We start from the raw sequence: 57,671 nt of genomic DNA, 5'->3' as shown, positions 1-57,671 counted from the left end.
GCCCCGGACCCGGAAGCCTGGTTCCGTCGCTACGTCCCCCGGCCCGGGGCCGCGGCCCGACTGGTGTGCTTCGGCCCGGCGGGCGGGGCACCGGCGTTCTACCGGGACTGGGCGCGGGCCGCACCGGCGGAGGTCGAGGTGCTGTCGGCGGTGCTGCCGGGGCGCGAAAGCCGGGTGTCGGAGCCCCCGTTGACGTCGATGACGGCACTCGCGGACACCGCGACGGCCGCGCTCGTGCCGTGGCTGGACCGGCCGACCGTCCTGTTCGGGCACAGCATGGGTGCTTCCCTCGCCTTCGAGGTGACCCGCCGGTTGGAGGCCCGCCCCGGACCCCGGCCGACGGCGTTGTTCGTGTCGGCCCGGCCCAGCCCCCGGCGGCTCCGGGAGTTCCCTTCGCCGGTGGCCGACTACGACGACGAAGCCATCGTCGGGTACCTGCGCGAACGCGGCGGCACCCCCGACGCACTCCTCGACGACCCCGGTGTACGGGAGCTGATCCTGCCGCCATGCCGGGCCGACTTCCAAGTGATCGGAAGGTACGTGCCCGACCTGGACCGGCCCCGGATCGACACCCCGCTCCGGGTGCTCCTCGGAGCGCTCGACCGGGGCGTGCCGGTGGGCGACGGGGGCCGTTGGGAAGAGGTCGCCGCCCGGTTCCGCGGCACCCGGGTGTTCGCCGGCGGCCACTTCTACCTCCTCGACGACCCGCCGTGGGTACTCGACCACGTCCTGCGGGCCCTGCGCAGCGAGACGGCCGCGGTCAGCGCCCCCGTCTCCGCTCCCCCGCCCGGCGCACCCCGCGGAACGCCCCGTCCCGCCGGACCGACCGACTCCGGGAAAGGAAGTGAGGCCGTGCTGACCCAGGCCCGTGCCCACCACGAACGTCGCATCGCGCTGACCGGCGAGCCGTTGAACACCGCTGCGGCGCTGTCGGCGACGTCCCGCGAGGAGCACGTCCTGTACGAGGACCGGGGCGCCGTCGGTTGGGCGGAAGGCGCGCACGCCCGGGTCACCGTGCACCCCGACCGGACGGTCCTGGCCCTCCACGGCCCCGGTCGGGACGCCGCCGGGGGCACGTCGAGGGTGTTCCCCACCGACGGCGGGGTGCTCCGGACGCTCGACCGGGCGTTGGCCGCCGTCCCCGTGCGGAACTGGCGGGCCTACGGTTGGGCCGCGTTCGAGCTGAGCTATCCGCTGCACGGGTTGCCGCCCGTCCCCGGGGACGCGCCCCTGGCGCACCTGGTGGTGCCGGCCCGGGAAGTCCGGCTCGACGCGGGCACGGCGCTCCTGCGCTGCCTCGACCCGGACGAACTCGACGCCCTGGAGCGGCGGGTCCGTTCGGCCGCTGCCCTGGGCGGCGCGGTGGGCGGCACCGCACGGGTCACGGTGGACATCGAGCAGCACGGGGCCGACGCGTACCGGGCGTCCGTGGCCGCGGCGGTGCGGGAGATCCACGCCGCACGCCTCACCAAGGTGATCCTTTCGCGGACCGTGCCGGTGACCTCGCCGGTCGATCTGCCCGCCACCTATGTGGAGGGGCGGCGGGGCAACGACCCGGCGCGTTCCTTCCTGCTGCGGCTCGGAGGCTGGGAGGCGGCGGGGTTCAGTCCCGAGATCGTCACCCGGGTCACGGGGGACGACCGGGTGGTCACCGCCCAGCCGCTGGCCGGGACCCGTGCCCTGGAGGGCGATCCCGAGGGGGACCACGGCCGTCGGGCCGAGTTGTACCGCGATGCGAAGGAGGTGTTCGAGCACGCGATGTCGGTCCGGTTGGTGGCCGAGGAGCTCCACCGGGTCTGCGCCCCGGAGAGCGTCACCGTCGACGACTTCATGTCGGTGAAGGAACGGGGCAGCGTCCAGCACCTGGCTTCCCGGCTCTCCGGCACCCTGGCGCCCGGGCGCACCGCGTGGGACGCCGTGGGCGCGCTCTTCCCCGCCGTCACCGCGTCCGGCATCCCCAAGGCCGAGGGGTGTGCCCTGATCCGGCGCAGCGAGCACGGGCCCCGCGGTCTGTACAGCGGGGCGGTGCTGACGGTGGACGCCGACGGGACCATCGATGCGGCGCTGGTGCTGCGGAGCGTGTACCGGCACGAAGGGCGCACCTGGTTGCGGGCGGGGGCGGGCGTCGTCGCGCACTCCACGCCGGAGCGGGAGTTGGAGGAGACCCGGGAGAAGCTGCGGAGCGTGTCGGGGTTCCTGGTCCCGGCCGCGGACGTCCCGCCGGGCGGTGCCCGCGGGGCCCGTGACCTGGACGAGCAGTCCGCGGCGCTGACCGGCTGAGCACCGGCGTCGGGCGCCCCCGGGATTGCGGGGGCGCCCGGGGTACGGACTCCTTCGGCCGTGGCCGGGGGCTGCCGGTGGTGGACGTCGACGAGCGCCGGCGGTCCGCAGGGGCCGCGGGCGCTCCCGACGCGGTCAGTGGTGCTGGGGCACCGGCTGCGGGGCCTCGGAACCGTCGGCGGGCGTGGGTTGCGCGGCGGCTGCTCCCGCCCGGCGCAGCACGGTCAGCGCGATTCCCGCGGTCACCGCGGCGAGCACCGCGCAGACCACGGCAACGGTGTTGAGCCCCGCCGTGTAGGCCTCCCCCGCGGCGGACAGCACCTGTTCGCTCAGCGCCGGGGGCAGTGTCTCGGCTGCCGCCAGTGCCCCTTCGATGCTGCTGCCCACGGCCTCGGCGGCTCCCGCCGGTAGGCCATCGGGGACGGTGATCTGGCCCTGGTAGACCGCCCCGCCGAGGCTGCCGAGCCCCGCCAGGCCGAAGGAGACCCCGAACTCCCCGCTGGTCTCCGACATCGAGGCGGCGGACCCCGCCTTCTCCGGCGGCGCGGAGCCGACCACGAGGTTGGTGCCGAGGGCGCCGATGGGGCCGGTGCCCATGAAGGCGACGACGAAGCCCGTGAGGAGCAGCGGGAGTCCGGCGACCGGGTCGACGAAGACGAGCAGGGCGTAGCCGATGCCCGTGACGACGAGGCCGCTCCCGATGATGACTCCGATCGGGAGCCGCTTGGCGAGGGTGGGGGCGAGCATCGCGGTGACCACGGAGAGCAGCGCGGAGGGCACCATCCACAGTCCGGCTTCGAACGGCGAGAGTCCCTCGACCATCTGGAGGTACCCGGTGATGAACAGGTAGCTGCCCCCCATGGTGATCATGGCCAGCATCAGGATGAGGAGCGAGGCGGTGAAGGCGCCCTGTCGGAACAGGCTCAGGTCCAACAGCGGTGCGGTCAACTTGTGTTGACGGGCGACGAACAGGATGCCGATGGCCAGCCCGACCGCGATGGCGAGCGGGGGGAGCAGCCCCCACCCCTCGCGGGCTATCTCCTTGAGGCCGTAGATGACGGGGAGGATGGCGCCGAGCGAGAGGACCACGCTGGGCAGGTCGATCCGACCGGCATCGGGGTTGCGGTACTCCGGCAGCACGAACGGCGCCGTGAGGAGCAGCAGCACCATCACCGGGACGCCGAGCACGAAGACGGAGCCCCACCAGAAGTACTCCAGCATGATCCCGCCGACCACGGGCCCGAGTGCGGTGCCGCCCATGAAGCAGCAGGCCCACACGGCGATGGCCCGGCCGCGCTGGAGCGGGTCGCGGAAGAGGGTGCCGATCAGGGCCAGGGTGGACGGCATCAGGGTGGCGGCGGCGATGCCGAGCAGGGCGCGGGTGACGATCAGCATTTCGGCGCTGGTGGAGAACGCGGCCAGCAGCGAGGCCACGCCGACCACGAAGGCCCCGCCGGTGAGCAGTTTGCGGCGGCCGATGCGGTCGCCCAGGGTGCCCATCGTCACCAGGAAACCGGCGATCATGAACCCGTAGATGTCCATGATCCAGAGCGTTTGGTTGGCGCTGGGGGCCAGGGACTCCGCGAGGTGCGGGAGCGCCAGGAACAGCACGCTCTGGTCGAGGGAGATCAGCAGGGTGGGCAGCGCCAGGACGGCGAGCCCGGCCCACTGTCGGGGCCCGGCCTTGAGCGGAACCTCCGTGGGCACGGTGGAGGGCATGGTCTTCCTTTCCGGGCACGGTCCGTCGCACGACGGCCGGCCGTCAGGGGCGTGAGGTGGTCCCGGTGTCGCCGGGAGGCGGCCGGGTGGGGACGTGGGGGGAGTCGCGGCCGTCCCGAGGACGGCGGGCGGGGTCAGACGGGGAACGGGCGTCGGTCGCGGGCCTCCCGTAGGGCCCTGCCCCACCAGGCGAGTTGGTCGAGCAGCGCCTCGGCAGCCGCCGTCGTCTCGGGGTCCGTGGGGCGCCCCTGCCCGTCGAAGCAGCCGTCCGGGCCGACGAAGGCGACCGTGTCGCGGACGGTGGCGGCGTGCAGCGCGGAGAAGATCTCCCTCAGGTGCGACACGGCGCGCAGCCCGCCCGACGGCCCGCCGTAGCTGACGAATCCGACGGGCTTGGCGCGCCATTCGTCGACGTACCAGTCGATCGCGTTCTTGAGGGGCGCCGGGATGCTGCCGTTGTGCTCCGGTGTCACGACCACGAAGGCGTCCGCGCCGGCCAGCCAGGGGGCGAGGTCGCGGACCGCGGGCGGGGGCGGGGCGCCGGTCCGGTCCGGGTGGACGTCGGGGAGCCACACCTCGGCGAGGTCGATCACGTCGACCTCCAGCCCTTCGCGGGCCGCGGCCAGCGCCGCGATCCAGCGGGCGGGAGTGGGGCCGAAGCGGGGGGCCCGCACGCTGCCGATGATGACGGTCAGGCGCAGACCGCGTTCGGGGGTGCCGGACGGGTCGGTCATGTCGGTTCGCCTCGCTCTCTTCGTGTGCTGCCACCGACCGTGCCGGTTCCCCCTCTCGGTCCGCTCCCGGTCCGCTCTCGGTGCCGGGCGGTTCGCCCGGGGTGCGCTCCGGACCCGTTCCCGGGGGCGGAGTGCGGCCCTGAGCATGGGTTAGCGTGAGGCCATGCGTTTCGGGGTGCTCGGTCCACTGGCCGTGTGGACATCGGACGGGCGACCGGTACAGGTCCCCGAACTCAAGGTCCGCGCGCTACTGGCGTGTCTGCTCACCCATCGCGAGGGCCCGGTGTCCGCCGACCGGTTGATCGACGACCTGTGGGGGGACCGGCTGCCGCGGCATCCCGCGGCAGCCCTCCAGAACAAGGTGTGGCAGTTGCGTCGGGCGCTGGAGGGCGCCGAGCCCGGCGGCCGTGACCTGGTCGTGTCGCTCCCGACCGGCTACCGACTGCGCACCGGTGCGCCTTCCCCGAACGAAACGGACGGCACGGGCGGCACGGGCGGCGCCCGGTGCACGGACCCGGTGCACACCGTGGACGCGGATCAGTTCGACGCCCTGACGGACTCCGCGCGGGCCACCGAGGACCCGGTCGCGCGGGCCGCCCTGTGGGCCGAGGCCCTCGCGCTCTGGCGGGGCCCCGCCTACGGGGACTTCGCGGACGAGGAGTTCGCCCGCGCCGCCGCCGCCCGGCTCACCGAGCAGCGACTGACCGCACGGGAGGAACAGGCCGAGACCCGACTCGCCCTGGGGGAACACGCTCTGGTCGCCGATGAGTTGGGCGATCTGACGGAACGGCATCCGCTACGGGAGCGGCTGCGCTCCGCGCATGTGCGGGCGCTCTACCTGGCCGGCCGGCAGAGTGCCGCGCTCGCCAGCTACACGGAGTTGCGGGAGCGGCTGGCCGACGAGTTGGGGGTCGATCCGAGCCCTCCGTTGGTCGCACTGCACCGGGCGATCCTCAGCCAGGACCCGGCGTTGGCCGCGGCGCCCGCGCCGGTCACCACCGCGGCCAGGCCACCGGCCCGGCTCCCCGGCGGACTGACCGAGCTGGTCGGTCGGGACGCGGCGGTACGGGAGCTCGACGGGGTCCTCGCCGCCCACCGGTTGGTCACGCTCACCGGGCCCGGCGGGGTCGGCAAGACCCGGCTGGCGTGGGCGGCGGCCACCCGCTCGGCCGCCGCGGACCCCGGCGGGGTGCGGCTGGCCGACCTCGCCGCGCTGCCGCCCGCGCACGGAGCGGACGACACCCGGGCACTGGAGTTGGTGGCCGATGTCGCGGGGGTCCGCGATGACGTCGCCACGCCGGGCGACCGGCCGCGGTCCCTGGCCGATCGGGTGGCCCACGCCTTGGGCGACCGGCCCTCCCTGCTGGTCCTCGACAACTGCGAGCACGTCGTCGAACCCGTTGCCGACCTGGTGGGCCGGCTGCTGACGGCGCTGCCCGGGCTACGGGTCCTGGCGACCAGTCAGCTCCCGTTGGGGGTGCCCGGGGAGCGCCTCCAGGAGGTGCCGCCGCTGGCCGAGCCGGACGCGGTGGCCCTCTTCGCGGCCCGGGCGGCGGCCGTCGCCCCGTTCGCGCTCGACGACACCGCCCGGGGGGAGGTCGCCGCGATCTGTCGGCGGCTCGACGGGATACCGCTCGCCGTGGAGATGGCCGCCACCCGGGTGCGGGTGCTGGGCTTGAGCGAACTCGCGGCCCGGCTGGACGACCGGTTCCGGCTGTTGGCCTCCGGGGTGCGCGGCGCCCCACCGCGCCATCGGACCCTGCGGGCGGTCATCGACTGGAGTTGGGAGCTGCTCGGGGAGCGGGAGCGCACCGTCCTCACCCGCCTCGCCGTGCACGCCGACGGCTGCGACCTGCCCGCCGCGGAAGCGGTCTGCCCGGCCGGCGGCGTGGACCGTCACGACGTGCTCGACCTGCTGACACGGTTGGTGGACGGGTCGCTGGTCGTGGTGCGCGACGGCACCGACGGGCCCCGCTACCGACTGTTGGAGTCGGTGGCGGCGTACTGTCTCGACCGGCTCCGGGCGGCGGGCGAGCTGGCCGGGCTCCAGGAGCGGCACCGCGACCACTACACCCGCCTGGCCGAGCGCGCCGCACCCCATCTGCGGGGCCACGGCCAGCGGGAGTGGCTGCGCCGTCTGGACACGGAGAACGCGAACCTGCGGGCGGCGCTGGACGGCGCGGTACGGGACGGCGACGGCGAGCGCGCGCTGCGGTTGGTGAACGCCCTGGGCTGGTACTGGTACCTGCGGGGCCGTCACCGGGAGGCCGAGCGGGCACTGACCCGGGCCCTCGCCGTGCCGTACCCGGCCGACGGACGCCCCGACGGACGCCCCGGGGAACGGGCCTCGCGCATCGCCCGGGCGAGCGCGCTGCTGGGCGGGGTCCGCCTCGCGCTGGGCGGCACCGCCGACCCGGCGGCCGAGTACCGGACGGCCCTGGCGCGGTACGCGGACGTGGACGACCCCGCGGGGCTGGCGTGGTCCCGCTGGTTCCTCGGTCTGAACCTGTACGGCATCACCGACGCGACGCCGAGCGAGGACCTGATCACCGGGGCGCTGGGCGAGTTCCGTGCGATGGGCGACCGGTGGGGCACCGCGGCGGCCCTCGCGAGCCAGGCGTGCCAGGCCAAGTTGCGGGGCCGCTTCGGTGTGCTGCGCGGTCTCGGTGAACAGAGCCTGCGGGTCTTCACGGAGTTGGGGGACGCCTGGGGCCAGGTGCAGTCCCTGGTCCCGCTCCAGACCCTCGCGGAGGTGACCGGCGACTACGCGAGCGCCGGCCGGTTGCACCGGGAGGCCCTGCGGCTGGCGGAGGACCTGGGGCTGTGGCGGGAGGTGTCGTTCCAGCTCTCCGGGCTCGGGCGGATCGCGCTGCTCACCGGTGACCTGCCGTTGGCGGCCGAGTACCACGGGCGGGCGCGGCGGCTCGCCGTGGAGCAGTCGGACGGGATGAGCGAGCAGTACGCGGAGACGGGGCTCGCGATGGGGGCGCGCCGCGCCGGTGACCTCGACGCCGCGGAGGCGGCCTTCGAGCGGGTCCTCGTCCTGCACCGTCGGCTCGGCTACGAGCCCGCGCGGCCCCCGCTGATCCTGGCGGAACTGGGGTTCGTCGCGGAGGCGCGGGGGGACCGGGACACGGCCCTGCGGCTCCACGCGGAGGGCTTGGCCACCGCCCGGGGCTCGGGTGATCCGCGGGCGGTCGCGCTCGGCCTGGAGGGCTCGGCCGCCGCGCGTTCGCTGTTCGGGGACGCCGAGGAGGCCGCTCGGCTGCTGGGCGCCGCCGATGCGGCCCGCTGCGCCGTGGGCGCGCCGCTGCCGGACGGTGAGCGGGGCGACGTGGACCGGGTCAGCGCCCGGCTCCGGCGGTCCCTGGGGACGGACGGGTTCGCCGCCGCGTTCGCGCGGGGCCGTTCCCTGGGCCCCGACAGCGTCCTGGGCGACCTCGTGCCGTTGCCCTGAGGGCACGCGGACGTCGACCCGGGGGCCGGTGTTCGTGCTGGTCCGTCGGGGTCGGTGGTGGAGCGTGTCGCCGAGGTGACCGGAGCGACCGGGCATAACCCGGCGGCCCCTTTCGTTGACCATTCAACGACACCGTTCCGGTGGGTGCACCCGCCCTCAGCGGCGCACCCGCACCTCCAGGGGAGGCAGCACCATGGCCGACTACGGGCACGAACTGGAGTTCGGCTCTTTCCTCACCCCCAGCACCCGCGACCCGCAGGGCGTGGTGGACCTGGCCGTCCTCTCCGAGGAGGTCGGCCTCGACCTCGTCACCTTCCAGGACCACCCCTACAACCCCGGGCTGCTCGACACCTGGACGCTGCTGAGCTGGGTGGCCGCACACACCCGGCACATCCGCGTGGGGAGCAACGTCACCGGTGTGCCGCTGCGCAACCCCGCCGTCCTCGCCCGCACGGCGACCAGCCTGGACCTGCTCTCCGGTGGCCGGCTGGGCCTGGGACTGGGGGCCGGCGCCTTCTGGGAGGCCATCAGCGCCATGGGCGTGCCCGCCCTGACACCCGGACAACGCGTCACGGCGCTCGGCGAGGCGATCGACATCATCCGGGGGATCTGGGACGCCGACGAACGCGGCCCCCTGCGCGTGGCGGGAGGGTTCCACTCCGTGGACGGCGCCAAGCGGGGGCCGGCCCCGGCCCACGACATTCCGATCTGGCTGGGTGCCTACAAGCCGCGGCTGCTGCGGATGGTCGGGGCCAAGGCCGACGGGTGGCTGCCCAGCCTGAGCTACCTCGGCGCGCCGACCGTGTCCGAGAGCAACGCCCTCATCGACGAGGAAGCCGAGCGCGTCGGCCGCGACCCCCGGGAGATCCGCCGGCTGCTCAACATCACCGGTGCCTTCGGCCCCTCCACCGGACAGCTCCAGGGTCCGCCCGAGCAGTGGGTGGAGGAGCTGCTGCGGTTCGTCCTGGACGACGGCTTCAGCACCTTCGTCCTCGGCTCCGACGACCCGCGCGTCCTCTCCCTCTTCGGCCGGGAAGTGGCCCCCGCCCTGCGCGAGGCGGTCGCCGCCGAACGGGCCGCCACCGGCACGGCCGCCACCGGACGGGTCCGGCCGGCCGCCGCCCTGGCCCTACGGCACGACGGCATCGACTACGACGCGGTGCCCGACTCCCTCGCCGAACGGGCCGTGGAGCCGGGGGACCGCGCCTACGAGAACGTACGGTCCACGTATCTGTGGCGGGGTGCGCCGGGACTCGTCCTGCGGCCCTCCACCGCCGACCAGGTGGCCGACGCGGTCCGCTACGCCCGCACCCAGTCCGTACCCCTCTCCGTCCGCAGCGGCGGCCACGGCATCAGCTCACGGTCCACCAACGACGGTGGCATCGTGATCGGTCTCGGCGCCCTCGACCAGGTGACCCTGCTGGACCGCGAACGCCGTCTGGTCCGGGTCGGAGCCGGCGCGCGCTGGGGCGAGGTCGCGGCGAAGCTCGCCCCGCACGGTCTGGCCATCAGCTCCGGCGACTCCGGTGGGGTGGGCGCGGGCGGGCTCGCGACGACCGGCGGGATCGGCTTCCTCGCCCGCTCGTACGGCCTCACCATCGACCACGTCCGGGCCGTCGAGGTGGTCCTCGCGGACGGCCGGCGGGTGACCGCCGACGCCGACCACGAGCCCGACCTGTTCTGGGCGCTGCGGGGCGCAGGGGCCAACATGGGCGTCGTCACCTCGTTCGACATCGAGGCGACGGAACTCGATGACGTGGTGCTCGCCGTCTTCACCCATGACGCGTCCGACCTGACGGGCTTCCTGGGCGACTGGGGCGCACTGGTCGAGGCGAGCCCCCGGGAGCTGACCCCGTTCCTCACCGTCGTCCGGCAGCGCGGACAGGTGATCGGCCAGACGTACGCCCTGTGGGCGGGCGACGACACCGAGGCGGCGGTCGCGGCGCTGGAGCCCTTCCTCGGCATCGCCCCGGTGCTCCAGCAACAGGCCCGGCTCGTACCGTACTCGGGAGTCGTCACCCCCGGACGCGCCGTGCACCGCGGCGAGGGCGGCTACCGCATGCGCTCCGCGCTCGTCGACCACCTCGACGAAGGGGTCACCCAGGCCGTGGCCGGGATGTTCGAGGACGGCGGGACGGGCTACTTCCAGATCCGTTCCGTGGGCGGCGCCGTCAACGACACGCCCGCCGACGCCACCGCCTACGCCCACCGCAGCCAGAACTTCGCCCTCTCCGCGATGCTGCGCGGGTCTCCGGGCGGTCCCGCGGACGACGCCTGGGACGCGCTGGGCGCCACGGGTCTGTACCTGAGCTTCGAAACCCATGAGCACGCCACCGCACTGCCGCGGGCCTATCCGCCGGCGACGCTCGGCCGGCTGCTGCGGATCAAGGAAGCCTACGATCCGGACAACGTGTTCCACGCCAACTTCCCGGTCCTACCGACCTGATCCCGCCCCACGGGCCGGCACGGGCGCTCAGTCACGGCGCGCGGCGAAGTGGTGGGTCACCGTCCCCGCGAGCGCCAGCAGGACGACCGACAGGGCGAGCATGCCGCACGCCGGCGCGAGGAGCGCAGCGGAGTCGACGGAGTCGGCCATCCGTCGGAAGAGGCGGTTGACGGGGGGCAGTCCGGGAGTGAACAACGTCGTCAGCACCAGGGTGAGGGCGGCGACGAGCCCGTATCCGGGGCGCCGGAACACCGACCGGGAACAGAGCAGTCCGATGGCGGTTCCGGTGCACGCGCAGGCGAGTTGGGCGACCGCACCGAGCAGCAGGTCGACCGGGCGGACCTGGTACGCGCCCACCCAGAGCGGGAAGAGGAGGCCGAGCACCAGCAGGGGGAGGCAGCTGAGCAGGACGGTGGCCGTCGAACCGGCCAGCACCTTCCAGGACCGCCCGGTGCTGACCGTGACGATGGCGCGCTGGGAGGGACCGTCGAGGTCCAGCAGGGCGACCGCCAGCCAGGTCGAGGCGAGGAACAGCGCACCGGCGGAGGAGGCGTACGCCGGCGGCAGCGGTCCGCTGCCGCTGACGGTGAGCACCCCGAGCAGGCCGGTGAAGAGCAGCAGCGGGGGCAGATAGCGCTGGGAGTGCAGCACGACGGCCAGCGAGTAGCGGATCAGTGCGATCACCTGGGGCCGCCTCCCGGGCCGGGTCGGGTGGGCGTCCGCGTTCCCTGGTGGGCCACGGCCACCACGGACCATCCGCTGCCCAGCGCCGTGAGCAGCAGGGCGTCGCAGTGGGCGGGGTCCACACGCAGGACGGTGTCGGGGCCGCGCACGGTGTGGGAGAGGGCGCCGACCGCCGTCCAGTCGAGCGGTCGCGCCGGCCGTCCGCCGGCGCGGGGGGTGAGCACCACCTCGGTGGCGGGGCCCACCTCCGTGAGGGGGCGGGTCGCGGCGGCGGTGCGCCCGGTGCTCACCTCCGCAACGGCCGGGAGGGCCGTCACCCGTCCCTGCCGTACGGCGTACGTGGTGGTGGCGCCGGTCCGGCCGACGGCCTCCCGGTGGTCGGTGAACACCACGGCGCCGCCGGCCTCGGCGACCTCCGTGATGATCTCCGCGAGCACCTGGTGCGCGGAGGCGTCGAGACCGGACCACGGTTCGTCGAGGACCAGGAGTTCCGGTGGGACGAGCAGGGCCTGGGCGAGTGCGACCTTCTGTGCGTTGCCCTTGGACAGGGTCTGTAACTGCGCGCCCTCGCCGCCGACCAACGCCAGCCGCTCCAGCAGCAGTCGACCGCGTGCGGTGGCGGCGCCGGTGGACAGTCCGCGGACCCGGCCGAGGTGCACCAGGTAGGCGAGCGCGGAGAGCCGTCCCGGTGGGCCGAACCGGTCGGGCACGTAGCCGACGCCGAGCGGCCTTCCGGTGATCCTGCCCCGTGTCGGACGCGAGAGGCCGGCCAGCAGGCGCAACAGGGTGGACTTCCCCGCACCGTTGTCGCCGGTGAAGGCCACGATCTCGGCGGCTCGGACCGCGAGGTGCACGTCCCGCAGGACCCACTCCCCGCGGCCGTGGCGCTTGCCCACGGCTTCCAGTCTCATGCCGTCCCCCTGCCGCCGGGCCGATGGTCGGCGTGCGGTGAACTCACCGACGGGCAGGTCCGGTGGGAGCCGCAACTCCCGTTGTCGAAGTGGTGCACAGGACCCACCGTACGGCGTGACTCACCTCCGGCGGGTCCCCGTCACGCTCCCGACGCCCGGTCCGCGGCGGCCCGTTCCGTACGGCAGTCCGGGTGACCCCAGCCCGTGCCGACCTTGGTGATCTTGGTGCCGGCGGTGTAGGAGGAGCCGCAGGGGCATCGACCGGCGAACTTCGCGCTGATCACCCGGGGTTGACCGTCCGTGCGCCCCGACCCCGCGGTGCCCTTCGGGCGACGGCCGGCCGGCCGCTTCGCCCGCGACTCGGTGGCGCGGTCGGGCGCGGGGACCGGCAGTTCGTGATGGCCGAGGGCCGTACCGGCGGGGGTCTGGGCCGTTGCCGCGTCGCTGGCCGCCTGGTCGGCGATCGCGTTCAACGGGTCGCCGTCCGCCTGGTGGGCGGGGACGTGGACCAGTTCCACGTCCCGGCCGGCCAACAGGTCCTCGATGTGTTCGATGAGGTCCCGATTGGCCACCGGGCTACCGCTCGCGGTCTTCCACCCCTTGCGCTTCCACCCCGGAAGCCACTGGGTGACGGCCTTCATCGCGTACTGCGAGTCCATGCGCACTTCGAGCGGCGTGCCGGCGGGGACGGCTTCGAGGAGGCGCGCCAGGGCGGTGAGCTCGGCGACGTTGTTGGTGGCGGCGCCCAGCGGCCCGGCCTCCCAACGCTGGGGGCGCCCCTGGGGGTCCGCCGTGACCCAGGCCCAGGCGGCGGGCCCCGGATTGCCCCTCGATGAGCCGTCACAGGCGGCGATGATGCGGTCAGACATGCCCCGATCATGCCACCCCGCTCCGCACCGGCCGACCTGACGAGCCCCGCCCGCCCCCGCAGCCCGCCGGAACCCGGACGTGTATCGTCCTGGTTATGCGCATGGGCGAGGGAGTGGAGTGGGGCCTGCACTGCTGCCTCACGTTGGCGTGGCTGGAGGACGAGGCGCCGGTACCGACGGCGCGACTGGCGGCCTGGTTCGACCTCCCGCCCGCCTACCTCACCAAGCGACTCCAGACACTGGTGCGATCCGGAATCCTGAACTCCACCCCCGGCGCCCGGGGCGGCTTCCGACTGGGCCGGCCGCCGGAGCAGATCACGTTGATGGACGTGGTCGCCGCCATCGAGGGCCCGGACGACGCCTTCCGCTGCACCGAGATCCGCCAGCGGGGCGCCGGCATCGACACCCCGGCACAGGAGTTCCGACACCCCTGCGGGATCGCCACCGCGATGCGCAGGGCCGAACTCGCCTGGCGTCGGGAACTCGCCGGGCAGACGGTGGCCGATCTGATGGCCGCGGCACCGGCCACGGCCGCGGAGCGCACCCGGCGCCACTACGCACGCACCACCGGCTGAGCACACCCACCCCCACAGCGGCCCGGCGCCGCGCCCGTCGACGCGGGCACCGCGCACACGGACGCAGAAGGAGAATCAGGATGTCAAACGTCTCGATTCCGATCGGACGGTCGAACCGGGCCGCCCCGGACCCGACGCCCCGGAGCGGACTGCCGTCCACCCTCGTCCTCGCACTGGGCGCCTTCGCCGTCGGGACGGACGCCTTCATCGTGGCCGGCTTCCTCCCCTCCATGGCCGAGGACCTCCGGATGTCCTCGGCGACGGCGGGTCAGTCGATCACCGTCTTCGCGGTCGCCTACGCCGTCCTCTCCCCGGTACTGGCCACGGCCCTCGCACGGCTGCCGCGCCGGACCTTACTCATCGGCGCGCTGTCCGTGCTCGGCATCGCCAACCTCGGCTCGGCGCTCGCCCCCGACCCGGTCGCCCTGCTCGGCAGCCGCGTGCTGGCCGCGGCCGGTGCGGCCGCCTACACGCCCACCGCGGGCGCGGTCAGCGCCGCCCTCGTCCGCCCCGAACTCCGCGGTCGCGCACTGGCCGTGGTGATCGGCGGACTCACCGCCGCCACCGCGCTCGGCGTCCCGCTCGGCAGCGCCGCCAGCCAGTGGTTCGGCTGGCGCACCGCACTCGCCCTGGTCGCGGCGCTCTGCCTGCTCGTCGCCGCGGTGCTGCGCCTGGTCATGCCGTGGCTGCCGGGCCATGCCCGGGTACCGCTGCGCACCCGCCTCGCCGTACTGCGACGACCCGCCGTCCTCGGCGTGCTACCGCTCACCGTGCTCGGCATGGCGGCCAGCTACACGGCGTACGCCTACAGCGTGCCCGTACTGGGGGCGGTCGACGTGCACGGGGACGCCGTCCTGTGGATGCTCTTCCTGTACGGCCTGGGTGCCGTCGTCGGCAATCTGGCCGCCGGTTACGCCACCGACGTCCGGGGTTCCACCACGGTGTTGACCGTGGGGTACGTCGTCATGGCGCTCGCCCTCGGGTCACTGGGTCGGCTCGCCGCGGTGGGCACCGACGCCACCCCCTTGGTCGGCCTGTTGGTGTTCCTCTGGGGTGCGAGCAGTTGGTGCCAGACACCCGCGCAACAGCACCGACTGATCGAGGTCGCCCCGCAGGAGGCCCCGCTGGTGGTCTCGCTCAACTCGTCCTCGATCTATCTGGGCATCGGCCTCGGCACCGCGCTCGGCGGCGCCGCCCTCGGAGCCGGCGCGGCGACGGTGTACGCCCTGGGGGCGGTCATCGCCGCGGCGGCCCTGGTCTTCCTGTGGTGCACCTCGCGAGCGACGTCGAACGACGTCTGACCCCCGAGGGGCGACCCGGGTCAGTCGGTGGCGTCGGGGAGGGTCCCCCGCATCCAGCTGACCAGTTCCAGGGCGTCGAGGGTGTCGACCCACCAGTTGGCCGGGTGCTCCTGCCACCCCGGTTGCCTGCCGACGCCGACCACCCGCAGTCCGGCGCGGCGTGCCGCTTCGATGCCGGTGAGGGAGTCCTCGAAGGCCAGGGTGTCCCCGGGAGGCGTGCCGCAGAGGTCCGCGGCGCGCGAGTAGAGGTCGGGTTCGGGTTTGGGCCGCAGTTCCTCGTCCGGGACGACGAGGTGGTCGAAGTGGTCGAGGAGGCCTGCCCTGCCGAGGCTGGCCTCCACCACGGCGGCCGGGCAGTTGCTCGCCACCGCCAGCGGCAGTCGACCCGAGACCAAGCGCACCAGGTCCTCGGCACCGGGCATGGTGGTCGGGGCCGTGTCGGCGAGTTCCGTGAAGTGGGACAGCAGGGCCTGCGTCAACGCGTCGGCCAGTTCCGGCGTGCCGGTTTCCTCGGCCATGAGGCTCCCGCATTCCGTGTAGTGCACCCCGGCCGCTCTCTCGGCGAAACCGGGTGGTGCCTTCAGCCCGAATTCGGAGAAGGACCGCATGCGTGCGGCCTGCCAGTGGGATTCCGTGTCCACCAGCGTGCCGTCACAGTCGAAGACCAGTGCCGCGGGAATCGAAGGGAAGGTTCCAGGAACAGTCATGCGAATTGCCCTTTCTCGAAGAACGTGCGACCGCAGGGGTCGCCACTTCGACGGCAAGCACAGAAATGCCCTGGCCAGGACCACGAGGGCTGCCACCCGACGCCCTCGCAGCCACGAACGCTACGGTGCGGAATTGACGCGGGGCAAGGCACGCACATGGCCACCGGCACCCAGGAAATGCGGGAGGAAATGATTCTTCCGTCAGAAAATCCAGTCACACATTCATATGATGCAACGTCAGAGATGTGTCGACATAAGGGGGTTAGGGATTAACAAGATCACATAAGATGTCCGCTCACGCCTCACCGGCCACCGCCGCCCCCCTGGAACGCATTTCACCCGATGGTGGGCGCGGCGCACTCTGCCACCACGCCCACCGAGCCGGGCGGGCCGCGCGTCGGACCACCCGGGTGGCGCGTACGGCACCGGATCACCGTACGAGGAGCACCAACTTGCCGGCCGTCCGTCCGGTCTCCCCCCGCAGGTGCGCCTCGGCGGCATCGGCCAGCGGGTACGTCCCGGCGATGGTGGCGCGCAAGCGGTCGGCCCGGACGAGGTCGGCGATCGCGTTCATTCCGGCGTGGTCGGACTCGACGATCATCACCTCACCGCGCACCCCGAACCGGTCCGCCTCCGCGGAGAGTTCCCGCTTCCCGTAGGGCTGGAGGGAGACGAGCACACCGCCCCGGCGCAGGGTCCGGAGCGAGCGGGCGCGGTAGTCACCCCCGACGGCGTCCAGGACGATGTCCACCCCACTGACGGCTTCGGCGAAGTCGACCTTCCGGTAGTCGATCACCTCGTCGCAGCCCAGCCGACGCAGGAACCCGTCGTTGTCCCCGCTGGCCGTACCGATCACGTACGCCCCCCTGGCCTTGGCGATCTGCACGGCCAGGTGACCGACCCCGCCGGCCGCCGCATGGATCAGGACGCGGTGCCCCGGCCCCACCCGAGCGGTGTCGACGAGCGCCTGCCAAGCCGTCAACGCGGCCAACGGCAGGGCTGCCGCCTGCACGTGGTCGATTCTGGACGGCTTGGACGCGAAGGCGCGGGCCGGCGCGGTCACGTACTCGGCGTGCGCCCCCGCACCGTACGGGTAGGGCAACATCCCGAAGACCTCGTCCCCCGGCCCGAACAGGGTGACTCCGGTCCCGACCGTCTCGACCACCCCGGAGACGTCCCAGCCGAGGACGAACGGCGGTTCGCCGAGGAACGCCTCCCTCGCCCGGTGCTTCCAGTCGGTCGGGTTGAGCCCGGCCGCGTGCACGCGCACGAGGAGTTCGTTCGGCCCCGGTTCCGGGACCTGGCACCGCACCTCCCTCAGCACCTCGGGCCCGCCGAAGGACCCCTGACTGATCGCACGCATGGTGGCGACGGCGGCTGCGTCTGCGTCTGCGCTCATGGACGGACTCACCCCTGACGACATGGTGGAAGACGGGGCCGACCGGGCCTGAGCACCGTCGAGCCGCGGAGACCGGGTTCCGCACCCCGGCACACGACAACGATCTTCAGCCGGTTCGGGTGCGGCGGGCAGTGTCCGCCGCGCCTAGGTCCGGCACCACCACTTTCCGCCGGGCCGACGTCGAACGACCCACCCAAATAAGACTCCCGAATGCATATTTGATACGGTCCGAACATGCGGCTGACCAAGTTCACCGACCTGGCACTACGCGCCGTGATGACCCTCGCCGCCACCAAGGACGCCGAACCGCTCACCACGCGCGAGGTCGCCCACGCCATGGACGTGCCGTACACGCACATGGCCAAGGCCATCGCACGGCTGCAACACCTGGGCGTGATCGAGGCACGACGGGGCCGGGGCGGCGGACTCGCCCTCACGGAGGCCGGGCGGCACACCTCGGTCGGCCGCCTGGTCCGCGACCTGGAGGGCGAGGAGGAGGTCGTCGCCTGCGAGGGCGACTCCCCCTGCCCGCTGCGCGGGGCCTGCCGACTCCGCGGGGCACTGCGCACCGCCCAAGAAGCGTTCTACTCGGCACTCGATCCGCTGACCGTCCACGACCTCGCCGCCTCGCCCACCGGCCCCGTGCTGGTCGGGCTGATCGGACGCCGGCACGCCTAACGCTCCCCCACCCCTCGGGCGAGGCTTCCCCTCCCCTTAAATATGCAGATCATCTACCACTTAGGAGTCGCCGTGCTGTCCCCCCGATCCGCCCCGGTCGTCCGCGCCACCCTGCCGGTCGTGGGCGCGGCCATCGAACAGATCACCGATCTGTTCTACCGGCGCCTCTTCGAGGAGTGTCCCGAGCTGCTGCGGGACCTCTTCAACCGCGGCAACCAGGCGAACGGCTCCCAGCAGCAGGCCCTCGCCGGATCGATCGCCGCCTTCGCCGGGATGCTGCTCGAACGGCCCGACGACCGGCCGGACCAACTGCTCCTACGGATCGCGCACAAGCACGCCTCACTGGGCATCGCCCCCGACCAGTACCGGCTGGTCCACCGCCACCTCTTCGCGGCGATAGCCGAGGTGCTCGGCGAGGACACCGTCACGCCCGAGGTCGCCGCCGCCTGGGACGAGGTGTACTGGCTCATGGCCAACGCCCTGATCGCCGTCGAAGCCCGCCTCTACCGCGAGGCCGGAGCTACCGGCACCGACACCTGGCGGCGGATGGTGATCGTCGAGCGCCGCACCGAGACCCCGGACACCGTCTCGCTGACCCTGCGCCCCGCTGACGGCCGCCCCCTCACGGCGTTCCGGCCCGGTCAGTACCTGAGCGTGCGGGCCCCGCTACCGGACGGCGCACGGCAGATCCGCCAGTACAGCCTCTCCGGCGCGCCGGGACGTCCCCAGTGGCGCATCACCGTCAAGCGGGTGGCGGCCGACGGGACACCGGACGGCGAGGTGTCCCACTGGCTCCATGCGCACGCCCGGCCCGGCGTCGTCCTCACCGTGTCCGCACCGTTCGGCGATCTGGTGCTGCCGCCGGGCGACGAGCCCCTCCTCCTCGCCTCCGCCGGAATCGGCTGCACGCCGATGCTGTCCATGCTCGACCACCTGGCCAGGACCGAGCCGTCCCGCCGGGTGACCGTCGTGCACGCCGACCGCACCCCCGCCACCCACGCCCACCGCGAGGAACTGCACGCGCTGGTCGCTCGGCTCCCCCGGGCGACGCTGCGCCTGTGGTACGAGGACCCCGGCGACGTCGAACCGGAGGCGCTGCCCGGCCGGGTCGACGTCAGCGCCCTGGACCTGCCTGACGGGGTGACGGCCTACCTGTGCGGGCCGCTCCCCTTCCTGCGGGCCGTCCGTGACGACCTGCTGCACCGGGGCGTGCCCGCCCGGTCGATCCACTACGAGGTGTTCGGCCCGGATCTGTGGCTCGGGCAGAAGTGACACCGGTCCGTACGGCACAGCGGACCACCGCGCGGTCACCCGGAGCGCGCCAGCCAGGCGGCCAGGGCCTCCCGCGTGCCCGGCAGGCCGTACGCGGACGTCAACCAGGGGCCCAGTTCTCCGGAGGCCCAGGCGCGGTCGGCGCCGGGCAGCGCTCCGAGTACCGCACGCTGCCACGGGGTCAACGCTCCGGAGGCCACCGTGGCTACATCACCGAGTGCGTCGACCACCAACCCGGAGGCGACCGCGGCGACGTCGTCCGGCGCGGCCACCGGCTCGCCCAGCTGGCGGGCGACGACGTCCCGGGTCGATTCCCCGCGCTCCCCGGGTAGTTGCCGCAACGTCGCCGCGAGCAGCCCGGCGACGTGGTTGTCATGGAAACGGGTGCGCCAGACCCTCTCGTACCCCTCCGGGTCGACGTTCACGGCCGCCAGTTCGGCGACCATCGCGGCGACGGCCGCGGGCAGTTGGTCGGGGGCGGTGATGCGACAGAGGGCCACGGCCGCGGCCCAGCGGTCGGGGTCGGCCCGATCTCCCAGCAGCCGTTCCAGGAGCGCCGCGTCGGAGCGCGTGCCCGCCGCCCCGGCGAGCGCACCGAGGGCGATGAGTGCGGTGGTGCGCTCCCGGCCGGGCAGCCGGCGGGCGCACAGCCTGCGCAGTCCGGGGAGGGAGACCGACGCCAGCTCCGGGAACCAGGCCAGCAGTTCGGCCGCCGCGCCAGCGGTCGACGGGTCGGCGGCGTCCAGGTGCGGCAGCACGGCTCGCGCCCCCGCGGCGACCGCACGGCGGGCGGCACCGTCATCCGGCGGACCGCCGGCCGGCGGGGTGGCCCCGTCCTCGGACGGTGGCTCCACCAGCCGGGTGAGGTAGCCGAGGGCGCGCTCGCGATCGGGGGTGCCGCCCTCGGCGAGCAGCCCCAGGAGGAAGGGCACGGCGTGCGCCGCCGCCGGGTGGACGGTGCCCTGGTGGTAGAGGTGGGTCCCCAGCCACTCCCAGGCCCGGTGCCGATGGCCCGGGTCGGCGGAGGTGAGCGCCCGCAGTCGGGCCGGGACGTCCGCCGCCGGGCCGCCCATGGACTCCCACTCGGCCCAGGCCACCCGATCCAGCTCCGCCAGGGAGAGCACTCCCTCGGTCATCGCCCGCCCCCGTCGTTCCCGCACCGCCGGACCCCGTGCCTCGGCGGCGAACGACGGCAGAACGTACCACTTCCCGCCCCGCCCGGGGATCCGGCGCGCCGGTTGGTGCGGGCGGAGGAGAACGGGGAACTCTTCGGACAGGTACGTGTCCGCACCATGGATGAAGTCGAGCCCCCTCCCTGAAGAAGAACGCAGAACGTCAAACGCGTGAAACCAATTCGAACAACTTCCGTACACGGTCCTCGAAGGGGAACCCATGGTGCCCACGCATCATCTTGGGGATCAACGGCACCTCGCCCACCACCGTGCAACCACGGAAAGCGCTACGCTGCTCACCGGGAGTGAACACGATCGACCCACCTACCAGTTGGCCCCCTTGCAGCGCACAACGACCGCGTGCCCCAGCAATGTTCGCCACACGTTCCGATTCGCCCGAATAGCGACAACGTCCCCACCGTAGGCGTGCACCACCCCGCCCGTGATTGCCAGATGCAGCCGATGCCCCGTCGGTCAACCGTTCCCGGGCACTGATCCGACATCTTGGCCGAAGAAGGAAGCGATTTGATCGATTTCAGGATTCTTGGTCCGCTTGTCGTCGAAGTCGGCCAGCGTGAGTTGACGGTTTCCGCGCCACGGCAGAGAGTCATCCTCGCCGCCCTGTTGCTGAGTGCCAAGCAGATCGTCTCGGTGGATCGCCTCCAGGACTTCGTCTGGGACGGCACGCCGCCGCCGAGCGGACCGGCCGTGGTGCGCACCTACGTGATGCGGCTGCGGCAGGCGCTCGGCCCGAAGGCCGGAGCACGGATCATCACCCGCACCCCGGGATACCTGATCGAGGTGGACGAGGAGGAGACCGACCTCGGCCGGTTCAACAACCGTCGGGACAAGGCCGGCGTACTCGCCGCGGCAGGGGACCTCGAAGGGGCCTCGGCGGAGCTGACGGCGGCGCTGTCGGCGTGGCGCGAACCGCTGCACGACATAGATTCGACGACCTTACGCGACATCGAGGTGCGGCACCTCGAAGAGCGGTACTTCCAGACCCTGAGCTGGCGGCTGGATCTGGACCTGCAACTGGGCCGGCACGCGAGCCTCGTTCCGGAACTCTGGCGGTTGACCCGCGAACACCCCCTGCGGGAAGCACTGGTGGCCCGGCTGATGCTGGCGCTGTTCCGCTCCGGCCGGCAGTGCGACGCGCTGAACGTCTTCCAGCAGACCAGGGCGCTGCTGGTCGAGCAGCTGGCCACCGAGCCGGGCGCCGAACTCCAGGAGATGCAGGCGCGGATCCTCGCCGCGGAGGGTGCGCCGCCCTCCGATCCGGTGCCCGCCGTGGCCCGCCCGTCGGCCAGGATCACCTCGTCCCGACCGCAGCCGGCCCAGCTCCCGGCCGCCCTACCCGATTTCGTGGCCCGTCGACTGTCCGCGGACGACGAACCCGGCGGCAGCGACCCGTTCGACCCGCTGGCCGGGGACCCGGCCCTCGGCCCGGCCGCGACGACGGTCCTCAGTGGTGGTGGCGGGGTCGGCAAGACCGCCCTCGCCGTGCACACCGCGCACGCGTACCGCGGGGAGTTCGCCCACGGCCAGCTCTACGCCTCCCTGGGCGGCAGCGGAGGGCAACCGGCCCATCCTTCGGGCGTGCTGGCCCGGTTCCTGCGGGATCTCGGCGTGCCGCACGGCGCGGTCCCCCAGGACGAAGCCGAACTGGTGGCCATGTACCGCTCCGTCGTGGCCGACCGCAAGCTGCTGATCGTGCTCGACGACGCCGCGAACACCGCCCAGGTGCGCCCCCTCATCCCCGGCGGCGCGCGCAGCAGGGTGATCATCACCAGTCGGGACCGGCTGGCCGGTCTGGAGGGTGCGCGGACCATCGTGCTGCGCCGGATGGACAAGGAGAGCTCCCTGCACCTGCTCGGCGCGGTCGTCGGCCGGACGCGTGTCGAGTCGGAACTCGCGGCGGCCCAGCAGATCGTCCGGATCAGTGGCGGCCTGCCCCTGGCCCTGCGGATCATCGGCATCCGGTTGCGCCAGCAGCCGTACCGCCCGCTCGCCGACATGGCCGCCCGGCTGGCGGCGCCCGAACGGCTGCTCGACGAGCTGAGCGTCGGGGACCTGGTGGTGCGCGACTGCTTCGCCGGTAGTTACGCCGCCCTCTGCACCCCGGTGGGGCGCAGGGTCGGCCCGGACCGGGTGCTGCGGACCCTGGGGACCCCCGACACCTCGACCTTCACGGCCGCCTCGGTCGCCGAGCGGCTCGACTGCTCCCACCTCGACGCCGAGGACGCGTTGGACCGCCTCGTCGACGCCAACCTGCTGGAGCAGGACGGCTTCGGACGGTACTTCCTGTGCGACGTGGTCCGGGCCTACGCCAGGGAGATGGACCGGGCGGCGTACGGGACCGCTCCGCAGGCCGGGTGACACCACGGGGGGTGGTCCCCGGCCCGGGGCGGCGGGTTGCGGCCGAGCCGCCTCCCGGGCCCGGGGACCACGCCCCGGGCGTCACGGGCGGCGGGCCCCCGGGGTCGCGAACCGTGCCGTCAGCTCCCGCTTGAGGACCTTCCCGCTGGGCCCCAACGGCATCGCATCGGTGAGCACGGCCAGCCGCGGGTACTTGTGGGCCGCCATGCGCTCCCGGCACCAGTCCACGATCCGGCCGGGCAACGCCTCGTCGGCGGCGCCCGGCCGGGGCACCACGACCGCGCAGACCTCCTCGCCGAGGGTGTCGTGCGGCACGCCGATCACGGCGACCTGCGCCACCGCGGGGTGTCGGGCCAGGATCTCTTCGAGTTCGCGCGGGTAGACGTTGTATCCCCCGCGGATCACCAGGTCCTTCTTGCGGTCGACGATGCGCAGGTACCCGTCGGCGTCCAGGAGGCCCAGGTCGGCCGAGCGGAACCAGCCGTCCACCAGGACCTCGGCGGTGGCCTCGGGGCGGTTCAGATAGCCGGCCATCACGTTGTGGCCGCGGATGACGACCTCCCCGACCTCGCCGGCGGGGAGCAGTTCGATGCGGTCGTCGACGTCGGAGCGGGCGATCGCGACGTCGACGCCCCAGATCGGTTTGCCGACCGTTCCGGGGCGCCGTGGCCAGGCCCGCTGGTTGTACGCGACCACGGGCGAGGTCTCGGTCAGGCCGTACCCCTCGTAGATCGGGCAGCCGAACCGCGCCTCGAACTCCTCCAGCACCGCGACGGGGAGGGCGGCCCCGCCGGAGTAGGCCCGGTCCAACCGGAACGGGCGGGTGGGGTGTTCGGCGGCGGCGAGCAGCGCGAGGTACATCGTCGGCACGCCCATGAGCACCGTGCAGCCGTGCGTCGCCATGAGGTCCAGTGCCCGCGGGCCGTCGAAGCGTTCCATCAGCACCACGGTCGCGCCGGCCCGGAAGGCGGTGTTCATGCCGCAGATCTGCCCGAAGGTGTGGAACAGCGGCAGACAGCCCAACAGCACGTCGTCGGCGTGCATCGCGAACGGTGATTCCCTGCCGAGTTCGACGTTGAGGAAGACGCTGAGGTGGGTGAGCATGGCGCCCTTGGGGCGGCCGGTGGTGCCGGAGGTGTAGAGGACCAGTGCGATGTCGTCGGGGGTGCGCGGGACGAGGGCGTCGACGGCGTCGGTCCCGGCGTCGAGGGCGGCGTCGGTGAGGACGGGCGTGGCCGTCCGGGCCGCGGCGGCGCCGCCGTGACCGTGGCGCGCGTCCTCGGTGCAGATCAGCAGGCGCGCTCCGGAGTCCGCCAGGACGTACGCGATCTCGTCGGTGCGCAGCGTCGTCGGTATCGGGACGAGCGTCACGCCGAGGGCGAGCGCCCCGAAGTACGCCATCGGGAAGCAGGGCGCGTTGGGGAGCAGCAGCGCCACCCGGTCGCCGGGTCCGATGCCCTGTCCGCGGAGCACAGCGGCGTGGCGGCGGGCGCCGGCCCAGAGTTCGGCGTAGGTGAGGGTGGCGTCGGTCGTCACGAGGGCCGGGTGCTCGGGCCGGCGCAGGGCGGACTCGGCGAGGACGGCGGCCAGGGAGAGGCTCATGGCGGTTCAGCCGCCCGTTTCCGCGGCCAGCCGTGCCTTGTCGGGCTTGCCGACCGCGGTCAACGGCAGCGTGGGGCGCAGGTGGATGCGCTCGGGGACGTGCGGGGCAGAGAGTTCCGCGCCGATCCGGGCCTTCAGCTCCTCCTCGGTGACGGGGGTGCGGGCGTCCCGGAGGGCGACGGCTGCGTGCAGGTGCTCGATCCGGTCGCCGTCCGCCACCGCGAAGACCGCGGCCTGGGCGATGCCCGGGTGGGCGAGGAGGACCCGTTCCACGTTGGCCGGGTAGACCTTGATGCCGCCCGTCTTCACCGTTTCGGAGCGTCGGCCGCGGAGGGTGAGGTAGCCGCGGGCGTCGAGGGAGCCCAGGTCGCCGGTGTGCAGCCAGCCGTCGCGCAGGGTCCGGGCGGTGAGTTCCGGGTCGCCGACGTACCGGGTCATCGCGAACGGCGACTGGACGAGGATCTCCCCGGTCTCGCCGGTGGGCAGGTCCCGGGTGTCCTGTTCGTCGCGGATGCGCAGCTGGGTGAACAGCGGGCGTCCGGCGGTGGTCAGCAGCGCCGGGTCGGAGTGTTCGAACGGGGTCAGCAGGGTGATGGCGGCGGCCTCGCTGGTGCCGTATATCTGCATGAGCACCGGTCCGAACCGTTTCGCCGCGCGGGCCAGGCGCTCCGGTGAGGACGGGGCTCCGGTGTAGCTGAGGACGGTGATGCTGGACAGGTCGGCGCGGTCGACGTCGGGGTGGTCGAGCAGGAGGTACAGCTGCGGCGGCGACACCAGCAGGCGGGTGACCCCGTGGTGCGGGACGGCGGCGAGCACCCTGCCGGCGTCGAAGCCGTCGTGCAGGACCACCGTGCCGCCGGAGGCGAGCGTGTCGTCGGCGGCCTGTCCGCTGGAGTGGCTCATCGGCAGGGTGGCGAGGTAGACGGCGCGCCAGGCCTGTTGGAGGCCGCCGGTGATGAATCCCCTACGGGTGCCGAAGCTGACCACGATGCCCTTCGGTTTGCCCGTGGTACCGCTGGTGTAGGTGACGACGGCGTCGGCGGACGGGGCGACGGCCACCGCGGAGGCGTCGAACGCGGGGTCGCCCGCGGTCAGGTCGATGACGTCCGGTCCGAGGTCGCCGAGTGCCACCATGTCGACCGGGGTGAGTACGCCGTCGCGCACCTCGCGGGCCCGTTCCAGGTTGTTCGCGTCGACCGCCAACACCGTCACCCGGGTCTCCTCCACGATCCGGCGGGCGGCGTCGAGGCCGATCCGGTCGCCCGGGTCGACCGCGTTGATGGTGTGCAGGTGCACCACCGTGGCTCCGACGAGGTTCGCGGCGTACCGCAGGATCAGGGTGGCCGGGGTGTTCGTCACGGTGAGCACGCCGACGACGAGGTCGGGCCGGCCGCCGGTACACCGGTGCAGCACCGCGGCGGCGGCCCGCACGGCGCCGGTGAACTGCCGGGCGGTGAGCGTCACATCGCGCCAGGTGAGGACGGGTCGGCCGGGTTCGGCGTCGAGGACCCCGAGGATCTCGCCGACGTACGTGGTGTTCGCGGGCATGGTGAATTCGTCCCCTCCCATGGCGGAATCCCGCAGAGCATACCGCGCCGACAATGTGAAGAGAATGAATCCACGAGGCCGTGACACATATATCGCGAACAATTCGAGGAAGTCATCGAGACGCCATCGGGATGATATTCGACACCGCGAGAATTGCCACCCGGAACGCTCCTTCCCAGCGACCTGAGTACGTTTTACGTTCCCGCGCACGGGGCTGCCGCGAGCATGACGGAATTGAGTCGTGCACACACCGCACCACGCTCCGCCGCCCACGGCCGCGGAACGCTGCCGCCTCACCGTCATGAATTCCAGAGAACGGGTCGACGTCATGTCTCATTACCTCGACGCCCTGCAAAAGCTGCACACGGCCCTGGACTCCGCCGGGCCGAAACGCGATTTCCTGGAGGTCGACCGGATCGCCGGGCGTTTCCCGGCGGCCGTGAGCAGCCGCCCGCGGCACCCCGCCGACATCAGTGTGTGGTGCAGCAATGACTACCTGGGTATGGGGCAGCACCCCGCCGTACTGACCGCGATGCGCGACACGTTGGGCGCGTCGGGGGCCGGAGCGGGCGGCTCGCGGAACATCGGCGGGACGAACGGGCAGCACGTCCTGCTGGAGCGGGAGCTCGCGGAGCTCCACGCGAAGGACGAGGCGCTGCTGTTCACCTCCGGCTACACCGCCAACGAGGGCGCGTTGTCCGTGTTGGCGGGGCAGATCGAGGGCTGTCTGGTCTTCTCCGACGAGAAGAACCACGCCTCGATCATCGACGGTCTGCGGCACAGCGGCGCCGAGAAGCGGATCTTCCGGCACAACGACGCCGCGCACCTCGAAGAGTTGGTGTCCGCGGCCGATCCGGACCGGCCCAAGATGATCGTCACGGAGTCCGTGTACTCCATGGACGGTGATGTGGCGCCGCTCGCCGAGATCGCCGCCATCGCGAAGCGCCACGGGGCGATGACGTTCCTGGACGAGGTGCACGCGGTCGGCATGTACGGTCCGCAGGGTGCCGGGATAGCCGCCGGCCTCGGTCTCGCCGACCGGTTCACCGTCATCATGGGGACGCTCGCCAAGGGCTTCGGTACGACGGGCGGTTACATCGCCGGTCCCGCGGACCTCATCGACGTCGTCCGCAGGCTCTCCCGTTCCTTCATCTTCACCACGGCCCTGCCGCCCGCGGTGGTCGCGGGCGGCCTGGCCGCGGTGCGCCATCTGCGCGCCTCGGACGAGGAACGCGGCCGGTTGAGCGAGAACGCGACGCTGCTGCACCGGTTGTTGAAGCAGCTCCGCATACCGTTCCTGTCCGACGAGTCGCACATCGTCTCCGTCCTGGTGGGCGATGACGCGACCAGCCGGCGCATCTCCGACCTGCTGCTGGAGCGGCACGGCATCTACGTCCAGGCGATCAATGCGCCCAGCGTCCGCGAGGGCAGTGAGATCTTGCGCATCGCGCCGAGCGCGGTGCACTCCACCGACGAGGTCCGGGCGTTCGTCGAGGCGCTCGACGGCATCTGGCAGGAGCTGGACCAGCACCGCTCCGGCCTGGCCACCGCCTCCGCCGCCTCCTGACGGGCACCCGCACGTCCGCGCACCGATCGACATCGAAGGACCATCGTGGCTGATCAGATCGCCGTCACCCCGCGCCTCGCCGCGTACGTCCGTGAGGTCTCCGTACGCGAGGACCCGCTGCTGCGCGAACTCCGCGAGGAGACCGCCGGCCTCCCCGGTGGGGTGGCCATGCAGGTGCCCCCCGAGGAGGGGCAGTTGCTGTCCCTGCTGGCCCGACTGGTGAACGCCCGCTCCGTTCTGGAGATCGGGACGTTCACCGGGTACAGCACGCTCTGCCTGGCCCGGGCGCTGCCCGCCGACGGACGGGTGGTGACCTGCGACATCACCGACCGTTGGCCCTCCATCGGGGCCCCCTACTGGGAGCGGGCCGGCGTCGCGGACCGGATCGACCTGCGCATCGGCGACGCCCGGGAGACCCTGGCGAAGCTACGGGCCGAGGACGGAGCGGACGGCCCCGGCGCCTTCGACCTCGTGTTCGTCGACGCGGACAAGTCGGGGTACCCGGAGTACTACGAACTCTGTCTGACGCTGGTGCGTCCGGGCGGGCTGATCGTCGTGGACAACACCCTCTTCTTCGGTCGGGTCGTCGATCCGTCGGCGCAGGACCCCGACACCGAGGCCGTCCGCGAGCTCAACACCCGGCTGCACGGCGACGAGCGGGTGGACGTCAGCATGCTCGCCGTGGCCGACGGCATCACCCTGGTGCGTCGCCGGCCCGAGTGAGCCCAGCGTGAAGTGGCCGCCGCACCGGGGACGGTGCGGCGGCCTTTGACGTTCCGTCAGCGGGCGGCCGGAGCGGCGCCGTCGGCAGTCAGCTCCGGGGCGTCGAGCCGGACCGTCGTCGAGCCGCCCCACGCGGTCGGCACCAGGTGCAGCCGTTGCACGCCCTCGACCGCCGGCGGGGCGAGCGCCTCGCGGCAGGTGCACTCCGTGTCGTCGAAGCCGGCGAAGCGGTAGGCCACCTCCATCATCCGGTTGCGGTCGGTGGGCCGGAAGTCCGCGAGGAAGTGCGCCCCCGCCCGGGCCGCCTGGCCCGCGAGCCAGGCGAGCAGGGTGGAGCCGGCGCCGAAGGAGACCACCCGGCAGGAGGTGGCGAGCAGACGCAGGTGCCACACCTGCGGATGCTTCTCCACCAGGATGACGCCGACCGCCCCGTGCGGGCCGAACCGGTCGGTGAGCGAGGCCACCAGCACCTCGTGGTCGGGGTCCGCCAGCAGCCCGCGGAGCGTCTCGTCCGCGTAGTGCACCCCGGTCGCGTTCATCTGGCTGGTCCGCAGCGTGAGTTCCTCCACGCGGGAGAGCTCGTCCTCGGTCGCCCGGTCGATCCGCATGACCAGTTCCAGCGAGCGCAGGAAGTCCTCGTCGGGGCCCGAGTAGTCGGCCCGTTCGGCGTCGCGCCGGAAGCCCGCCTGGTACATGTCCCGTCGCCGCCGGGAGTCGACCGTGCTGAACGGCGGCCTGAACTCCGGCAGTTCGGTCAGCTTCAGGGCCGCGTCGGCCGGATAGGTGCGCACCTGCGGGAGGTGGAACTCGACCTCGGCCCGCTCGGTGTGCTGGTCGTCGATGAACGCGATCGTGCCGGGCGCGAAGTTGAGCTGCTCGGCGATCCGGCGGATCGCGTCCGACTTGTTGCCCCACCCTATCTCCGGCAGCACGAAGTACTCCGCGACGCCCAGGGCCTCGAGCCGCGGCCAGGCCAGGTCGTGGTCGTTGCGGCTGCTGACCGACTGGAGGATGCCCCGCGCGTCCAACTCGACGATCACCGCGCGGATCTCGTCGGTGAGCCGTACCTCGCCGTCCTCCAACAGCGTCCCCTGCCACAGCGTGTTGTCGAGGTCCCACACCAGGCACTTGACGACGGTCGGTGCCGTCTGCTCGCTCAACGTCCCCCCTCCCGGGCTCCGGACAGCACGTGGTCGGCCAACAGCAGCCGGCTCATCTCGTTGCTGCCCTCGATGATCTCCATGCACTTGGCGTCGCGGTAGGCGCGCGCCACGACGTGCCCGTCCCGGGTACCGGCCGAGGCCAGCACCTGTACCGCCAGGGCCGCGCCGTGTGCCGCGTTCGTCGCACTGGTGTGCTTGGCCAGCACGGTGGCGACGACCTGGTCCGGGGAGCTGTCGTCCCAGCAGCGACTGGCGTACTCACAGGCCCGGCTCGCCGCCTGCTCGGCGACGAGCAGGTCGGCCAGGTGCCCGGCCACCAGTTGGTGGCTGCCCAGCGGCTGACCGAACTGCTCCCTGGTCCGCGCGTGCGAGCCGGCCGCGGCCAGGCAGGCGCGCAGGATGCCGACACAGCCCCAGGCGACCGACATCCGCCCGTACGCCAGTGCGGTGGTCACCAGCAGCGGCAGGAACTGGCCGCCGCCGCCGAGCAGGTTCTCCACCGGCAGCCGCACCCCGGTCAGGCGCACGTCCGCGTGTCCGGCGGCGCGGCACCCCAGGGGGGCGGCGATGCGTTCCACCGTGACGCCGGGCGCGTCGGTGGGCACGACGACCGCGCCCGCCCCGCCGTCGTCGAGCAGGCCGAACACCACCACGAAGTCGGCGTAGGCCGCCCCCGTCGTCCAGGTCTTGCGGCCGTCGACCACGACGGTGTCGCCGTCGCGCACGATGCGGGTGTCGATGGCCGACAGATCGCTGCCCGCCTGCGGCTCGCTGAACGCCACCGCCGCCAGTTCCCCGCCGGTGAGCCGGCCCAGCAGCGCGGTGCGTTGACGCGCGTCGCCCAGCCGGGTGATCGTCCAGGCGGCCATGCCCTGGGAGGTCATGATGCTGCGCAGCGAGGAGCAGAGACTGCCGACGTGCGCGGTGAACTCGCCGTCCTGGGCACTGCTCCAACCCAGTCCGCCGTCCTCGGCGGGCACGAGCGGGCAGAGCCAGCCGCCGGCGCTGAGCTTGCGGAGCGTCTCCCGGGGCAGTTCCCCCGTGCGGTCCCACTCCTCGGCCTGGTCCCCGACGAGGCCGGTGACCACGTCCCGTGCCGCGTCCAGCGCGTCACTCACCACCGGTCCCCGCTTCCGTGCCGCGCAGGCGGTGCACCAGCGCCACCATGGTGTCGACCGTGCGGAAGTTGTCCAGGCGCAGGTCCGCGCCGCGGATCGAGATGTCGTACGTCTTCTCCAGGTGCAGGACCAGTTGCATGGCGAACAGGGAGGACAGCCCGCCCGTGGCGAACAGGTCCACGTCCGGCTCCCAGCTCCGCTTGGTCTGCGCCGTCAGGAAGCCGAGGACCTCCTTGCGCACCGCGCCGCCGTCCGTGCTCTGGTCGGGTGCGTTGTCGGTGGTGTCCATCGGGGTGTCTCCTCGCATCGGGTGGTGGTGCGTGTTCAGTGGGTGTAGGTGTAGAAGCCGCGGCCCGACTTGCGGCCGTGGTGCCCCTGGCGGACCTTCTCCAGGAGCAGGTCGCAGGGGCGGCAGCCCTCGTCGCCGGTGCGCTCGAAGAGCACCTGGAGCGAGTCGACGAGGTTGTCGATGCCGATCAGGTCGGCGGTGCGCAGCGGGCCGGTCCGGTGGCCCAGGCAGTTCTCCATGAGCGTGTCGACGGCTTCGACGCCCGCGGTCCCCTCCTGCACGATCCGCGCCGCGTCGTTGATCATCGGGTGGAGCACGCGGCTGGTGACGAAGCCCGGCGCGTCCTTGACGACGATCGGCTCCTGCCCCAGGGCCGCGAGCGTGGCCGCCAGCGACTCCATGGTGGCCTCGGCGGTCCGCACGCCGCGGATCACCTCCACCGTCCTGATCAGGTACGGCGGGTTCATGAAGTGGGTGCCCACCACCTCGCCGGGTCGCTGGGCGACACCCGCGAGTTCGTCGATCGGGATCGACGAGGTGTTGGACACCAGCGGGGTGCCGGGGCGGGTCAGGGCGGACACCTCGGCGAGGACCTTCGCCTTGACGCCGAGGTCCTCGGTGGTGGCCTCGATGACGAGGGTCGCGTCGGCGGCGCCGGCGAGGGTCGTCGCGGTGGTGAGCGGGCCGGTCGCCGTGTCGGCGGCGAGCCGACCCATCAGCTGCGCCATCCGCAGTTCGCCGGCGATCTGGTCCCGGGCGCGCTCCAGCACCGGTTCGTCGACGTCGACGAGCAGTACGGGCAGGCCGCGGAGCAGGGCCAGCGTGGTGATGCCGACGCCCATGACGCCCGCGCCGACCACGGCGAGGCGGTGTTCGTCGGTTTCTGTGTCCATGACGGGACAGGGTCCTTCCGTTGAGGGGTGCTCAGGAGGGGGTGGTGAGGAGGGGGTGGTGAGGAGGGGGAAGGTCAGGAGAGGAGGGCGGCGAGCCAGTCGGAGACGGTGGCGGCGGTCGTGTCCGCGTGCTGTTCCATCATCGAGAAGTGGTCGCCGGGGACGTCGAGGGTGGTGTGGGCGCCCGGCCAGCTCGACCGCCAGTCGCCGACGGCGGGCGCCGACTCGCCGAGCGGGGCGGAGGCGCGCACCAGCAGGACGGGGGCGGCCACCTCCGGGGGCGTGTAGTCGTCGAGGATGCGGAAGTACTTGCCCATCGCGGTGAGTCGGGTGCCGTCCATCGGCACCGCTTGGTCCTCGCGGTCGAACATGCCGCTCAGCAGCACGTCGTTGAACTGCGTCATGGCCTTGTTGCTCGACAGGTAGGTGTCGAGCAGGACCACCGCGGCCGGTTGCACCCCGCGGGCTTCGAGTTCGGCGGCGACGCCGTGGGCGACGGTGCCGCCGGAGGAGGAGCCCAGCAGGACCAGGCGGCGGTTGCGGCCGAGGCGTTCGATGATCTCCTCCGCCTGGTAGGCCAGCATCGGCGCCATGGACGACGGGAGTCGTTGGCCGGGCAGGAACCCGGGGGCGGACAGGGTGCTGGAGCCGTAGGTGCCCCGGAACCGGTTGACGAAGCGGGCGTACTGGTGGCCGCCGCCGAGCGCGACGACGGAGCCGAAGCACACCAGCTCGGGCGCCTCGTCGTGGGTGTTGATCCGCAGCAGTGACGGGGGTTCCTCGCTGGAGCGCAGCTCCGCAGGGGTGTGGAACTCCGGGCGCAGCGCGGAGGTGTTCTTGAGCAGGTCGATCGCCTCGTCGGACTTGCCGCGGCGGCACAGCTGCCGGAACAGGGTGCTGACGGGGTCGTCGTCGGGGCGGGCCGCGACCGGTGCCGGGGGCGGTGCGGAGGTGCCCGGCTCGGCGGCGGGTGCGGGCTGTCCGGCCGCCGCCGCGGTGGCCCATTCGGTGCGGACCAGTTCGGCGAGCTTGGCGGGGGTGCCGCTGGAGAACACCACGGTCGGCAGCAGGTTGAGGCCGGTGGCCGCGGCGAGCCGGTGGCGCAGTTCCAGCGCGGTCAGCGAGTCGAAGCCGACGGAGAGGAAGGCGTCCTCGGCGTCGAGTCCGGCGCTCTCGGCGTCGGCGTGGCCGAGCACCTGGGCGGAGTGGACCCGTACCGCTTCCAGGAGGAGGTCGTACTGCTCGTCGGGGCTGGCGGCGAGCAGCCGGTCCCGCAACTGCGGGTCCGCGGCGGGGCGTTCCGGGTCGGTGGTGCGGACCAGGGCGCGCAGCAGGTGCGGCACCGGGCCGTCGCGGAAGGCGCTGACGTCCAGGGCGACGGGTGCGAGCACCGGGTCGGGCGCGGTGAGCGCCGCGTCGAACAGGTCGGTGCCGGCCGTGGCGGACAGGGCGTGCACCCCGCTGCGGCCCATGCGGTGCAGATCGGCGTCCGACAGGTCCGCGGTGAGGCCGCTGCGCTGTTCCCACAGGCCCCAGGCGAGTGACTTGGCGGGGAGTCCGGCGCGGTGGCGCAGGGTCACGAGCGCGTCGGCGGCGACGTTCGCGGCGCTGTACGCGGCTTGTCCCGGGCCGCCGAACAGGCCGGCCACCGAGGTGTACACCACGAACGCGCGCAGCGGCAGTGCGGCGGTCGCTTCGTGCAGGTTCCAGGTGCCGTCGACCTTGGGCGCGAGGACGCCGGCGAGGCGTTCGGCCGTGAGGTCGGTGAGCAGCCCGTCGTCGATGACTCCGGCGGTGTGCACGACGGCGGTCACCGGGTGTGCGGCCGGGACCGTGGCCAGGGCCCGGTCGAGGGCGGCCCGATCGGTGACGTCGCAGGTTTCGGCGGTGACCCGGGCCCCGGACCCGGCCAGTTCGGCGATCAGTTCGTCCGTTCCGGGTGCCGCCGGGCCGCGCCGGCTGAGCAGCAGCAGCTGGCGTACGCCGTGCCGGGTGACGAGGTGCCGGGCCAGGATGCCGCCGAGTGCGCCGCCGCCGGTCAGGACCACGGTTCCGGTGCCGTCGAAGACGTCGGTGGCCGGGTCGCCGGCCGGTGTCCGGCGCAGCCGGGGCAGGTGCAGCCGGCCCGCCCGCAGGGCCACTTCGGGCTCGCCGCTGGACAGCACCGCGGACAGTGCATCGGCCGTGGTGCGCGGGTCGTCGGTGTCCAGCAGCACGATCCGGCCCGGGTGCTCCTGCTGGGCGGAGCGCACCAGTCCGTGGACGGCCGCGCCGGCCACGTCGAGGGGTTCGTCCGCCAGGTCGACCGCGCCGCGGGTGAGCACCACCAGGGGCGGGCAGCCGGCCGGGGGGCGTTCCAGCCAGGTGTTCAGCTGTTCCAGGACGGTGGTGGTGGCCGTGTGCACGGCCTCGGGGCCGGCCGGTCCGTCGGGCGGGCAGAGCAGCAGCACCGCGTCGAGGCCGGTGGGGTCGTCGGTCGGTTCGGCGCCGGCTCCGGTGGGCACCAGCCGCCCGTCCGGCGGGCCGAGCAGGGACCAGCGCACGATCGGGCCGGCGGCGGCGGTGGTCGACGCGGTCCATTCCACCCGGTGCAGCGCGTCGGTGACGGGGCTCAGCACGTCGAACGAGGTGGTGCGCATGGCGAGGGTGGCGACGGTCGCGACCGGGCGGCCGTCCCCGTCGCTCACGTGCAGCGCGACGTCCTCCGGGCCGGTGGGGTTGAGGGTGACGCGCAGGGTCTGCCCCGCGCGGGCCCCGGACCACAGCCGCACCTGTTGCCAGGAGAAGGGCAGGGGCACGCCGGTGGCGCCGGGTTGTTGCTCCGCGTCGCGGCCCACGCCGGCCTGGCGCAGGCTGACGGTCTGGAGGCAGGCGTCCAGCAGCGCCGGGTGCAGCGGGAAGTCGCCGGCGGCTCCGTCCGGCAGGGTCACCTCGGCGAAGACCTCGTCCCCGCGGGACCAGGCGGCGCGCAGGCCGCGGAAGGCGGGGCCGTACTCGATGCCGCGGTCCTGGAGGATGCGGTACAGCGCGCCGATGCGCATCCGTTCGGCGCCGGGCGGCGGCCAGGTGGCGGCGGTCGGCATCGGGGGCAGCGCCCCGGAGGGGGCCAGCAGGCCGCTGCCGTGGTGCGTCCACTCGACGGCGTTCGCGGGCCGTGAGTGGATCTCGACGGTGCGCTTGCCGGCGTGGTCGGGTGCCCCGGCGGTCAGCCGCAACTGCACGCCGGTGTCGTCGGCGGGCAGCACCAGCGGTGCGGACAGGGTGAGTTCCTCGATGAGGTCGCAGCCGAGTCGGCCGCCCACGTGGGCCGTCATCTCGACGTAGGCGACGCCGGGCAGCAGGGCGGCCCCGCGCACGGCGTGGTCGGCGAGCCACGGGTGTTCCGCGAGCGACAGTCGGCCGGTGAAGACGGTGCTGCCGCTGCCGGGCAGTTCCACTGCGGCGCTCAGCAGCGGGTGTCCCGGGTCGGTCTGTCCCATGGAGGCGGGGTCGCCGCCGGCGCGGGTGGCGTCCAGCCAGTACCGCTGGCGTTGGAAGGCGTAGGTGGGCAGGTCGACGCGGCGGGCGCCGGTGCCGTCGAAGACGGGTGCCCAGTCCACCCGTACCCCGGCGACGTGGGCGTGGGCGAGCGAGGCGAGCAGCCGTTCGGGGCCGGCGTCGTCGCGGCGCAGCGTCTCCACCACGGTGAAGTCGGTCAGCTCCGCGTCGGCGGCGGCGTCCTGGAGGTTGAAGGTCAGCACCGGATGCGGGCTGACCTCGACGAAGGTGCGGTGCCCGGCGTCGAAGAGCCGCTGGGTCGCCTCGTGGAAGCGCACGGTGTGCCGCAGGTTGCGGAACCAGTAGTGGGTGTCGAGTGCGGTGGGCTCGGCCCATTCGGCGTCCACGGTGGACATCAGGGGGACGGTGCCGGGCCGTGGGCGCACGTGGGCGAGCCCCGTCAGCAGGTCGTGGCGCACCCGGTCCACGGCGGCGGAGTGCGGGGCGTAGTCGACGGGGGTGCGGAACACCATCAGGTCGTCGGCGCGGGCGAACTCGTCCATCGCGGTGGCCTCGCCCGCCAGCACGACCACGCGGGGGCCGTTGACCGCGGCGATCGACAGCCGACCGTCGTACGCGGCGATCATCTCCTCGGCCTCCGGGGCGGAGAGCAGCACGGTGGCCATGGCGCCGCCCCGGGTCACGGCGGCGAGGGCGCGGCTGCGGTGCACGGCGATCGAGGCCGCGTCCTCCAGCGTGAGGATGCCGGCGACGCAGGCCGCGGCGACCTCGCCCTGGCTGTGTCCGACGACGGCGGCCGGGGTGACCCCGTGGGCCTGCCACACCGCGGCCAAGGACACGAGGACGGAGAAGAGGACCGGTTGCAGGGTCTCGACGTCGTCGATCGACGGGGCGCCGGGCTCCTGGCGCACCACGGCGATCGGGGACCAGTCGAGGTGGGCGGCGAGGGCGCGCGCGCAGTCGGCCATGCGGGCGGCGAACGCCGGTGAGGTGTCGAGCAGTTCGCGGGCCATGCCGGGCCATTCGGCGCCGAGTCCGGGGAAGACGAACACGGGCTTGGCCGGTTTCGCCGGGGCGGTCCCGGTGATGACGGAGGGTACGGGCTCCTCGCGGGAGAGGGCGGCGAGGCCGTCGAGCAGGGGGGCGCGGCCGGTGCCGACGACGACGGCGCGCTCGGCGAACCGGGACCGGCCGAGCGCCAGGGACAGGCCGATGTCCGTCGGGTGCGTCCCGGGCGAGGCGAGCACCCGGGCGTGCAGTCGGGCGGCCTGGGCGCGCAGGGCCGTCGGGGTCCGCGCGGACAGCGTCCAGGCGACGGGGGTGTCCTGCCGGGGCCCGGTCGGCTCCGCGGGCGGCTCCTCGGGGGCCGCTTCCAGGATCAGATGGGCGTTGGTGCCACTGGCGCCGAAGGAGGAGACCGCGGCCCGGCGGGGGCGGTCCGACGCGGGCCAGGCGGTGGCCTCGGTGAGCAGGGCCACCTGGCCCTGGCTCCAGTCGACCTGGCTCGTCGGGCGGTCGATGTGCAGGGACCGGGGCAGTAGGCCGTGGCGCAGGGCGAGCACCGTCTTGATGACGCCGCCGACGCCGGCCGCCGCCTGGGTGTGCGTGAGGTTGGACTTGAGCGAGCCCATGAGCAGGGGCCGGCCGGCGGGGCGGTCCTTCCCGTACACGTCGAGGACGGCCTGCGCCTCGATGGGGTCGCCGAGTACGGTGCCGGTGCCGTGCGCTTCCAGGGCGTCGATGTCGGCGGGGCGCAGTCGCGCGTTCTCCAGGGCCTTGCGGATGACCTTGCGCTGGGCGGGGCCGTTGGGGGCGGTGAGCCCGTTGCTGGCGCCGTCCTGGTTGACCGCGGAGCCCTTGATGACGGCGAGGACCGGGTGTCCGTGGCGGCGGGCGTCGCTGAGGCGTTCCAGCAGCACCACGCCGACGCCCTCGCCGAAGGCGGCTCCGTCGGCGCGCGCGGAGAACGACTTGCAGCGGCCGTCGCCGGCGAGCCCGCCCTGGCGTCGGGAGCCGCCGAACAGGCCGGGCGCGGACATGACGGTGACGCCGCCGGCCAGGGCCAGCGAGGTGTCGCCCTCGCGCAGCGCCTGGCAGGCCAGGTGGATGGCGACCAGGGAGGAGGAACAGGCGGTGTCCAGGCTGACGGCGGGTCCCTCCAGGCCGAGGGCGTAGGAGACGCGGCCGGTCAGCACGCTCGGGATACTCCCGGTCCCGAGGAAGCCCGCCAGGTCCTCGGGAGTGTGTCCCAGGCGGGTGCTGTACTCGCTGTTGATGATGCCGGCGTAGACGGCCGTATCGCCGCCGCGCAGGCCCGTCGGGTCGATGCCGGCGCGTTCGACGGCCTCCCAGCAGACCTCCAGCAGCAGCCGTTGCTGGGGGTCCATGGCGAGCGCTTCGCGCGGGGAGATGCCGAAGAACGCGGCGTCGAAGTCCAGTGCGTCCTGGAGGAAGCCGCCCCTCAGGACGGGCGCGGCATCGGGGTCGTCGGGGGCAGCGGGGTCGTCGGGAGCAGCAGGGGCACCGGGGCCATCGGGGTCCGTCGGCAGTTCCCAGCCGCGGTCGTCGGGGACGCCGGTCACGGCGTCGCGTTCGGCGACCAGCAGGTCCCACAGCTCTTCGGGGGTCTGCACTCCGCCGGGGAACCGGCAGCCCATGGCCACGATCGCCACGGGTTCCTGGGCGCGTTCGGTGAGCCGCTGGTTGTCCTGCCGCAGCTTGGCGTTGTCGAGCAGGGACGCGCGGAGGGCCTCGACGACCTGTTCCGCCGGCGCCGTGCCCGACGTCTCGTCGGTCCGGTCAGCCATGGTCGCCCCCCATGGCCAGGCGCACGAGGTCGTCCACGTTCATCTCCTTGATCGATGCGGTGTCGTCCGGGCCGGACGGGTGGGGTGCGGGGGGTGCGGCGTCGGCCGCCGGCTCCCCGAGGTTCAGCAGGGCGTCCAACAGGCCGGCGTCCCGCAGTCGTTGCGGGGAGATCGTCGCCAGCAGTCGGCGCACCCGGTCGTCGTCGGGCGGTGTCGGCACGCCGAGGGCGCCGGGCAGCAGTCGTTCGGCCAGCAGGGCCGCGACGGACTCGGAGGTCGGGTGGTCGAACACCAGGGTGGCGGGCAGCCTCAGTCCGGTGGCGCCGGCCAGCCGGTTGCGCAGTTCCACCGAGGTCAGCGAGTCGAAGCCGAGGTCCTTGAAGGCCCGTTGGGGGTCCACCGCGCCGGCACCGGAGTGTTGGAGCACCTCCGCTGCGGTGCCGCTGACCAGGTCCTCCAGGAGGTCGAGCCGTCCGTCCGGGTCCAGCGCGGCCAGCCGGCGGCGCAGTGCGGCGGCGGCCCCGGGGTCGGCCGTCGCGGCGTGGGCACTGCGGCGCACCACGCCCCGCACGAGGCCCCGCATCAGCGCGGGCACGTCCGCGGCGCCGGTGGGGCGTCCGCGGCCGAGGTCGAGGCGGACCGGCACCAGGGCGGCGGCGTCGGTCCGCAGCGCCGCGTCGAACAGTTCGAGCCCTTCGGCGTCGGAGAACGCCGCCACTCCCCCGGTCGTCATCCGCCGCAGTGCGCCGGCTTCGAGGCCGCCCGTCATCTCGCTGCGCCGTTCCCACAGTCCCCAGGCGAGTGCCTGGGCCGGTAGGCCCTGTGCGCGGCGGGCCGCGGCGAGGGCGTCGAGGTAGGTGTTGCCGGCCGCGTAGTTGGCCTGGCCGGCGTTGCCCACGATCCCCGCCGCGGAGGAGAACAGCACGAACGCGGCGAGCGGCAGCTCACGGGTCAGTTCGTGCAGATGGGCGGCTCCGTCGATCTTGGGCCGGAGCACGGTGTCCAGGCGTTGCCGGTCCAGTGCTTCGAGCACGCCGTCGTCGAGCACGCCCGCCGCGTGCACCACGGCGGTCAGCGGGTGTGCGTCCGGCACCGTGGCCAGGAGGTCCGCCAGTGCCGCGCGGTCACCGATGTCGCAGGCGGCGAACCGGGCGGCGGTCCCCAACTCCGCCAGTAGTTCGGCCGCCCCGGGGGCGGCGGCGCCCCGTCGGGAGACGAGCAGCAGGCGGCGCAGGCCGTGCTGGTCGGCGAGGTGGCGGGCCACGAGTGAGCCGAGGATCCCGCCGGCGCCGGTGATCAGCACCGTGCCGTCCGGGTCCAGCGGCGGGGTGACCGGTTCGGCGGGCGCCGGCACCCGGGCCAGCCGCGCGGCCAACAGCTGTCCCTTGCGCACGGCCAGTTGGGGTTCCTCGGCGGCCATGCCGGTGGGCAGCAGTGTCACCAGCTCCGTCGGGTCGGCCGCGTCGACCAGCACGAAGCGGTCCGGGTGTTCCGACTGCGCCGAGCGGATCAGCCCGCGCACCGCGGCGGACGCGAGGTCGTGGACCCCTTCGCCGGGCAGCGCCTCCACCGCACCGTCGGTCACGAACACCAGCCGGGCGTCGGCGTACCGGGCGTCGGCGAGCCACCCCTGGACGAGTTCCAGGGCGGCGGCCGTGGCGGCCCGGGCTCCCTCCGGTCCGTCGTCGGGGTGGCGGCACTCGGCGAGCACCACGTCCGGCGCCGGTGTCCCCGCGTCGAGCGCGGCGGTGAGGGCGGCCAGGTCCGGGTACGTCTCCGGCAGCCGGTCGGAGCTGCCGAGCCCCACCCAGCGTCCGGTGGGGGGCACCAGGGCGCCGGTGGCGAGCGGTGTCCACTCCACCCGGAACAGCGAGTCGTGCGCGGGGGCCACCGGCGCCCGCAGCGAGTCCGGCGGGACGGGGCGGACCACCAGGGCGCCGACGGAGGCGACGGGCCGCCCGTACCCGTCGGCGGCGTCGATGCGCACCTGCCCGCCGGGATCGCGGGCGAGCCGGACGCGCAGTTCCGTCGCGCCCGAGGCGTGCAGGCCGACGGCGGTCCAGGAGAACGGCAGCCGGACGACGTCCGCTGGTTCCGCGGCGTCCTCCTGCGCCACCGGCGCGGCCGGGTCGGTGGCGATCCGCAGGCCGTGCAGGGTGGCGTCGAGCAGCGCGGGGTGGATGCCGAAGGCCGGGGTCGTCGGGTCGTCGCCGGGGAGCTTGACCTCCGTGAAGATCTCGTCGCCGCGCTGCCAGGCCGCGCGGACGCCCCGGAACGACGGGCCGTAGCCGTAACCGGACGCGGCGAACCGCGGGTAGAGGTCCTCGACGGCGACCGGGGTGGCGCCCGGTGGCGGCCAGGTCTCCAGCCCGACGGCCGGGGCGCCGGGGGTCCGGGCGAGGCTGCCGGTGGCGTGCCGGGTCCACCCGGGGTCGAGGGCGCCCTCACGGCGGGCGTGCACGTCCACGGTGCGTCCGCCCCGCTCGTCGGGTGCGCCGACCCGGACCTGTATCCGCACCTCTTCGCTGCCGGGCAGCAACAGCGGTGCTTCCAGGGTCAGTTCCTCCACGAGCGCGCAGCCCGCCTCGTCGGCGGCGCGCAGGGCCAGTTCGACGAAGGCGGCACCGGGCAGCAGGACCGTCCCGGACACCGTGTGATCGGCCAGCCAGGGGTGGGTGCGCACCGAGATGCGTCCACTGAGCAGCAGTTCCCCGGTGTCGGCGACCTCGGTCGCCGCGCTCAGCAGCGGGTGTTCCGTGGCGTCCAGGCCGGCGGCGGTCAGGTCCTGCCCGCCGCCGGGTGCCGGCAGCGCCCAGTGGTGCCGGTGTTGGAACGCGTAGGTGGGCAGTTCGATCCGTCGGGCGCCGGTGCCCTCCAGCAGGCCGGTCCAGTCCACGGGCAGCCCGTTCGCCCAGGCGTCACCGAGGGCGAGCAGCAGGCGTCGCCGGTCGCCCTCGTCACGGCGCAGGGTGCCCAGGGCGGTGGCCTCGTGGCCGGCGTCCTCGACGGTGTCGGTGACGGCGGTCGTCAGCACCGGGTGCGGGCTAATCTCCAGGAACGTGGTGCGGCCCCGGGCCGCCAGGGCGCGGACGGCCGGTTCGAAGGCGACGGTGCGGCGCAGGTTCTCGTACCAGTAGTCGGCGGTCATGGTCGTGGTGTCGAGCCGGTCGCCGGTGACCGTGGAGTACAGCGGCACCGTGGCGGGTCCGGGCTCGATGGGGGCGAGGGCGGCCAGCAGTTCCGCGCGCACCGGCTCCACCCGGGCCGAGTGCGAGGCGTAGTCCACGTCGATGCGGCGGGCCCGGACGCCGTCGCGGTCGCAGTCGTCCGACAGTGCGGCGAGGGCGGTGGGTTCCCCGGCGACGACCACGGCGGACGGCCCGTTGACGGCGGCCACGGACAGCCGTTCCCCGTACGGTGCGAGCAGGGTCTCCACCCGGGTGAGCGGGAGGGCGACGGACATCATGCCGCCGGTGCCGGCGAGGGCGGCGAGGGCCCGGGAGCGCAGGGCGACCACGCGGGCGCCGTCCGCGAGCGACAGGCCGCCCGCGACCACGGCCGCGGCGATCTCCCCCTGCGAGTGGCCGATCACGGCGTCGGGGACGACCCCGTGCGCCCGCCAGAGCTCGGCGAGCGACACCATCACGGCGAACAGCACCGGCTGGACGAGGTCGACCCGGTCCAGCGGTTCCGCGGAGCGCAGCACGTCCAGCAGCGACCAGGACACGTGCGGGGCCAGGGCCGCGGCGCACTCCGCCATCCGGGCCGCGAACTCGGGTGACTCGTCGAGCAGTTCGCGGGTCATGCCGGGCCACTGCGCGCCCTGGCCGGGGAAGACGAACACCGTCCGGCCGTCCGGGTCGGCGGCGGGCACCTCGGCGCCGGCGGCCAGGGCACGCAGCCCGGCGTCCAGGGCGGCGCGGTCACCGACCAGGACCTTGCGGTACGCGAACGGGGTGCGGCCGGCGAGCGAGTACGCGAGGTCGGCGGTGCTCGCTGCGGCAGGGCCGGCCTGTTCCACCTGGGCGGCGAGACGGGCTGCTTGGGCGGCGAGCGCCGTTGGAGTGCGTGCCGACAGGACCCAGGGCAGCGGGCCGTGCTCGTGCGCCGCGCGGGCCGGGGCGGGGTCCGCCGCGGGGGCCTGTTCCAGGATCACATGGACGTTGGTACCGCTGAGGCCGAAGGAGGAGACGCCCGCGCGGCGCTCCCGCCCGGTCTCGGGCCACGGCACCAGGTCACGGACCAGTTCGACGCTGCCGCGCTCCCAGTCGACCTGGCCCGTGGGCCGGTCCACGTGCAGGGTCGGCGGGACCTGGGCGTGCTGGAGCGCGAGCACGGTCTTCAGCACCCCTGCGACACCGGAAGCGGCCTGGGTGTGACCGAGGTTGGACTTCAGCGAGCCGATCAGCAGCGGCCGGTCCGGTGCGCGACCCTGCCCGTAGGTCGCGAGCAGGGCCTGGGCCTCGATCGGGTCGCCGAGGGTGGTTCCGGTGCCGTGCGCCTCGACCGCGTCGACGTCGACGGGCCGCAGCCGGGCATCGGCCAGCGCCGCCCGGATGACGCGCTGTTGCGCGGGCCCGTTCGGGGCGGACAGGCCGTTACTCGCCCCGTCCTGGTTGATCGCCGAGCCGCGCAGCACCGCCAGTACGGGATGCCCGTGGCGGCGGGCGTCGGACAGGCGCTCGGCGACCAGTACGGCGATGCCCTCGCCCATGCCCATGCCGTCCGCGGCGTCAGCGAACGCCTTGCACCGGCCGTCCGGGGCGAGGCCCCGCTGTCGGGAGAAGCTGACGAGCGCACCGGGCGTGGACATGATGGCGACGCCGCCGACCAGGGCGAGCGTGCAGTCACCGGCGCGCAGGGCCTGGGCTGCGGTGTGCAGGGCGACCAGCGAGGACGAGCAGGCGGTGTCCACCGTGATGGCGGGCCCCTCCAGGCCGAGGGTGTAGGCGACCCGACCGGAGACGATGCTGGCGGCGCTGCCGGTGAGCAGGTGGCCGTCGCCGTGCCCGGACCGGGCCACGGCATTGCCGTAGTCGCCGTAGTTCACTCCGACGTAGACGCCGGTGCGGGAGCCGCGCAGGGCCGCCGGGTCCAGTCCGGTGCGTTCCAGGGCCTCCCAGGCGGTCTCCAGCAGCAGTCGTTGCTGCGGGTCCATGGCGACCGCCTCGCGCGGGGAGATGCCGAAGAACTCGGCGTCGAACTCGCCCGCGTCGTGCAGGAAGCCGCCGTGTCGGGTGGTGGACGTGCCGGGGTGGTCCGGATCGGGGTGGTACAGCTCCTCGCCCGGCCACCCCCGGTCGGTGGGCAGTTCGCTGACGGTGTCACCGCCGTCGACGAGCAGCTGCCACAGCTTCGCGGGGGTGTCGATCCCGCCGGGCAGGCGGCAGCCCAGGGCGACGATCGCGACCGGGTCCCGGTCACCCGCGGGGTCGGACGCGGCCGGGGCCGGGGCCTCGGGGTCCTCGGCCGTGGGGTTCTCGGCGAGCAGCTCGGACAGCAGGTGGCCGGCGAGCGCGTGCGCCGTGGGGTAGTCGAAGACCAGCGAGGAGGGCAACCGCAGTCCGGTGGCGGTGGCGAGCCGGTTGCGCAGTTCGACGGCGGTGAGCGAGGCGAAGCCCAGCTCCTGGAACGCCTTCCCGGGGAGCACGTCCCCGGCCGATTCGTGGCCCAGCACCACGGCGGCCTCGGTCCGTACGAGGTCGAGGACCGTACGGGTGCGGTCGGCCGCCGACAGCTGGGCCAGGGTCCGGCGCAGTCCGGCGGCCGCCGGTGAGGCGTCTTCATCGGTGCGGTCACTGCCGCTGCCGCCGAGGGCGCGGGCCGCGGCCGGGACGGTGCTCAGCAGCGGGCTGGGGCGGGACGAGGCGAAGACGGGCGCGAACCGGTCCCAGTCGACGTCGGCGACCGCGATGACCGTTTCGTCGTCGTCGAGGGCCTGTTGGAGGGCGTCGACCGCGGTGGCCGGGTCCATCCGGCGCAGGCCGTGTTCGTCCAGGTTGAACAGGTCGGTGCCGTCGTCGGAGCCGGGGCGGCCGTCCCCGGTGCGCCACACGCCCCAGTCGACGGTGGTGGCGCTGAGGCCGCGCCCCCGGCGGTGCTGGGCCAGTGCGTGCAGGTAGGCGTTGGCGGCGGCGTACGCGCCGTGGTCGCCGCTGCCCCACACCCCGGCGATCGAGGAGACCAGGACGAAGGCGTCCAACTCCCGGTCGAGCAGGGCGTCCAGGTGTTCGGCGCCGGCGGCCTTGGCCGCGGTGACCCCGGCGAACGCGGTCAGCGGGGTGGTCGCCAGCGGCGCCAGGGCGATGTGCGCGGCGGCGTGCACCACCGCGGTGACGGGGGTGCCCCGGCGTTCCAGGTCGGCGAGCAACTGCGCCACGTCCTCGCGGTCGGCGAGGTTGCAGACGGGCAGGCTCAGTCGGGCGCCGTGTGCGGCCAGGTCCGCGGCCAGCTCGTCCGCGCCGGGCGCCTCGGTACCGCGGCGCCCGGGCAGGACGAGGTGGTCGGCGCCGCCCCGGGCGAGCCAGCGGGCGAGGATCGGGCCGACGGCGCCGGTGCCGCCGGTGACGAGGACCGTCCCCCGGGGGCGCCAGGGGCGGGCGGGGGTGCCCGGGGGCCGCGGTGCGTGCACCAGTCGGCGTGCGTACAGCCGGCCGGAGCGCAGGGCGAGTTGGTCCTCGCCGGCGAGGTCGCCCGTGCCGGCGAGCACCGCGCCCAGCAGGTCGCGGTCCCGGTCGTCGGGGTGCGGCGGCAGGTCGACGAGTCCGCCCCAGCGCTGCGGCTGCTCCAGGGCGGCCACCAGGCCGGTGCCCCAGACCATCGCTTGTCGGGGTGCGGCCAGCGGGTCGTCGGGGCCGGTGGTCACCGCCGCGCTGGTCACGCTCCACACGGGGGCGGTGGAGTCGAGGGCGGTGAGCGCCTGGACGAGGGCGACGGTGAGCGCGGTGCCGGCGGGCAGCACCGGGTGGTCGGGGTGGGCGTGTTCGGCGAGGGCCAGCAGCGACAGCACGCCCGTGGGGGCGGGTCCGGCGTCGAGCACGGCGGCCAGCCGGGCGCTGTCGGCGAGTTCGTCGCCGATCACGACCGTGCGCACCTCGGCCCCGAGGTCCGCGAGGGCCCGGACGGTCCAGCGGGCGAGCGCGTGGTCCTGGTGGTCGGCGGGCACCGCGAGCAGCCAACTGCCGGTGAGCGGGCCCGTGACCGGGTCGGTGAGCCGGTGCCAGGCGATGAGGTAGCGCAGGGGGTCGACGGTGTCGGCCGCGCGGCGCCGCCGGCGCCAGGTGTCGAGCGCGGGCAGCACCTCGGCCAGCGGCGAGGCGTCGACGTCGAGCGCATCGGCCAGCGGGGCGGGGTCGCCGCGCTCGACCAGCTCCCAGAACTCGCCGTCTGCGGACGGCGGTTCGCCGCCGGTCCCGGCGTCGGCGGTGGGCTCCAACCAGTAGCGGCGCTCTTGGAAGGGGTACGTCGGCAGCTCCACCGGGGGCGCCCCGTCGAAGGCGGTCTCCCAGGCGACGGGGACGCCACCGGACCAGAGGGCGGCGGCCGAGGCGACGGCCCGGCGCAGGCCGCCCTCGTCGCGGCGCAGGGTGCCGGTGACCACGGCACCGGTGAGGCCGGCGTCCTCGCACACGTCCTGGACGGCCATGGCGAGGACCGGGTGCGGCGACACCTCCACGAACGCGTGGTGCCCGGCCTGCGCCAGGCTCCGGATCGCGTCGTCGAACCGTACGGTGCCCCGGAGGTTGCGGTACCAGTAGTCGGCGTCCATGCCGCTCGTGTCGAGCCAGTCCCCGGTGAGCGTGGAGAACAGCGGGACCCGGGCCGTGGTGGGTGTCAGTCCGGCGAGGTCCTTGAGGATCTCCTCGCGGATCGCCTCGACGTGCGCCGAGTGGGAGGCGTAGTCGACGGGCAGCCGCCGGGCCCGCACGTCCTGTGCGGCGCAGTGCGCCAGCAACTGCGTCAGTGCGTCGGGGTCGCCGGAGACCACGACCGCGGCCGGGCCGTTGACGGCCGCCACCGAGATCCGGCCGGGCCACGCCGCGATCGCCGCCTCGGCCCCGGCGAGCGGCAGGGCCAGCGAGACCATGCCGCCGCGGCCGGCGAGGGCGCCGATGGCCCGGCTGCGCAGCGCCACGACCCGGGCGCCGTCGGCCAGGGACAGGGCGCCCGCGACGACCGCCGCGGCGATCTCGCCCTGGCTGTGGCCCACGACCGCGTCGGGTTCCACGCCCCAGGAACGCCAGAGCGCGGCGAGGGACACCATCGTCGCGAACAGGGCGGGCTGCACGACGTCCACGCGGTCCAGTGACGGCGCGTCCGGTGCGCCCCGCAGCACCTCGGTCAGCGACCAGTCCACCACCGCGGACAGCGCCTGCTCGCACTCGGCGATCGCGGTGGCGAACACCGGTGATTCGGTGAGCAGGTCCCGGGCCATGCCCTCCCACTGGGCGCCCTGGCCGGGGAAGACCATGACGGTCCGACCGGTGTCCGGTTCCGCGGTGCCGGTGATCACCGTCGGGGCGGGGACGCCCCGACCCAGTGTGCCCAGCCCGGCGAGGAGTTCGTCCCGGTCGGCGGCGATCACGACCGCACGGTGTTCGAACGCGGTCCGGGTCGTGGCCAGCGCACGGCCGATGCCGGCCAGGTCCGCTGCGGGGTCCGCGGCGAGTCGGGCGGTGAGCCGCAGCGCCTGTGCGCGGCGCGCGTCCTCGGTGCGCCCGGCGAGCACGTACCCGGCGACCGGCGGTCGGGGCGGTACGGGTGCGGCGTCGACGGGTTCCGCGTCGGGTGCCTGTTCGAGGATCAGATGGGCGTTGGTGCCGCTCATGCCGAAGGCGGAGACGCCGGCGAGTCGGGCGCGGCCGGTCCGGGGCCACGGCCGGTTCTCCGTCAGGAGTTCCACGGCGCCGGCGGACCAGTCGGCGTGCCCGGTCGGCTCGGTGACGTGCAGGGTGCGGGGCAGCACGCCGTGGTGGAGGGCCAGCACCGTCTTGATGACCCCGGCCACGCCGGCCGCCGCCTGCGTGTGCCCGATGTTGGACTTCAGCGAACCCAGCAGCAGCGGCCGGTCCGCGGGGCGTTCCCGGCCGTAGGTCGCGAGCAGGGCGTCCGCCTCGATGGGGTCACCGAGGGTCGTGCCGGTGCCGTGCGCCTCGACGGCGTCCACGTCCGCGGGGCCGACCCCCGCATCGGCGAGGGCCGCCCGGATCAGCCGCTGCTGCGAGGGGCCGTTCGGGGCGGTCAGGCCGTTGCTGGCGCCGTCCTGGTTGAGGGCGGAGCCGCGGATCACGGCCAGCACGGGGTGCCCGTTGCGCCGGGCGTCGGTCAACCGCTCCAGCAGGAGCATGCCGACCCCTTCGCCCCAGCCGGTGCCGTCGGCGCTCGCCGAGAACGCCTTGCAGCGGCCGTCGAAGGACATCGCTCCCTGGCGGCTGAACTCGGAGAAGACCAGGGGCAGCGCCATCACGGTCACCCCGCCGGCCAGGGCGAGCGTGCACTCCCCGGCGCGCAGCGCCCGGGCGGCCAGGTGCAGGGCGACCAGCGAGGACGAACACGCCGTGTCGACGGTGAGGGCCGGGCCCTCCAGACCGAGCGCGTACGACACCCGGCCGGACAGCACGCTCATCGAGTTGCCGGTGGTGACGAAGCCGCGCACCGTGCCCGGCGCGGTGCCGCTGAGCTGCGCGTAGCCCTGGTCGACTGCGGCGGCGTAGACCCCGGTGGCGCTGCCGCGCAGCGCGGCGGGGTCGATGCCGCCCCGTTCGACGGCCTCCCACGCGGTGGTGAGCAGGAGCCGTTGTTGGGGGTCCATCGCGGTCGCCTCGTGCGGCGAGACGGCGAAGAAGCCCGGGTCGAAGTCGGCCGCCCCGTCGAGGAAGGCGCCCTGGCAGGGCACGTTGCCGGCCGAGAGCTGCGCGACGTCCCACCCTCGGTCGCCGGGGACCGGGGTCACCGCGTCGCGGCCCGCCGTCACCAGGTCCCACAGGTGCTCCGGGGTGCGGACCCCGCCCGGGAAGCGGCAGGCCATCGAGACCACGGCGATCGGTTCCTGCGCGGCGGCCCGGGCCTCGGCCAACTGCCGCTTGGTGCGCTGGAGGTCGATCGTGACGCGGTTGAGGTAATCGCGGAGCTTCTGCTCGCTCACCGTGCTCCCCTGCTGTCGTCCCGGACCGTGCGGGTCCGCGGTGCCGTCGTGGACCTCATGAGATGCCCAGTTCCTTGTCGATGAGGTCGAAGAGTTCGTCGTTGGTGGCGGACTCGACGTGCTGGCCGGGCTCCTCGGCCGCGGTCAGCGACTCGACCTTGGCCAGGGCGCGGCGCAGCCGCTGCGCCACTTCCCCGGGCAGGGCCCGGTCCGTCGTGGTGTCGGCCGTCAGGGCGTCGACCAGCGTCTCCATCCGGCTCAGCTCGGTGAGCAGCGGTGCGGTGGCCGGCGGTGGTTCCTCCGCGACGAGGGTGAGGACGTGCCGGGTCAGCGCCTGGGGCGTCGGGTGGTCGAAGATCAGGGCCGCGGGCAGCCGCACCCCGGTGCCGGCGGAGAGCCGGTTGCGCAGTTCGACGCCGGTGAGCGAGTCGAACCCGAGGTCCTTGAACGGCAGGGTGGGGTGGATCGCGCTGCTCGACTCGTGGCCGAGCACCGCTGCCACCTCGCCGCGGACCAGCTCCAGCAGTTCCCGTTCGGCCTCGGCGGGCGGCAGGTGCGCGAGCCGTCCGGCGCGGGCCGGTCCCGCCGCGTCGGCGGCGCTCCGGGCGCGGCGCAGTACGGGCCGGGGTCGGGCCACCAGGCCGCTGAGCAGGGCGGGCACCGGAGCGTTCGGTGCGCCGGCCCCCGTCCGGAGTCGGGCCGCGAGCACGTACGGTTGGGCGCCGTGCCAGGCCGCGTCGAACAGGGCGAGGCCCTCGGCGGCGCTCAGTGCGCCGACTCCGCCCCGGGCCATCCGACGGGCGTCGAGGTCGCTGAGCCCCGCGGTGAGTTCGCTGCGTTCTTCCCACAGGCCCCAGCCGATGGCGACGGCGGGCAGGCCCCGGGAGCGTCGCTCGGTGGCCAGGGCGTCGAGCGCGGCGTTGGCTGCGGCGTAGTTGGCCTGGCCCGCGCCGCCGAGCAGGGCCGCTCCGGAGGAGAACAGGACGAAGGCCGTCAGGTCGAGGCCGGCGGTCAGCTCGTGGAGGTGGAGTGCAGCGTCCACCTTGGGGCGCAGCACCCGCTCCACCTGTTCCGCGGTCATCGACTCCACGACCGCGTCGGCCAGGGACCCGGCGGCGTGCACGACGCCCGTCAGGGGGTGCGCGGCGGGGACGGCGGCCAGCAGTGCTTCGACGGCGGACCGGTCGGCCATGTCGCAGGCGACGACCCGTGCTCGGGCGCCCAGGGCGGCGAGTTCCGCGACCAGTTCCGGCGCCCCGGGGGCGTCGGGCCCGCGGCGGCCGGTCAGCAGCAGGTGGCGCACCCCGTGGGTGGCGGCCAGGTGTCGGGCGACGATCCGGCCCAGGGTGCCGGTGCCGCCGGTGATCAGCACGGTGCCGGCGGGGTCGAGGGGCGCGGGCACCGTGAGGACGTTCTTGCCGATGTGCCGGGCCTTGGCGAGGTGTCGGAACGCCTCCGGGGCCCGGCGCACGTCCCAGCAGGTCAGAGGCAGTGGGGTGAGCACGCCCCGTTCGAACAGGTCCAGCACTTCGGTGAGGAGTTCTCCGAGGCGGGCGGGACCGGCCTCCACCAGGTCGAACGCCCGGTACCGGACGCCGGGCCAGCGGTGGGCGACCTCCGTGGCGTCCCGTACGTCGGTCTTGCCCATCTCGATGAACCGGCCGCCGCGGGGCAGCAGGTCGAGTGAGGCGTCCACGAACTCGCGGGCGAGGCAGTCGAGCACCACGTCGACGCCGCGCCCGTCCGACGCGGCCCGGAACCGGTCGGCGAACTCCAGGGTGCGGGTCGAGGCGAGGTGCGCGTCGTCGATGCCGGCGCGGCGCAACAGGTGCTGCTTCGCGGGGCTCGCGGTGGCGTACACCTCGGCGCCGAGGTGGCGGGCGAGTTGGACCGCGGCCATCCCCACGCCCCCGGTCGCGGCGTGCACCAGCACGGCTTCGCCGCGGCGCAGACCGGCGAGGTCGCGGAGTCCGTAGGCGGCGGTGAGGAACGCGATGGGCACCGCCGCGGCCTGGGCGAACGTCCAGCCCTCGGGAATGCGTGCGAGCGTGGTGCGATCGGCGACGGCGATCGGGCCGAAGGAGCCGCCGAAGACGCCCATCACCCGGTCGCCGGGGGCCAGTCCCCGTACCCCGGGGCCGGTCTCCAGGACGATGCCGGCGCCCTCGCTGCCCACCGTGGGCTGCTCCCGGTCCAGGCCGAGCGAGACCACCACGTCGTGGAAGTTGAGTCCGCTGGCGCGCACCGCGACCCGGACCTCGTGGTCGGCCAGCGGCGCCCGTGCGTCGGGCGCGGGGACCAGGGCCAGCCCGTCCACGGCGGACTCGCCGTCGACGGCGAGCCGCCAGACCTCCGTGTCCGGGACGGTGAGCAGGTCCCGGTCGGCCGCTGCCAGCCGCGGTACGGACAACGTGCCGGCGCGGGCCGCCCATTGGGTCTCCCCCGTGCGGGTGGACGGCAGGGCCGTGACGAGGGCCCGCACGGAAGCGGGGTCCTCGTCGACGTCGGCGAGGACGAACCGCCCGGGGTGCTCGGTCTGCGCGGTGCGCAGCAGGCCCCAGACGCCCGCCTGGGCCCAGTCGGCGCCCCGGTCGCCGGGGCCGGTGCGCACCGCGCCCCGGGTGACCACCACCAGCGTCGCGTCCGCGAAACGCTCGTCCGCGAGCCACTCCTGGACCAGCGTCAGGGCGTCCAGGGTGGCCGAGCGGAAGCGCTGCGCGGGGTCGTCCCCGGTGGCGGTGACCATGGCGAGCACGTACGGGGGGAGGTCGTCGTCGGGTGCTTCGGCCCGGGTGGCCCAGACCGGTGCGGTGGGCAGGGCCGGCCGCAGTGCGTCGCCGAGCAGGGCGATCCCGTCCGCGGTCGGTGCATGGCCGGGCTCGGCCGGCACCCAGTCCAGCCGCAGCAGCCGGTTGCCGGGGGTCGTCGCGGCCAGACCGCCGGGCGGCAGCGGGCGCAGCAGCAGCGAGTCGACGGTGAGCACGGGTCGGCCGGTCAGGTCGCGGGCCTCCAGCGCCAGTTCCTCGGCGCCGGCGGGGGTGATGCGGACCCGCAGGGCGTCGGCACCGGCTGCCTGGGCGGTGATCCCGGACCAGGAGAAGGGCAGCCGCTGGACAGCGTCGCCGCGGGCCGGCAGGAGCGCCGACGCCTGGAGGGCGCCGTCGAGCAGCGCCGGGTGCAGCAGGTAGTCGCCGGCGTCCCGCTGGTCCGGGAGGGCGATCTCGGCGTACAGGTCGTCACCGTGCTGCCAGGCGGCGCGCACCCCGCGGAACGCCGGGCCGTAGTGGTAGCCGGCGGCGGCGAAGCGCTCGTACAGGCCCTCGGTGTCGAGGGGTTCGGCGCCGGGCGGGGGCCAGGTGACGGCGGTGTCGGCCGGTTCCTGCGGGTGCGGTGCGAGGGTGCCGGTGGCGTACTCCGTCCAAACGGCTGCGTCGCCGTCCGGCCGGCCCTGCACCGCCAGGGGGTGACGGCCTTCGGGGTCGGCCGGGCCGATCCGTACCTGGAGTTGCACGGTGTCGGTCCCGGTCAGGGTCAGCGGGGAGTGGAGGGTGAGTTCCTCGACGAGTCCGCAGCCCACCTCGCTGCCGGCCCGGAGCGCCAGTTCCAGGAACGCCGTGCCGGGCAGCAGGGTGACTCCGGTGACGGCGTGGTCTGCGAGCCAGGGAGTGGTGCCCGTCGACAGCCGCCCGGTGAGCAGCAGCTCCCCCGTACCGGCGAGTTCGACGGTCGCGGCGACCAGCGGGTGTCCGGTGCCGTGCAGTCCGGTGGAGGCCAGGTCGGCCGTCCGCAGGGTCGCGTCGAGCCAGTGGCGGGTGCGCTCGAACGGGTAGGTGGGCAGGTCGACGACGGTGGCCCCGGTGCCGGCGTACACGGCGGTCCAGTCCACCTCGACGCCCCCGGTGTGGGCCTCGCCCAGCGAGGTCAGGAAGCGCGCCGGGCCGCCCTCGCCCCGGCGCAGCGACCCGGTGACGACGACGGCCGCGGCCAGGTCCTCGACCGTTTCGCTGATTCCGGCGGTGAGCACCGGGTGCGGGCTGACCTCGATGAACGTGGTGTGTCCCGAGCCGGCGAGGTGGTGCACGGCGGGGGCGAAGGCGACGGTGCCGCGGAGGTTGCGGAACCAGTAGTCGGCATCGAGTTCGGTGCCGGTCAGCCAGGTCGACTCCAGGGTGGAGTACATCGGTACGTCGCCGGTGCGGGGGGTCAGCCCGGACAGCGCCTCGATCAGTTCCGCACGGATCGCGTCCACGTGCGGGGAGTGCGAGGCGTAGTCGACGTCGATCCGGCGGGCCCGTACGCCGTCGGCCTCGCACCGGGCGAGCAGTTCCGCGGCGGCTCCGGGGTCCCCGGCGACGACGGTGGCGCGCGGGCCGTTCAGGGCGGCGACCGAGAGGGCGCCGGGCCAGCGTTCCACCAGGGTGTGCACCTCGGCGGCGGGCAGCGCGACCGACGCCATGGCGCCCTGGCCGGCGATGGCGCGCAACAGACGGCTGCGCAGGGCCACCACCTTCGCCCCGTCGTCGAGCGACAGGGCGCCGGCGACGACGGCCGCGGCGATCTCGCCCTGGGAGTGGCCGAGGACGGCGTCCGGTTCCACTCCGTACGAGCGCCAGGTCGCCGCGAGCGACACCATGACGGCGAACAGCGCGGGCTGTACCCGGTCCACCCGTTCCAGGGCGGCCGGGTCCGCCAGGACCTCCGGCAGCGACCAGTCGCCGTGGCGGGCGAGCGCCTGTGCGCAGGCGGCCATCGACGCGGCGAACACCGAGGTGGTGTCGAGCAGGTCGATCGCCATGCCGGCCCACTGGGTGCCCTGGCCCGGGAAGACGAACACGGTGCGGCCGGCGGTCGCCGCGACGCCCTGCACCGCCGTGGCGGCCGGTTTGCCAGCGGCCAGCGCCTCCAGCGCCTCGGACAGCTGCTCCGGGTCGCCGGTCAGGACGGCACGGTGTGCGTGTCGGACGCGGGTGGTGGCCAGCGAGAGGCCGATGTCCACCGGCCGCAGCGCGGGTCGGGCGGCGAGGTGCGCGGCGAGCCGTTCGGCCTGGGCGCGCAGTGCCTCGGGGGTACGGGCCGACAGCGTCCACGCGGTCGGCAACTCGCCCGGTGTCGCGGGGGTTTCGGCGGGGGCGGCGGGGGCGGGTGCCTGTTCCAGGACGACGTGCGCATTGGTGCCGCTCATGCCGAACGAGGAGACACCGGCCCGGCGCGGCCCCGGGGACTCCCAGTCGCGTGCCTCGGTGAGGAGTTGGACCCGGCCGGAGTCCCAGTCGACCTGGGGGGTGGGTTCGTCCACGTGCAAGGTGCGCGGCATCACTCCGTGCCGCAGCGCCTCCACCATCTTGATCACGCCGCCCACACCGGCGGCGGCCGAGGTGTGCCCGACGTTCGACTTCAACGACCCCAACCACAACGGCCGCTCCGCCGCCCGGCCTTGACCGTACGTCGCCAACAACGCCTGCGCCTCGATCGGATCACCCAACGTCGTCCCGGTGCCGTGGCCCTCCACCACATCGACGTCCGCCGCCGACAGTCCGGCGTCCGCCAACGCCGCCCGGATCACCCGCTGCTGCGCCGGACCGTTCGGCGCCGTCAATCCGTTCGACGCACCGTCCTGGTTCACCGCAGAACCACGCACCACCGCCAGCACCGGATGCCCGTTCGCCAGCGCGTCGGACAGCCGTTCCACCAGCAGCACGCCCGCGCCCTCGCCGAAGCCGGTGCCGTCGGCGGCGCCCGCGAAGGACTTGCAGCGGCCGTCGGACGCCAAGCCCCGTTGGCGGCTGAAGACCACGAACAGCTCCGGGCTGTTCATCACGGTCACGCCGCCGGCCAGGGCGAGGTCGCAGTCACCGGAGCGCAGTGCGCGGACGGCGAGGTGCAGGGCGACCAGCGAGGAGGAGCAGGCGGTGTCCACCGTCACCGCGGGGCCCTCAAGCCCGTACACGTAGGCGAGTCGGCCGGAGACGACGCTGGCCGAGTTCCCCGATCCGAGGAAGCCCTCGACCTCCTCGGGCACGTTGCCGACCAGGCGGACCGCGTAGTCGTGGTGCATGACGCCGGCGAACACGCCGGTGCGGCTGCCGCGCAGGGTGCCCGGGTCGATCCCGGCGCGTTCGAAGACCTCCCAGGAGGTCTCCAGCAGCAGGCGCTGTTGCGGGTCCATGGCGAGCGCCTCGCGCGGGGAGATCCCGAAGAACGCCGCATCGAAGTCGGCGGCGTCGTAGAGGAAGCCGCCCTCCTTCACGTACGAGGTGCCGGGGGTGCCCGCTTCTGGGTCGGGGTCGTAGAGGTCGGTGACGTTCCACCCCCGGTCCTCGGGGAAGGCGCCGATGGCGTCCACGCCGCCGGCGACCACGTCCCACAGCCGCTCGGGCGAGTCGGCGCCGCCGGGGAAGCGGCAGCCCATGGCGACGATCGCGATGGGCTCGTCGGCGCCGGCCGTGGTGCTCGGCGCGGAGGTGCGCACGGGTACGGCGCCGGCGTCGCCGGTCAGTTCGGTGTCGAGGAACGCGGTCAGCGCCTGCGGGCTCGGGTGGTCGAACACGAGGGTCGCGCTCAGCCGCAGTCCGGTGACGGTGGTGAGCCGGTTGCGCAGGTCCACGGCGGCGAGCGAGTCGAAGCCGAGGTCGCGGAAGGCCCGGGTGAGTTCCACCGCATCGGCGGAGGCGTGACCGAGCACCGCGGCGACCTGGGTGCGGACCAGCAGGGAGAGTTCGCGGCGGCGTTCGGCCGCGGGCAGGGCGGCGAGCCGGTCGCCCGGGGTACCGCCCGGGGCGCCGCCGGGCACCGGCTGCGCGGCGGCCCGCCGCAGCGGCGGACGGACCAGGGCGTGCAGGAGACGCGGGACGGGTTCGGTTTCGGCGCGGGACCGCAGGGTCGGCAGGTCCAACCGCAGGGCGACCGGCGCGGGTTCGCTGCCGAGGAGCGCCGCGTCGAAGAGGGCCAGTCCCTGCTGGTCCGTGAGGGCGGGCAGCCCGGAGCGGGCGATCCGCCGGGACTCGTCGGCGTCCAGGTGGCCGGTGAGGGCGCTGCGCTGCTCCCACAGGGTCCAGGCGATCGACAGTCCGGGCAGGCCGCTGGCGCGGCGGTGCCGGGCGAGGGCGTCCAGGAACGCGTTGGCCGCGGCGTAGTTGCCCTGGCCGGGGCCGCCGAAGACGCCTGCGGCGGAGGAGAACAGCACGAACGCGCGCAGGTCGAGACCGGCGGTGAGCTCGTGCAGGTGCAGGGCGCCGTCGACCTTGGGCCGCAGCACGGCGGACAGGCGCTCGGGGGTGAGCGAGGTGAGGACCCCGTCGTCGAGGGCGCCGGCCGCGTGCACCACGGCGGTCAGCGGCCGGTCGGCCGGTATGCCGCTCAGGAGCTCCACCAGCGCCGGCCGGTCGGCGGTGTCGCAGGCGACGACGGTGGTCCGCGCGCCCAGCCGGGCGAGTTCCGCGATCAGCTCGCTCACGCCGGGGGCCTCGGTGCCGCTGCGGCTGGTGAGCAGCAGGTGGCGGGCGCCGGCCTCGGCGAGGTGCCGGGCCACCCGGGAACCGAGCAGTCCGGTGCCGCCGGTGATCAGCACCGTGCCCTCGGGGTCCGGTGCGGCCGGGGCGGGTTGCTCGGTGGCCGTCGGCCGGGCCAGCCGCGGGGCGTGCACCACGCCTGCGCGGACGGCGAGTTGGTCCTCGCCGGTCGTGGTCAGTGCGGTGACGACGGCGTCCAGGTCACCGAGGTCGTCCACGTCGGCCAGGACGAAGCGGCCGGGGTGTTCCGACTGGGCCGAGCGCACCAGGCCCCAGACGGCGGCCCGTGGCAGGTCGGTGACGTCGGCGTCCGGGGTGGTGGCGACGGCGCCGCGGGTGAGGACGAGCAGTCGGGAGTCGGCGAACCGCTCCTGGGTCAGCCACTCCTGGAGCAGGGTCAGGGCCTCGTGCACGGCCCGGTGCGTCGCCCCGGCGGTGCCGGGCAGCGGCTCGTCCAGGCGGGCGACGACCAGGGCGGGTGCGGGTGCCTCGCAGGTCAGCAGCTCCGCGGCGGTCCCGCCGAGCACCAGCGGCTGGGGTCGGGGCGTGCCCGGGTCGGTGGTGCGGACGGGCGACCATGCCAGCCGGAACAGCGCGTCAGGGGAGCCCGTGCCGGGTGTCGGCGCGGCGGCCGGTCGCAACAGCAGCGCGTCCACGGTGGCGACGGGCAGTCCCGAGGCGTCCCACAGGTGGAGCGCCACGGCGTTGTCGCCGGTCGGCGTGATGCGGGCCCGGACCGCGGCGGCCCCGCGGGAGTGCAGGGTGGCGCCGGTCCAGGCGAAGGGCATCCGGCCGGTCTCGTCGCCGGACAGACCGGTGACGTGGAGCACCGCGTCGAACAGGGCCGGGTGCAGTCCGAACAGGTCGGCGTCCGTGCGTTGCCCGGCCGGCAGGGCCGCTTCGGCGTAGTACTCGTCGCCGTCGCGCCAGACGGCGTCCAGCCCCTGGAAGAGCGGTCCGTAGGCGAAGCCGCCCGAGGCGAACCGCTCGTACAGGCCGGTGAGGTCGACCGGTTCGGCGCCGGGCGGCGGCCAGGCGAGGGTGGCGGCGGGCTCGGGGGCGGTCTGCGGCGAGAGGGTGCCGCCGGCGTGCCGGACCCACGGGTCGTCGGGTGCGGCGTCCGCGGAGCGTGCGTGCAGGGTGAGCGGGCGCTGGCCCGTGCGGTCCGGCCCGCCGACGCTGAGCTGCACGTCGACGGCGCCGGTCGCGGGCACCACGAGGGGCGCCTCCAGCGTCAGTTCCTCGACCCGGGGGCAGCCGGTCTGTTCACCGGCGCGGACGGCGAGTTCCAGGAAGGCGGTGCCCGGTACCAGGGCGGAGCCCTGCACCACGTGCTCGGCGAGCCAGGGGTGGGTGCGTACGGAGAGCCGGCCGGTGAGCACCAGGGCGTCGCCGTCGGCGAGCGTGACGATCGCGCCGAGCAGGGGGTGTCCGGCAGCGGTCAGCCCGGCGCCGGTCACGTCGACGGCGTGTTGCGCGCCGTCATCCAGCCAGTAGCGCTGGCGCTGGAAGGGGTACGTGGGCAGGTCGACGTGGCGGGCCGGGAGATGCGCATGGGCGGGCCCCCAGTCGACGTCGGCGCCGTACGCGTAGCGCTCGGCGAGGGCGGTGTGGAAGCGGGTGAGGCCGCCCTCGCCGCGGCGCAAGGTGCCGAGGGCCGGGACCTCGTGTCCGAGGGCGGCGGCGGTCTCCTCGACGGCGACGGTCAGCACCGGGTGCGGACTCATCTCGGCGAAGGCGCAGGGCCCGTCGGCCAGGACGGCGCCCACCGCGCGTTCCAGCTCCACGGTGCTGCGCAGGTTGCGGTACCAGTAGTCGGCGTCGAGCTGCCGGGTGTCCAGGCGTGCGCCGGTCACCGTCGAGTAGAAGGGGACCTCCGTGTCGCGGGGGCTGATCCCGGCGAGCAGGTCCTGCAGTTCCGTGCGGATGCGTTCGACGTGGGCGCAGTGGGAGGCGTAGTCGACGTCGATGCGGCGGGCGCGCACGCCGTTGCGCTCGGCGTGGGCGAGGAAGCCCTCGACGGCCTCCACGTCACCGGCGACGACCGTGGCGGCAGGGCTGTTGACGGCGGCGACGGAGAGCCGTTCGCCCCAAGTCGCGATCTCAGTGCGGACCCGGTCGGCGCCCCACTGCACGGAGGCCATGGCGCCTCGGCCGGCGAGGGCCCGCAGCGCACGACTGCGCAACGCCACCACCCGCGCCCCGTCCTCCAACGACAAACCACCCGC

26 protein-coding genes and 1 pseudogene (1 of these 27 only partly in view) are annotated in these 57,671 nt (G+C 74.2%); 10 read left to right on the top strand and 17 right to left on the bottom strand.

The features are described from left to right. Positions 1 to 2,280 carry the 3' portion of a salicylate synthase gene (locus ACFWIA_RS02055; protein ID WP_386999457.1) on the top strand. 27 nt of this gene lie to the left of the window's left edge, so only the last 2,280 of its 2,307 coding nucleotides appear in the window; its start codon lies off the left edge, out of view; the stop codon is at positions 2,278 to 2,280. Between the two features lie 135 nt (positions 2,281 to 2,415). On the opposite strand, the gene ACFWIA_RS02050 is transcribed toward ACFWIA_RS02055, so the two are convergent. Both ACFWIA_RS02050 and ACFWIA_RS02045 read right to left on the bottom strand, forming a co-directional pair. Further along, positions 2,416 to 3,999: an MFS transporter gene (locus ACFWIA_RS02050; protein WP_386999455.1), complete on the bottom strand. Its 1,584-nt coding sequence runs from the start codon at positions 3,997 to 3,999 to the stop codon at positions 2,416 to 2,418. 134 nt (positions 4,000 to 4,133) lie between these two features. Beyond that, positions 4,134 to 4,733: an NADPH-dependent FMN reductase gene (locus ACFWIA_RS02045; RefSeq protein ID WP_386999453.1), complete on the bottom strand. Its 600-nt coding sequence runs from the start codon at positions 4,731 to 4,733 to the stop codon at positions 4,134 to 4,136. Positions 4,734 to 4,896: 163 nt separating this feature from the next. On the opposite strand from ACFWIA_RS02045, the gene ACFWIA_RS02040 reads away from it, so the two are divergent. After that, the gene (locus tag ACFWIA_RS02040) at positions 4,897 to 8,190 is read left to right on the top strand and encodes a BTAD domain-containing putative transcriptional regulator (RefSeq protein WP_386999451.1); all 3,294 of its coding nucleotides are present in this window, start codon (positions 4,897 to 4,899) and stop codon (positions 8,188 to 8,190) included. Positions 8,191 to 8,383: 193 nt separating this feature from the next. Beyond that, positions 8,384 to 10,636 carry an LLM class flavin-dependent oxidoreductase gene (locus ACFWIA_RS02035; protein ID WP_386999449.1) on the top strand — a complete coding sequence of 751 codons (2,253 nt, stop codon included), beginning with the start codon at positions 8,384 to 8,386 and terminating at the stop codon, positions 10,634 to 10,636. 27 nt (positions 10,637 to 10,663) lie between these two features. On the opposite strand, the gene ACFWIA_RS02030 is transcribed toward ACFWIA_RS02035, so the two are convergent. The 3 genes from ACFWIA_RS02030 to ACFWIA_RS02020 form a co-directional block, all read right to left on the bottom strand. Beyond that, on the bottom strand, positions 10,664 to 11,320 hold the full coding sequence (locus tag ACFWIA_RS02030) for a hypothetical protein (protein ID WP_386999447.1): 657 nt from the start codon (positions 11,318 to 11,320) through the stop codon (positions 10,664 to 10,666). After that, positions 11,317 to 12,231 carry an ATP-binding cassette domain-containing protein gene (locus tag ACFWIA_RS02025; RefSeq protein WP_386999445.1) on the bottom strand — a complete coding sequence of 305 codons (915 nt, stop codon included), beginning with the start codon at positions 12,229 to 12,231 and terminating at the stop codon, positions 11,317 to 11,319. Before ACFWIA_RS02025 ends, ACFWIA_RS02030 begins: the two co-directional genes overlap by 4 nt. 140 nt (positions 12,232 to 12,371) lie before the next feature. Beyond that, entirely contained in the window at positions 12,372 to 13,100 is a 729-nt protein-coding gene (locus ACFWIA_RS02020; RefSeq protein ID WP_386999442.1) for a ribonuclease H, read from the bottom strand. A 95-nt stretch (positions 13,101 to 13,195) separates the two neighbouring features. Between ACFWIA_RS02020 and ACFWIA_RS02015 the strand changes: the two genes are divergently transcribed. After that, entirely contained in the window at positions 13,196 to 13,675 is a 480-nt protein-coding gene (locus ACFWIA_RS02015) for an RrF2 family transcriptional regulator (RefSeq protein ID WP_386999440.1), read from the top strand. Between the two features lie 80 nt (positions 13,676 to 13,755). Next, the gene (locus tag ACFWIA_RS02010) at positions 13,756 to 14,976 is read left to right on the top strand and encodes an MFS transporter (protein ID WP_386999438.1); all 1,221 of its coding nucleotides are present in this window, start codon (positions 13,756 to 13,758) and stop codon (positions 14,974 to 14,976) included. A gap of 20 nt (positions 14,977 to 14,996) precedes the next feature. On the opposite strand, the gene ACFWIA_RS02005 is transcribed toward ACFWIA_RS02010, so the two are convergent. Then, positions 14,997 to 15,683: an HAD family hydrolase gene (locus tag ACFWIA_RS02005; RefSeq protein ID WP_386999436.1), complete on the bottom strand. Its 687-nt coding sequence runs from the start codon at positions 15,681 to 15,683 to the stop codon at positions 14,997 to 14,999. Between the two features lie 430 nt (positions 15,684 to 16,113). Next, a complete protein-coding gene (locus ACFWIA_RS02000) occupies positions 16,114 to 17,082 on the bottom strand; it encodes an NADP-dependent oxidoreductase (RefSeq protein ID WP_386999434.1) in 969 nt (322 codons plus the stop codon). Between the two features lie 234 nt (positions 17,083 to 17,316). On the opposite strand from ACFWIA_RS02000, the gene ACFWIA_RS01995 reads away from it, so the two are divergent. Continuing rightward, complete coding sequence (locus ACFWIA_RS01995) at positions 17,317 to 17,760, top strand: RrF2 family transcriptional regulator (RefSeq protein WP_386999432.1); 444 nt, start codon at positions 17,317 to 17,319, stop codon at positions 17,758 to 17,760. Between the two features lie 72 nt (positions 17,761 to 17,832). Further along, on the top strand, positions 17,833 to 19,032 hold the full coding sequence (locus tag ACFWIA_RS01990; RefSeq protein WP_386999430.1) for a globin domain-containing protein: 1,200 nt from the start codon (positions 17,833 to 17,835) through the stop codon (positions 19,030 to 19,032). Positions 19,033 to 19,067: 35 nt separating this feature from the next. On the opposite strand, the gene ACFWIA_RS01985 is transcribed toward ACFWIA_RS01990, so the two are convergent. Further along, complete coding sequence (locus tag ACFWIA_RS01985; RefSeq protein ID WP_386999428.1) at positions 19,068 to 20,168, bottom strand: hypothetical protein; 1,101 nt, start codon at positions 20,166 to 20,168, stop codon at positions 19,068 to 19,070. A 561-nt stretch (positions 20,169 to 20,729) separates the two neighbouring features. Between ACFWIA_RS01985 and ACFWIA_RS01980 the strand changes: the two genes are divergently transcribed. Continuing rightward, positions 20,730 to 22,583: a BTAD domain-containing putative transcriptional regulator gene (locus ACFWIA_RS01980; RefSeq protein WP_386999426.1), complete on the top strand. Its 1,854-nt coding sequence runs from the start codon at positions 20,730 to 20,732 to the stop codon at positions 22,581 to 22,583. An 81-nt stretch (positions 22,584 to 22,664) separates the two neighbouring features. On the opposite strand, the gene ACFWIA_RS01975 is transcribed toward ACFWIA_RS01980, so the two are convergent. Both ACFWIA_RS01975 and ACFWIA_RS01970 read right to left on the bottom strand, forming a co-directional pair. Then, the gene (locus tag ACFWIA_RS01975; protein WP_386999424.1) at positions 22,665 to 24,185 is read right to left on the bottom strand and encodes a long-chain fatty acid--CoA ligase; all 1,521 of its coding nucleotides are present in this window, start codon (positions 24,183 to 24,185) and stop codon (positions 22,665 to 22,667) included. A 6-nt stretch (positions 24,186 to 24,191) separates the two neighbouring features. Beyond that, positions 24,192 to 25,754: a class I adenylate-forming enzyme family protein gene (locus ACFWIA_RS01970; protein ID WP_386999422.1), complete on the bottom strand. Its 1,563-nt coding sequence runs from the start codon at positions 25,752 to 25,754 to the stop codon at positions 24,192 to 24,194. A 307-nt stretch (positions 25,755 to 26,061) separates the two neighbouring features. Between ACFWIA_RS01970 and hemA the strand changes: the two genes are divergently transcribed. Both hemA and ACFWIA_RS01960 read left to right on the top strand, forming a co-directional pair. Continuing rightward, complete coding sequence (gene hemA / locus ACFWIA_RS01965; RefSeq protein ID WP_386999489.1) at positions 26,062 to 27,300, top strand: 5-aminolevulinate synthase; 1,239 nt, start codon at positions 26,062 to 26,064, stop codon at positions 27,298 to 27,300. Positions 27,301 to 27,345: 45 nt separating this feature from the next. Continuing rightward, positions 27,346 to 28,023 (top strand): O-methyltransferase, encoded by a 678-nt coding sequence (locus ACFWIA_RS01960; protein WP_386999420.1) that lies wholly within the window; start codon positions 27,346 to 27,348, stop codon positions 28,021 to 28,023. A gap of 56 nt (positions 28,024 to 28,079) precedes the next feature. Here ACFWIA_RS01960 and ACFWIA_RS01955 read toward each other — a convergent pair whose 3' ends face one another. From ACFWIA_RS01955 to ACFWIA_RS01925, 7 genes and pseudogenes are all read right to left on the bottom strand, one after another. Then, positions 28,080 to 29,183 carry an HAD-IIIC family phosphatase gene (locus ACFWIA_RS01955; protein WP_386999418.1) on the bottom strand — a complete coding sequence of 368 codons (1,104 nt, stop codon included), beginning with the start codon at positions 29,181 to 29,183 and terminating at the stop codon, positions 28,080 to 28,082. Continuing rightward, positions 29,180 to 30,304, bottom strand: coding sequence for an acyl-CoA dehydrogenase family protein (locus ACFWIA_RS01950; protein WP_386999416.1), 1,125 nt, complete (start codon positions 30,302 to 30,304; stop codon positions 29,180 to 29,182). The genes ACFWIA_RS01955 and ACFWIA_RS01950 overlap by 4 nt, the downstream gene beginning before the upstream one ends. Beyond that, the gene (locus tag ACFWIA_RS01945; protein ID WP_386999414.1) at positions 30,297 to 30,593 is read right to left on the bottom strand and encodes an acyl carrier protein; all 297 of its coding nucleotides are present in this window, start codon (positions 30,591 to 30,593) and stop codon (positions 30,297 to 30,299) included. Before ACFWIA_RS01945 ends, ACFWIA_RS01950 begins: the two co-directional genes overlap by 8 nt. A 35-nt stretch (positions 30,594 to 30,628) precedes the next feature. Continuing rightward, the gene (locus ACFWIA_RS01940; RefSeq protein WP_386999412.1) at positions 30,629 to 31,486 is read right to left on the bottom strand and encodes a 3-hydroxyacyl-CoA dehydrogenase family protein; all 858 of its coding nucleotides are present in this window, start codon (positions 31,484 to 31,486) and stop codon (positions 30,629 to 30,631) included. 74 nt (positions 31,487 to 31,560) lie between these two features. Continuing rightward, positions 31,561 to 37,749 (bottom strand): annotated as a pseudogene (locus ACFWIA_RS01935) (type I polyketide synthase); the annotation flags it as partial. A gap of 34 nt (positions 37,750 to 37,783) precedes the next feature. Beyond that, positions 37,784 to 47,935 carry a type I polyketide synthase gene (locus ACFWIA_RS01930; protein ID WP_386999410.1) on the bottom strand — a complete coding sequence of 3,384 codons (10,152 nt, stop codon included), beginning with the start codon at positions 47,933 to 47,935 and terminating at the stop codon, positions 37,784 to 37,786. Positions 47,936 to 47,990: 55 nt separating this feature from the next. After that, on the bottom strand, positions 47,991 to 57,671 hold a 9,681-nt coding region (locus ACFWIA_RS01925; RefSeq protein ID WP_386999408.1), incomplete at its 5' end, for an SDR family NAD(P)-dependent oxidoreductase.

This window comes from Streptomyces sp. NPDC127068 (assembly GCF_042724695.1).
In the GTDB taxonomy this organism is placed as follows: domain Bacteria; phylum Actinomycetota; class Actinomycetes; order Streptomycetales; family Streptomycetaceae; genus Streptomyces.
The sequence above is the reverse complement of the archived record's forward strand: the minus strand, read 5'-3'. Positions and strand labels throughout refer to the sequence as shown.

Coding starts and splice junctions, on each gene's coding strand:
- ACFWIA_RS02020 (WP_386999442.1), bottom strand. CDS start 13,100: ATGTCTGACCGCATCATCGCCGCCTGTGACGGCTCATCGAGGGGCAAT.
- ACFWIA_RS01995 (WP_386999432.1), top strand. CDS start 17,317: ATGCGGCTGACCAAGTTCACCGACCTGGCACTACGCGCCGTGATGACC.
- ACFWIA_RS02025 (WP_386999445.1), bottom strand. CDS start 12,231: ATGAGACTGGAAGCCGTGGGCAAGCGCCACGGCCGCGGGGAGTGGGTC.
- ACFWIA_RS02005 (WP_386999436.1), bottom strand. CDS start 15,683: ATGACTGTTCCTGGAACCTTCCCTTCGATTCCCGCGGCACTGGTCTTC.
- ACFWIA_RS02045 (WP_386999453.1), bottom strand. CDS start 4,733: ATGACCGACCCGTCCGGCACCCCCGAACGCGGTCTGCGCCTGACCGTC.
- hemA (WP_386999489.1), top strand. CDS start 26,062: ATGTCTCATTACCTCGACGCCCTGCAAAAGCTGCACACGGCCCTGGAC.
- ACFWIA_RS02015 (WP_386999440.1), top strand. CDS start 13,196: ATGCGCATGGGCGAGGGAGTGGAGTGGGGCCTGCACTGCTGCCTCACG.
- ACFWIA_RS01970 (WP_386999422.1), bottom strand. CDS start 25,754: ATGGGAGGGGACGAATTCACCATGCCCGCGAACACCACGTACGTCGGC.
- ACFWIA_RS02010 (WP_386999438.1), top strand. CDS start 13,756: ATGTCAAACGTCTCGATTCCGATCGGACGGTCGAACCGGGCCGCCCCG.
- ACFWIA_RS02000 (WP_386999434.1), bottom strand. CDS start 17,082: ATGAGCGCAGACGCAGACGCAGCCGCCGTCGCCACCATGCGTGCGATC.
- ACFWIA_RS01985 (WP_386999428.1), bottom strand. CDS start 20,168: ATGACCGAGGGAGTGCTCTCCCTGGCGGAGCTGGATCGGGTGGCCTGG.
- ACFWIA_RS02035 (WP_386999449.1), top strand. CDS start 8,384: ATGGCCGACTACGGGCACGAACTGGAGTTCGGCTCTTTCCTCACCCCC.
- ACFWIA_RS02050 (WP_386999455.1), bottom strand. CDS start 3,999: ATGCCCTCCACCGTGCCCACGGAGGTTCCGCTCAAGGCCGGGCCCCGA.
- ACFWIA_RS01945 (WP_386999414.1), bottom strand. CDS start 30,593: ATGGACACCACCGACAACGCACCCGACCAGAGCACGGACGGCGGCGCG.
- ACFWIA_RS02040 (WP_386999451.1), top strand. CDS start 4,897: ATGCGTTTCGGGGTGCTCGGTCCACTGGCCGTGTGGACATCGGACGGG.
- ACFWIA_RS01940 (WP_386999412.1), bottom strand. CDS start 31,486: ATGGACACAGAAACCGACGAACACCGCCTCGCCGTGGTCGGCGCGGGC.
- ACFWIA_RS01975 (WP_386999424.1), bottom strand. CDS start 24,185: ATGAGCCTCTCCCTGGCCGCCGTCCTCGCCGAGTCCGCCCTGCGCCGG.